Genomic DNA, 57671 nt, shown 5'->3' with positions numbered 1-57671 from the left:
GCCGAACAGCCGATCGTCGCTGATCGGCATCAGCTCGACGACGCCGATATCGCCATGGCTGGCATGACGCGGCACCTTGTGGAACTGCGACCAGCGCAGAAAATCGGCCTCGATATAGTCGGCCAGTCCGCGCAGAAATGTATCCACGCCAACCTCGTGGACCATCGCCGCGAGGCTTTCCACACCGATGAATCTCGTCATATCCGCATCTCCCTGAAATCCCGTGGTCATCAGTATGACGCGCAGGATGATTAGGAACATTCGCATCATGCTCGTTTTGTCGGATAGGATTTGACATATTGCAAAAACTGATCGAGCATTTCTTATGCTTAATCTGGATCAGCTCGACCGGCGTATCATTGCAACACTCCGCGGCGACGGGCGCGCGCCGATCGCCAAAATCGCCAGCGTGCTGGGGGTGTCGCGGGCGACGGTGCAGATGCGGCTTGACCGCATGCTCGCCAGCGGCGCGATCCTGGGCTTCACCGTGCGGGTGCAGGAACCAACCGGCACCCACGGCCTGCGCGCGGTGATGATGATCGAGGTGGCGGGTCGCTCCACCTCAGCGATCATTCGTCAGTTGCGCAGCTTCCCCGAACTGCGCGCCCTACATACCACCAATGGCACCTGGGATCTGATCGCGGAGATCTCGGCCGAGGATCTCCAGTCGTTCGATCGCATCCTGCGCGAAATCCGCGCGATCGAGGGCATTCTCAATAGCGAGACCAGCCTGTTGCTCAGCAGCGCCTAGGCGCGCCTGCAAAACGGATCATGTGGCTGCCGGGCAACATGCATCCTGCGCGATCGACTGGACCCCCGCCCGGTTATCAAATTGGATGTTTCGGAGACCGGCTTGGTCCCGAAGGTTGTCCTCCAATGACACGAAGCGGCACCAAGCTGCCCGGCCATCGCGACGCACGACAGGGACGGTCGCGCGACATTCTCAAGGGGGTTATCATGCAGCTCAGGTCCACCAAATCCCGTCACGCACGCTGGTTGGCCAGCGGCGCTCTGGTCTTCCTGGCTGGCGCGGCGCCTGCCTGGGCTCAGGATGGTCCGCCCGCGCCGCAGGAAAAACCCGGTCTCGACGCGCCGGCCGAGCAAGCCGAGGAGCTGCAGCAGGACATCGTTGTCTCGGGCTCGCGCATCGACCGCCCCGGCTTCGAATCTCCGACTCCGCTGACCCGGGTCAGCGCCGAAGACCTGAGCGTCGGCAGCCGCGCCAACGTTGGCGCAGCACTCGCCGATCTGCCGCAGTTCAAGGCAGGCCAGTCGCCGCAAACCTCGGGCACCAACGCGCAGGCCGGCCGCTTCCCGGTCGATCTGCGCGGCCTGGGCGCGACGCGCACCTTGGTGCTGATCGATGGCCGCCGCTTCTCCAGCGAGAACGATCTCAGCACGATTCCCTCGGTGCTGGTCAAGAATATCGACATCGTTACCGGCGGCGCGTCGGCGGCGTGGGGTTCGGGTGCGGTGGCGGGCGTGGTGAACATCCGCCTCGACGACAAGCTGACCGGCGTAAAATTGGGTGCCGAGGCCGGCATCTCGACCTATGGCGACGCCGCGCAGCATCGCTTCGAGGGCGCCGCCGGCTTCAATTTCGCGGACGGGCGCGGCCATTTCATGATTGGTGGCGAGTATTTCGAGAATGACGGCCTGCTCCAAAAGACCGCGCGCGCCAACACCGGCCGCTGGGCGCTGATCCCCAACGCCGATGGTTCCTCGACGCTGACGACCGATGTCGGGTACGCCAATGCACTGGTCGGCGGAATGATCACTTCGGGGGTGCTGCGCAACCGGAGCTTTAACCCGGACGGCACGCTGCGCATGCCCGATCTCGGCACGGTGGTTGGCACCAACATGATCGGTGGCGAGGCCCCGTCGGACGACGACCGTAGCCCCCTCATAACCCCGCAGAAGCGCGTCGCAGGCATGGCGCGGCTGTCTTACGACCTCACCAACAACCTGAAATTGACCGCCGAGCTGCGCTACTCGCGCTACTGGGGCGAGTATACCTGGTTCGGCGATCACAATCGCGGCAACATCACCATTCGCAGTGACAACGCCTTCCTGCGTCCCGAGATCAAGGCCCAGTTGGCCGCCGCGGGGCAGACCAGCTTCACGATGGGCCGATACAATTCGGATCTCTCATATTCGACGATCGACGTGCGCCGCCCCGCCATCCAGGGCACGGTCGCGCTCGACGGTACGGCGTTCGCGGGCAAGCTGCGCTACAGCGCCTATTACAGCCACGGCGAATCCGAGAACAATCTCGACACGCCCGGTTTCCGCCTGACCCAGAACTTCGCCAACGCGGTGGATTCGGTCATCAGCCCGGTTACGGGCCAGCCAATCTGCCGCATCGCGCTCACCAACAGCTCGACCAATTGCGTGCCGGTCAATCTGTTCGGCAACGGCGCGCCGTCTGCTGCGGCTATCGCCTATGTCACGGGTACGCCGAGCTCGCGCGCAAAGAGCACGCTCGATACCGCCGGCATCAGCCTGCGCGGCGAACCATTCTCGCTGTGGGCTGGGCCGGTCTCGGCCGCGGTAGGCGCGGAAAGCCGATGGGAAGGGACCACTTCGACGGCGGGCGCGCTCGATCAGGCTTCCGCCTTCACGACCTTCCAGTTCGGTTCGCTCTACGGCAAGGATTCCGTGAAGGAGGGCTTTGCCGAACTGCTCGTGCCGCTGGCAAAGAACCTGCCATTGCTGCGCAACCTCGAGTTCAACGGCGCGGCACGCTATTCGGACTATCGCAACAGCGGTGGCATCTGGTCGTGGAAATTGGGCGCCACCAACGAATTCTTCCCCGGCGTGGTCGGCCGCGTCACCCGCTCGCGCGACATTCGCGCGCCTTCGCTCAGTGAACTCTATTCGACGCAGACGATCAGCTATGTGAACGTGACCGATATCGTCAACGGCCGCACGGTCACGGTCAACACCCTCGTCAACGGCGGGGGGAACCAGAATCTCACGCCCGAAAAGGCCGACACCTGGACCGCTGGCGTCACCACCTCGCCGCTGCGCGGCCTTACCGCCTCGCTCGATTATTTCGACATCACCATCAACAACGTCATCACAACCGTCAGCGCGCAGGATCTCGTCAACCGCTGCCGCGCGGGCAATCTCGACCTGTGCAGCCGCGTGTTCCGGGATGCGGGCGGCAATCTGCTCAGCGTCCAGTCGAACTCTGTAAACCTCTCACAGTACAAGACCAACGGCATCGATGGCGAGATTGCTTATACCCTGGCGCTGAGCGACGCACGACGGCTGAACGTCCGTGTGATCGGCACCTGGGTCGACAGCCTCACGACCTACGACGGCATCAGCCGGATCGAATATGTCGACAATACCAGCTACGCCTTCGTAAACGGCATGCCGTCCTGGCGGGTGAACGGCAGCATCGGCTACGGCGACAGCGTGTTCAGCGGGCTGGTCCGGATGCGCTACATCTCGCCCGGCTTCTACAACCGCAACCAGAACATCACCAACAACCGCGTGCCTGCCTATACCTACGTCGATCTTCAAGCGAGCGTGAAGGTGCCCGTCTCGCATGGGCCGGGTCTGGAGATCTATGCCAACGTCTCCAACCTGTTCGATCGCGATCCGCCGATCGCATCGGGCTTCTCGCCTTTTTACGACACGGTCGGCCGGTTCATGACGATCGGCACGCGCGTCAAATTCTGAGGGAACAGAAACATGATCCGGGCCGCCCGCTGCTCTCTCCTCGCTCTCGCGATCGCATTGGGAAGCAGTGCGGCTGGCCAGACCCCGGCCCTCCCGCTCGCGCCGACGGAGCGGCTGCAGTTCGATACCTCGGAAGTCACCTGGATGGCGCTCGACGTGTCGCCGGACGGCAAGACGATCCTGTTCGATCTGCTCGGCGACATCTACACGCTCGACATCGCCGGCGGCACCGCGCGACCGCTGCTGACGGGACAGGCTTTCGAAACGCAGCCGGTTTTCTCGCCCGATGGCAAACACATCGCCTTCCTTTCGGACCGGGCCGGAGCGAACAACCTTTGGATCGCCAATGCCGATGGCAGCGATGCGCGAAAGCTCTCGAACGACGCCGGGCCGGCGCTCTACACCTCGCCCGCCTGGTCGCCTGACGGGCGCTTCGTCTATGTCTCCCGGACGATACACGCCATCCTCGCGTTCGAACTCTACGCCTATGACATGCGCGGCGGCGGCGGCATCAAGATAACGCAGGCGAAACCGACCGGCACCGAGCGCGGCGACGATCGCATCAACGTGATCGGCGCGACCGCCTCTCCAGACGGCAAGTACCTCTATTATTCGCGAAAAGTCGGGTCGCTCTGGTCGGCTCGCCCGCTGCCGCATTGGGAGATCGTGCGCCGCGATCTCGCTACCGGGACCGAGGACAAGATCGTCTCGGCCATGCCCGGCGCGGCGATGCGCCCCACCGTGTCGCATGACGGGACCAAGCTGGTCTATGCGAGCCGCAATGGCGCGGAGACGGGCCTGCGGCTGCGGGATCTCGTCACTGGCGAGGATCGCCTGTTGACCGTCCCAATCGATCACGACACGCAGATCAGCGGCTATTACAACGATCTCGTTCCGCGCGTGACCTTCCTGCCCGGCGACACGGCGATCCTGACTGCGATCGGCGGAAAGATCACCCGCGTCGCGCTGGCTGATGGTACGCGGGGCGATGTACCCTTTACCGCCAAGGTGGACATGACGATCGGCAGGAACACGCGCGTGGCCGTGCCCGACGAAACCGGGCCGGTGCGCGTCCGCATCATCCAGTCCCCGCGCTTTTCACCCGATGCCAAGCGCGTCGCCTTCGCGGCACTCGGCAAGCTCTATGTGCAGGCGCTGACGGCAGGCGGCGGCCCCGTTTCAGTCGGCGGCGTCGAAGGCATGGCCTTCCAGCCGAGCTGGACGCCCGATGGCCGTGCGTTGGTCTATGTGACATGGGATGCGCAGGGCGGCGGCGCGGTCTGGTCGATCCCGGCACACGGTGGGCGGGCTCGCCGGCTCACGACCGCGCCGGCTTTCTACACCGAGCCGGTCGTCTCGCCGGATGGGCGGAGCGTCGCCGCGCTGCGCGCGAGCCAGACCGAACGGCTGAATCTGGCGAGTGAACAAGGCGCTGCGCTCGCCACCGATGTCCTGACATTTCCGCTCGGCGGCGGCGCTCCCCGCATCGTCACCAGCGCGACGGGCGCGCGCGCTCTCGATTATGACAGCGCGGGCACGCGGCTGCGCTTCATGGCGGGCAGCGATATCTGGTCGGTCGCGGCGGATGGCGCGGGCAAGCGCAAGGAGGCGTCCCTCACCGTCCTCAACGGCAATCGCTATTTCGCGAACCTGCCTGTGCCGCCCGAGGATGCGCGGCTCAGCCCGGACGGCAGCCGGATGCTGATCAAGGCCGCCTCGCAGCTCTACCTCGTCGACGTTCCGCCGCTCCTGGGAGCCGAACCGCAGAAGATGGATCTCGGCCACCTGCCGGTCGCCGCCGCCAAAGTGACGGCGATCGGTGCCGACTATCTCGGCTGGAGCCGGGACGGGGAAAGCGTGCTGTGGTCGGTCGGCTCAACCCTGCGCACGCTTCCGACCGAACTCGCCGCAGTCTCGCAAGGGGGGGCGTCCGAGCGGCGCGCCACGAGCGTCGAGGCGTCCGTCGAACTGCCGCGCGACGTGCCGGGCGGCAGCATCGTCCTGCGCGGCGCGACCGTCATCACCGAGCATGGCGCCGACGTGATCGAAAAGGCGGATGTCGTCGTCACCGGCAACCGCATCGTTTCCGTAGGCCCGACTGGCAGCGTCGCGGTTCCGGCAGGCGCGACGATCCGCGACGTGGGCGGCCGGTGGATCGTGCCCGGCTTCGTCGACACCCACGCGCATTGGTTCGAGACGCGCCGCGAGATTCTCGACCCCAATCACTGGGATTTCCTCGCCAACCTTGCCTATGGTGTCACATCGGCGCTGGAAGTGCAGCCCTTCACGGTCGATGTATTCGGCTATCAGGACATGATCGATGCCGGCATGATGATCGGTCCGCGCGCTTTTTCGACCGGGCCGGGCGTGTTCTCCAATGCGGAGATCAACTCGCTCGACGATGCGCGCAACGTACTGACGCGCTATCGCGACCATTACCGCACGCGCAACATCAAATCCTATATGGTCGGCAACCGCACCCAGCGGCAATATATGGTAATGGCCACTGCCGAACTCGGCATGATGGCGACAACCGAAGGCGCCAGCGACTTTAACCTCAATCTCAGCCACGCGCTCGACGGCTTCGCCGGCAACGAGCATAACATGCCGATCACGCCGCTCCGCAAGGACGTACTGACACTCTATTCAAAAACGCGGATCGGCTATTCGCCGACGCTCAACGTGCTCTATGGCGGTGCGCCGCCGCTCAGCAATTTCATCATCGCGGGCGATCTTCTGAACGACGCCAAGCTACGTCGTTTCATCCCAACCAGCGTCCTTGAGGCACGCTCGCGCAACCGTATTTGGGTGCCCCCGATCGACCAGACGTGGAACCGCTTCGCCGCGGACGCGCTCACCATCCGCCGCAACGGCGGGGTCGTCGGCATGGGCAGCCACGGCACGGTGCAGGGGCTCGGGTATCATTTCGAGATGGAAGCCTATGTGACCGGCGGCGCGACACCCGCCGAGGTGTTGCGCGCCGCGACCATCGACAGCGCCGAGCAGATCGGCCGCGCCGCCTATATCGGCAGTCTGGAACCCGGCAAATACGCCGATCTCCTGATCCTTTCCAAGAATCCGCTCGCCGATGTCCGCAATACGCGCGAGATCGCACAGGTCATGAAGAACGGCCGGCTCTATGATGCGGGGACGCTCGACGAGGTCTGGCCGCGTCAGCGCGCCGTGCCCCGTTTGTGGTTTCAGCAGGATAAGTAAACGCGATCAGGCGCCCGGATTGAAGCGGCGCATCCAGCGGACCAGATCGGGATCGGGATGCATGGCGAGGATGTGGCCAAGCGTATCGATATGCTCGTCCTGGCCGAGCTTGAACTTGCCTTCGAGCGTCCTGACTGTCGCGCGAAAACCGACGATGGCTGCTGCCATGCGCTGATACCGGCTGAATATCTCCTCTATGCGCCACGGCTCAGGTCGTCCGTGCTCGCTCGCATCGATCAGCACCTTCAGCGCGAAGGGCGTGATATCCGGCCCGATCTCGATATCGGCTAGGATCTTCAACTGCGTGTAGTTCCACGTCGGCGCCCAGTCGCGTCGTCCCGCATATTGGGGAGAGACATAGCCGCTTGGCCCGCTGAACAGGATCGTCGAGCGCCGCTGCGTGGCCAAGGCCTCCGCCAGCGGATTGGCGCGCGCGAGATGCCCGATGAGCGCGCTGAGCCGCCCCACGTCATCATATTCTCCGATCAGCGGCAATTGACTGGCGAGGCCGATCGGCCCGCGTGGCGTCGAGACCCAGGCGAGCGGGAATTCGGCGACCAGCGCGCGAACGTCGTCGGTTGTGAAGTGCGCGAAGGACTTTGCCGGGATTACATCGCCGGCTGGCTGGGCGGAGTTGCTCATGCCGCTACTCTGGCGCGTCACAGGACGCACCGGAATGGCCAAGATCGCGCAGATACCGGGTCCAATTGGGATTGCCTGACGAGATGGGAGTCGTTAGACTTGGCGCTCACACCGCTCCAATCCGGCCAATTTTCTGAACCAATGCTTCGCCGCCTTCCCCTCACGCTCGGCCAGAGCGTCGATACCCGCAAGAAGACGCCAGCCTATATGCAGATCATCGCCGCGATCATCCGCGATGTCGAAAGCGGCCGGCTGGAACCGGGGACCTACCTTCCGAGCAGCCGCGAACTGGCAGCCGACATCGGGGTCAACCGCAAGACGGTCGTGCTCGCATACGAAGAACTGATCGCGCAAGGCTGGCTCAGTTCGGCGGGGACGCGCGGAACGGTGGTTGCGCCGATCTATCCCGACGCGACGCGTAAGCCTAGCCGACCACCCCGCAGTTTGGGAACCGATCGCGCGGAGTATCACATCCTGCCGCCGCCGGAGCGGCCGCTCGCCTTGCCTGCGGGCAGCGGCATCAAGCTCGACGAAGGCGCGCCCGACGGGCGCCTGTTCCCTGCTGACATCCTCACCAATGCCTATCGCGATGCGGTGCGCGCCAAGGCTGCGTCGAACGCCTTCCTCTATCGCGATCCGCTCGGCCTGGCCGAACTCCGCGAGAGCGTGGCCGAAATGCTGCGCAGCCAGCGCGGCCTCAACGTCAGCACCGACCATGTCTGCATCACGCGCGGCAGTCAGAACGGCATCTTCCTGACCGCGCAGGCGCTGCTGCGGCCCGGCGACCACGTCTTGGTCGAAGCGTTGACCTATGAGCCTGCCGTCGCCGCTTTCACGATGCTCGGCGCGCGCGTCCACGCCGTGCGGCTTGACGACGAGGGTATTGATGTCGCGGCAGTCGAGGCGCTGTGTCGGCGGCACCGCATCCGCGCGCTGTTCCTTACCCCACATCATCAGTTCCCGACCACCGTCACGCTGCGCCCGATGCGCCGCCTGCGGCTGCTCGATCTCGCGCGGCAGTTCGGCTTTGCGATCATCGAAGACGATTATGACCATGAATTCCACTTCGCCTCGCAGCCATTGCTGCCGATGGCGGCGTATGCGCCGGAACAGGTCATCTATGTCGGTTCGCTCTCAAAGCTGCTGTTGCCAGCGCTGCGGGTCGGCTATGTCGTTGGGCCCCCAGTGCTGATGCGCAGCCTCGCGCACGGCATCTCGGTTACGGACGGCATGGGCAATGTCATCACCGAGAAGGCGACAGCAGAACTGATCTCCAGCGGCGAATTGCGCCGTCACGCACGTAAAGTGCGCCAGATCTATGCCGAGCGGCGGCTCGGCTTCGCACAACGTCTGCGCGAGACCTGCGGCGACCGGATCAGGTTCGATTTGCCCAATGGCGGCCTCGCCTTCTGGCTACGCTTTCCCGGCCGCGACATGGACGAGATCGAGCGACGCGCGCGCGCGCTCGACCTGCGCTTCGCGGAATCGCGATCTTTCATGGCGAACGATGCGGCGGAACGCGGGCTGCGCATCGGCTTCGCCAGCCTGAACGATGCTGAGGCGTCTCGCGCGGTAGCCGCGCTCGCCGCGGCAGTCGGCTAACACGCCCCCGACCAGACGATCGGCCAGGTTTTGCCAGTGAACCCCGCAGAGGTGATCCGACGAACTGACGCCCCCCAGGCAAACACCATCTGCCGTCTTGACGGTCGGCTTTGCCGTGCTCACAGTTACGTATGACGGTGACGTCCAGCAGCAACGGTCGGAGCGATGCCGATACGGCGCCAGTTCGCGTTGTGCCGCGCCGCTTTCCGTCGCTGGCAAAAGACGCCGCACTGGTTTCTGTGCGATACGCTGTCGAGGACTATGCTTTTGACATAAGCGAGCATCAACGACGGCTGGCCGATGACTTCGTTCTACACGGCAACAGCCATTATCGCGTTCACGTGAACGAGCCCGACGCGGCGGGCAGCTACGAGTTCTGCGGCCTTCTTGATGGATTTTTCCTCATGTCCGTGGATTCGGAATATTATACGCCGCGTTCAGTGTATTTCGATTCTCCGGACAGTCTGCATATCTACCTCGCCTGTAGCGGCGACGGCGAATACGTCCCGGCCGATAACCAGCCGATAAGCTTCGAGGCGCCTGCCACGGTGCTCATCATTGAGCCAGCCGGCACGGCTCCCGCTGAAATCACGTTCGACGGTTGCACGCGCTACGTCTATATCATCCTGCACCGTGAAGTGCTCGAGACACTCTATGGCGGCAGCGCGCACGAACTGCCGGCGGCTTTGCAAGCCTTTTTAGGAGGCGAGCTTTCGCAAACGTCCGGTCGCACTTTGGCCTTGAGCGGAGCCATGTTGCGATGCCTGGAAGATGTCCACACCTGTTCGCTGGAAGGGCGCTTACGCTGGCTGTTCCTGCAATCGAAAGCACTGGAGATCGTCTGCCAGGCGCTTGAGGCCTTTGATCAAAGCGAGTGTCTTCGCTTGGTGGAATCGAGCAAGCATATGCCAAAGGGCGTGTTGAAGGCCCGGCTCTTCCTTGCCGAGAATTTCGCCAACCCACCCTGCCTTGAGAAGCTCGCGGCCGAAGTAGGATTGAGCCGAAGCGCCCTGTGCACGGGCTTTCGTCAGATACTCGGCCAGTCGGTCTATGAATATGTTCGAGATCTCCGCATGAAGCAGGCGCTGGCTCTCCTGAGCGAAGGCGACGATCCGATCATCCAGATCGCCTATGCCGTCGGCTATAATCGCCCTTCCAGCTTCTCGGTGGCGTTTCAGCGGCATTTCGGTGCATCACCCAGTAAAGTGCGCCGCAAAACCAGCCAGCCGCGTACGTGACGCCGGCCGGCAGGCGCGGAGTCCTTATCTTTTGACGATCACGGCCAAAAATGACCCGCCTCGACCAGAGCGTTGGTCGAATCCACCATCGTCAGAATCTTGCGCAGACTTTCGAGGAAAGCGCGCTGTTCCATGGCGCTGAGGACACTCAGCAGGTGCTTCTCGCGCGCGAAGGTGAAGTGAGCGACCGCTTCGCAAGACGCCTGCCCGGCCTCGGTCAAGGACAGCCGGTTGCGCGCCGCATGCTGCCGGTCCCGCTCCGACACGATCAGCCCCATTTCGATCAAGCGGGTGATGCAGCGGCTGATCGCCGCCTTGTCGAGACCGAAGTCCCGGGCAAGCTGGTTCGCTGTTATCGCCCCGCTCGCCCCGACGAAGAAGACGATCTTCGCTTCGGTCAGGCTCAGCCCGAGCCGTTTGCGCACCGACGCGGCCGCGCCGGCGACAACGCGATTATAAAGCACGCTGATGATCGCCAGGGCGTGAGCGCCGACTTCGTCGTCCGCGGCTTGGGACGCCTCTGTTCGCCGCGCCTCGAAATCGGTTGGCATCTTCGCTCCATGGCTGACAATTCGACCGACAGATAGGGCGGCAGGACCTTACATTGCAACGACAGGGCGCGCCCGACATTTCGAGCGTCATTTTGGCGGCGCTCGAAGGTTTTTTGGCGGCGCGAGAAAGCCGCCTCGCCACCGACCGCCTAGCATCGCTCTCGGCCAGCTCATGAGTCGGTCCCAAGAAGACAAACGTCCAGCACGGAACGGTGCCGACCAAAAGGGGGATGCGATGCGCGCTCTGAACACATCGGCTTGTATGTCGGCGAGCATGCTGGCCTTGTGCCTCGCCGCCACCGGCACCGCAGCACAGACGACCGCGAGCGCCCAAGCAGCCGAGCCCACAAAGACGGACTCCGGCGCGGTTGTGGCCGACATCGTCGTGACCGCGAGCAAGCGCGATCAAAAGCTGCGCGACGTCCCCTCGGCGATCACGGTGATGACCGGCGACACCCTCGGCACCCTGGGCGTGAGGTCGGTCCGTGATTACGCGACACTGACGCCGGGCCTGACCGTGCAGGAAGGCTCCGGCCCCGGCTACGGCAAGATTTTCATCCGTGGCCTGACGACTGGCACGCTGCAACAGTCCGCCACGACAGTTTACTACATGGACGAAGTGCCGTTCACAGCGAGTTCGGCGAATGGTGGGGGCGCCTTCATCGCGCCGGATCCTGAACTGACGGATATCGACCGCGTCGAGGTTTTGAAAGGACCACAAGGCACGCTCTACGGCGCTTCAAGCCTCGGCGGCGTCATCCGGCTCGTTTCGAAGAAACCCGACGTGACCGCATTTTCAGGCAGCGCCCGCGCCGAGCTGGCCGCGATCGACGGCGGTGGCTTCGGCTATTCGGCGAGCGCCACGATCAACGCGCCCTTGGTGACCGACCGGCTGGCCTTGCGCGCCACCGGTTTCTGTCGGCGCGCGCCGGGGTACGTCGACAACGTCGGCACCGGCTCCGACAACGTCAATCGTAGCGACTATAAAGGCGGGCGCCTGGCCCTGCGTTGGACGCCCGATATACGGCTTTCCGTCGATGTGGTCGGCCAGATGCAAGACATCGATACGCGCGGTCCCGCGCTACAGACGAGCGTGGCCGGAACCCTCACGCCGGATGTCGGCACGCGCAAGTTCAACAACTTCTTCGATGCGCCGACCCTGGTCCGATACCGTTTGGCTTCGATCACTGGGCAGTACCAAACCGATGCCGGCCAGATCATCGCGACCAGCGCGTACCTTAAAAGCCAGCTCCAATTGCAGACCGACGCGAACACGACCTACGCGTCCTACCTCCCGATTTTCGCGACGGCCGGCTTCGCCTATCCGGCAGGCACTGGGGTCGCCATCGAATCCAGGGTCGATATGGAGAAGAAGACCGCCGAACTTCGATTCGTGTCCAAGAAACTGGGAAGAATCGAGTTTGTCGTCGGAGGATTCTACACCCATGAACACATGACGTCGCCAACCAATGTCGTGGCGAGAAACATGACCACAAATGCAAATCTACCAACACCTCTGGGCACGATCATCTCGACGCCCGTCAAGGACACATACGAAGAGATTTCCGGCTTCGGCAACGCCACTGTCTACCTTGCAGACAATCTCGATATCACTGGCGGTCTTCGATATTCACACAACAAAGAAGATTTCAATCTAAATTATAGTGGCGTGTATTATACGGCCTTCCTAGGCGGGCCGGTGCAGCTTCCGGCGGTTCATGCGAAGGACGACCATCTCACCCAATTGGCGACGTTGCGGTGGCGGCCGACCCCGCACCTGAGTGTTTTCGTCCGCGCAGCGAGCGGCTACCGGCCCGGCGGTCCTCAGGTCGCGGCGATCGTACCGCCCGGCGCCCAGACTCAGATCAATCCCGACACGGTCTGGAACTATGAGATCGGTATCAAAGGCGACGCCTTCGACAGAAGGCTCAGCTTCGAGGCTTCCGCCTATCATATCGACTGGAATGACATCCAACTCTACACCCTCTTCAACACCTCGCAGTTGCTTGCCAACGCCGGCAAGGCGCAGGTGGACGGGTTCGAAGCTCAGATCACCGGACGGCCAACGCGGCTTCTCACCGCCACGGCGAATGTAGGCTACACCAACTCGCGACTGACCCAAGTCGACCCCGGCGTAACCGCCATCGCGGGCGCGGCCGCGGGGGACCGAATCCCCCAGACACCGCGCTGGACGACGTCCGCCACACTCGATCAGTTGGTTCCACTTGCCGGTGACATGCAAGGCCAGTTGGGCGCGACGCTCCGCTATCAGTCGGATCGGGTGACGTCGTTCCCGGGTAGCCTGACCGACCCCAACGTCCGGCTGCCGAGCAACACGACCATCGATTTACGCGCCGGACTCAAGCTCCGCAACTATCAGGTCCAGTTCCGTGTGGAGAACGTCACCGATCATGTGACGGTCTCGAGTTATGTGACCGGAGCTCCGTCATACGCGTATCTAACGCGCCCGCGCACCTTCGTCTTATCCGTGAGCACGACGTTCTAGCGGACGCTCTCGATAGCTCTGCACCGAATACCTGCACCAAAGTGAAAATAAAGAAGGAACTTCATGGAAAACTCCGTCGATCACGGGTCCGGCCCATCGCCCGACACCACGGCCGCCGACGCCAGAGCGCCAGGAGCATCGGGTTCGACCACACTGACCGAACTCGAACCGTCCTTCGCCGCACTCTTTCCCTCGACCCGCTATTTTGAGCTGGATTCGAAAATCGCCGGGGCGCGCTTCTCGGCCTGGGTCACACCGCCGCCGCAGTATGACGCTGATGACGCGCAGAAGTTTCCGGTCGTCTACCAGGTGGATGGAAACCTTTTCTTCCCCGCGACGGCGCCCTTCCACCAAGCCGGAACAAGCGACGTCATCGCGCCTCAGCGGCCGTTCATTCTTGTCTCCGTCGGATATTCGAAGGAAGACAGTCAGGCGTGGACCTGGCTGCGCGTCCGCGATTTCCTCCCGCCGAATGAAGCCGTTCCGGAGGTTATGCGTCAGGCGGTGGAAGCGTCCGTGCAATACGGCAAGCTGGCGCGGGACGAAGCCGACCGCTACCTCAAGATGTTCGACACGCCGGCGGCCGACAAGTTCTTGGGCTTTCTGGAGAACGAACTCCATCCGCTCCTCGCCAAAGCCTATCGGATCGACGACAGCGACGTCGGCCTCTGGGGCGATTCCTATGGCGGCCTGTTCGCCGCCTATGTCGCGATCAAGCGGTCCGACCTGTTCAATTCCATCGGCGCCGGCAGCCCGGGAATCCTCGAAGGCAGCCAGATCTTCAAACTGTACCAGGAGGCCCTCGCCGCGAAGACAGACTATTCGGGCCGGCGACTCCACGTCACGCTCGGGGGGCGCGAATGGACCGACCCGAGCATCTATCAGTGGCTTACAGCCCGCGGCGCGAGCGAATTGCTCGCCAAGACTTCGCAAAACCCCTTGCCCGGCTTGCACGTTTCGGCGGAGTTGATTCCGCTGGAAACCCATCTCACCTCGACGATCCCGGCGTGGTTCAGCTTTCTGCGCGCCTGTTACGGACGCAAAGGTTGACACACGCCGGCTCGGCGGCCCGGCCCCGAAGTCTCACCCGACTTGCCGCGCCTGCGCGGCAGTCAAGGTGTTCAGCATCAGGCAGGCGATGGTCATCGGCCCCACTCCGCCGGGCACGGGCGTGATCGCGCTGGCCACCTCACGCACCGCGTCGAAATCGACATCGCCGACCAGACGACTCCCGCCCTCGGGCGTCGCCACTCGGTTGATACCGACGTCGATGACGATCGCGCCCGGCTTGATCCAGTCGGCCCTGACCAGACGTGGTTTGCCGACCGCCGTAACCAGCACGTCCGCGCCACAGCACAGGAACGGCGTGTCGCGCGTGTGGATGTGGGCCACCGTGACGGTCGCCCGCTCGGCCAGCAGCAACGCCGCCATCGGCTTGCCGACGATATTGGAACTGCCCAAGACCACCGCGTTCATGCCGGTCAGATCGGGCGCCACGGACTTGATCAGCATCAGGCACCCTAGCGGCGTACAAGGCGTCAGCCCGCCGGCGCCGCCCTGGGCGACCTTGCCGGCGTTGAGGGCGTGCAGCCCGTCCACGTCCTTGTCCGGATCGATCGCGGCCATCACCCTCAGCGTGTTGATATGGTCCGGCAGCGGTAGCTGGACCAATATGCCGTCCACCTCCGGCGCGGCGTTGAACGCAGCGACATGGGCCAGGATGTCCGCTTCACTGACCTCGAGCGAGAACCGCGCGGTACGGCTTTCGAACCCGACCTCGGCCGCGCGCTTGAGCTTGCTGCGCACGTAGACGTGGCTGGCGGGGTCGTCCCCCACCAGGATCACCGCCAGACCCGGCCGCCGCGCCATACGGGCGGCCCGCGCGCGGACATCGGCAAGCACGGCCCCGGCCTGCGCCGCGCCGTCTATCGCCAGCGCGGTCATGGCGCGGCGTCCGCGCCGGCGGCGGGAGCGTCCATCAACTGAACACCACGGTGCGCTGCCCGTTCAGACAAACGCGGTGCTCGACATGCCACGTCACCGCCCGCGCTAGCACAGCGCACTCGATATCCCGACCGATCGTCGCCAGGTTCTCGGCTGACTTGGCGTGGCTGACACGCTCGACGCCTTGCTCGATGATCGGCCCCTCGTCGAGATCGGTGGTCACATAATGCGCCGTGGCGCCGATGATCTTGACCCCGCGCGAATGCGCCTGGTGATAGGGCTTGGCACCCTTGAAGCTCGGCAGGAACGAGTGGTGAATGTTGATGCAGCGCCCAGACAGCGCTTCGCACATCTCCTCGGAAAGAATCTGCATGTAGCGCGCCAGCACCACCAGATCGACCTTCCGATCGGCGATTAGGTTCAAGAACCGCTGCTCCTGCGGCCGCTTGTCGGCCTTATCGACGGGCAGGTGATAATAGGGCAGCCCGCTCCACTCGACGAACGAGCGCATATCGTCGTGGTTGGAGAGCACCCCGACGATATCGACCGGCAGAAGTCCGGCACGCCAGCGGTGCAGCAGGTCGAACAGGCAGTGGCCGAACTTGGAAACGGCGATCAGCACCCGCGGCCGGGTCGCTGGATCGAACAGCTTGAAATCGATCTGGAAACGCTCGGCGATGGCGGCGAGGCGTTCGCCGAGGCCCGCCAGATCAAACCCCTCAACCTCTTCGGGCGCGAAGGTGATGCGCATGAAGAAACGGCCCGTCTCCTCGTCGAGGAACTGTTGGGATTCGCCGATCGAGCAGCGATTTTCCGCCAGGAAGCCGGAAACGGCGGCCACGACGCCAAGGGTGTCGGGGCATTTGACAAGCATCACGTAGTGAAGGGCGGTCATGCAATACACTCCTGCGAGACCTGGGTGAACCAGTCGCGCAAGTGGCCGACGAAGCTCGCGTCGGCCACGATGTCGAAGGTGGATGTCGCCGGCTCGGCGAGCATCAGAACGGAGACCTGCGTCAGCAGGGTCTGGGCGCATTGTGTTTCGGACATCACCCGCGGGTGCGTGTCCAGGCTGCAGCCCTTGGCGATCAGCACCCGCGCCGCCGGGCCCGAGATGCGCCAGGCACGCCGCCCGGCCGACAGGTCGCCGAGGTGGTGCAGTCGACCCGAGCACGCCTGCGTGACCTGACCAAAAATCTGGTCGGCAGGCGCGAAGATCGCCCACTCGCCCGGCGCCAGCCAGGCGACGCGAAGGCCAATCTTCACGAGACTATTGGGCCGGGTCGGCCAGGCGAACCCGAACGCCGCTTCGAGTTCAGTCGCCGCGTCCACGTCGTCGCGCATCACGCGCAGGATCGAAAGCGAAACCGCCGACTCAGTTATGGAAAGGCTCGGCCGCTGGAGGGTCCAAGCCGCGCGGACGTCAGCCATTGAGGCGTTCTCCAGGGATGTCGTAGGCGGCCAACTGGCTGATGCGAACGCGTGCGCCCTTGGCCGCGCCCGTGACGACGTCGAACTCCTCGCCCAGGCGGGCGCGGCCGCCCCTGACCATGCCCAGCGCGACGCCGCGCCCGAGCGCCGGACTAAAGCCGGTCGAGGTTACGTAGCCCTCGCTGCCCTCGCGTTTGCCCGCCCCGCGCAGATGGGCGCCGATCGGCAGAGTCTCGATCGATCCGACCCACTCCAGGCCGACGAATTGCAGACGATCCTCGCGCGTGTTGGCTGGCCGCGACAGCGAACGCCGTCCCACGAAGTCGTGCTTACGCTTGAGAACCTGTCCCCAGCCGAGATCGACTGGCGATGTCTCGCCATCGGTGTCGGCCCCGATGTGCATGAACCCTTTCTCGGTGCGCAGCACCATCCAGGCGTCGATACCGACCGGCGTTATGCCGTAGGGCTGACCAACTTTCATCAGGCGGTCCCACAGCTCGCCGGCGCGGTCGGCGGGAACGTTGATCTCGTAGGTGACTTCGCCGGTGAAGCTGGCGCGGACCACCCTGGCCGGGACGTCCGCCACGTGACCGTCCCTGAAGGTCATGTGCGGGAAAGCCTCGGCGTCGATCGGGACGTCCACCCCAGTCGCGTAGAGCACCTCACGCGCCCGCGGGCCGCTCAGCGTCAGCACCGCCCAGGCCGTGGTGACAGGCGCGACCAAAACCTTGAGATCGCGCCACTCGCATTGCAGCCATTCCTCGAGCCAGGCGGCGATGCGATCGGCGCCGCCTCCGGTCGTGCCGACCAGGAAGCGGTCCTCGGCGAGGCGTAGCGTGACGCCGTCGTCGATCAGCACGCCCAATTCGTTGAGCATCAGGCCATAACGGGCGCGGCCGACCTTCAGGGTCGACATGGTGTTGGCGTAGATGCGATCGAGGAACTCGGCGGCGTCGGGGCCGACCACCTCGATCTTGCCGAGCGGCGAGCCTTCGAAGAGGCCGACACCCTCACGCACGACGCGCGCTTCGCGTTGCTCGGCCGCGTACGGCGTCTCGCCAGGCTTGGGATAATAGGCCGGGCGCAGCCAGGCGCCATATTCCTCGAACACCGCGCCGGCCCCCTGTTGACGCTCGTGGGTTGGCAAGCGACGGTAGGGCCGGGACAGCGAACCCCTCGTGTGGCCGCCCAGCGCCGCCAGGCTAACGGGCGTATAGGGGAAGCGGAACCGCGTCGTACCGGCCTCCGCCATGCCCTGCCCCGTCAGTTCCGCCATGATAGCCAAGGCGTTGACGTTCGAGGTCTTGCCCTGGTCGGGCGCCATGCCAAGGGTGGTGTAGCGCTTGAGGTGCTCGACCGAGACGAACGCCTCGCGCTTGGCCAGGGCGACGTCGCCGGCGGTCACGTCATGCTGGAAATCGACGAAAGCCTTGCCTTCGGCCTCGACTCGCCAGAGCGGTTCGATGGTCCAGGCCGGGGCCGCGTCGAACGCGACCGGCGCTTGGCCGGCATCGCCCCCCGCCGCCATCCAGCCGCCCGTCAGCGCCGCGCCCAAGGTGAAATCCCCATTAGACGCGCCCACCGATACTTCGGCCTGAACCGAGACGTGGGGTCGGAACGCGGCGATCCTCGCGTCCCAAGTCAGCTTGCCGCCCGACTGGGAGAACAGATGCACAGTCGGATTCCAGCCACCGGACATGGCGAGGGCATCGCAGGGCACGCGCACCGAACGGCCGTCTCCGGTGCGCACGGTCACGCCGCGCAATCCGCGCGCGCCGTTGGTCTTGACGATCTCCGCGCCGGTGAACACCCGAACCCCGCGCGCGACTAGAGCCTCGACCAGTCCAGACGGCGGCGCGCGGCGGCTGTCGACCAAGCCTGGAACTGTCGCGCCAGCATCGAGCAGCGCGTGCGCCACGCCATAAGCGCTGTCGTTGTTGGTGAACAGGCTTGTGGCGTCACCCGGCAGGACCGCCCACCGGGTCAAATACTGGCGCACGGACGAGGCCAGCATGACGCCGGGTGCGTCGTTGCCGGGAAAGACCAGCGGACGTTCAAGCGCGCCGGTGGCCAGCACCACCTGCTTGGCCCGGACAGTCCAGAGCCGCTGGCGCAGCACCGCATCCGGAGCGCCGGCACCGGGATGATCGGCCAAGCGCTCGACGAGGCTGACGCTGTTGTGATCGAAATAGCCGACCGCCGTGGTGCGCGTCAGGATCTCGGTTTCGCCAGCCCCCTCGAGCTCGGCCTCGACTCCGTCCAGCCATTCGCCGCCGTCGCGGCCGTCGATGCACGCCGGGACGCTCAGCAGCGAGCCGCCCAGCGTGGTGTCCTGCTCGACCAGCATGACTCGCTCGCCCTGACGGCTCGCTGCCAGGGCCGCGGCGAGGCCGGCCGGGCCCGCCCCGACGACGAGGACGTCGCAATGGGCATAGCGATGTTCGTAGCGATCCGGATCGGCATCGGCGGACACCTTGCCCAGACCCGCCGCCTTGCGGATGATCGGCTCGAACAGGTGCCAGTCCGGCCACATGAACGTCTTGTAATAGAAGCCGGCCGGGATGAAGCGGCTGATCACATTGTTGATCGCGCCGACATCGAACCGCGCGCTCGGCCAGCAGTTCACGGGCCGGGCCTGAAGGCCTTCGGTGAGCTCGACCTCGGTGGCGCGAACGTTGGGGGTGCTACGCCTGGCCACCCCGACTTGCATCAGAGCGCAAGGTTCTTCGACGCCCGCAGCCATCAGCCCGCGCGGCCGATGGTATTTGAACGATCGACCGACGATAGACGCGCCGTTGGCCAGCAGGGCTGAGGCCAAAGTATCGCCCGTGAACCCTTCCAGAACCCGGCCCTCATAGTGGAACCGCACGCGACGCGCGCGATCGATCTGGCCGCCGCGCGGCAGGCGACGCCCGCTCATCAGACGACTCCCATCGTCAGATCGGGTGCGGCCTCGCCCATTCGATAGACCGCGATGATTTCATGAGTCACCGTGCTGCGCGCGACGTTGAACCATTGGCGGCATCCGGCCGTGTGAAGCCAGCGTTCCAAGTGGACACCCTTGGGATTGATGCGCGTGAACAGATAGTCGCCCCATCGCGTGTCGGAGACCGTCTCGGGCGGGCCCGGCCGCGTGATGTGAGACTGGCCCCCACAGTGGAACTCGACCTCATCACGAGGCCCGCAACAGGGGCAATGGATCAGCAGCATGTTCGCCTCGTCAGTGCGCGATGCCAGAGGCCGCGGCCTCGTCGATCAGGGCGCCCGTGAAAAACCGGTTCAGGCCGAAGGGCTCGGCAATCTCGTGGGCGTGGCCGGTGGCCAGGTGGTGAGCCAGCAGATAGCCCCCCGCCGGAATGGCCTTGAACCCGCCCGTCCCCCAGCCGCAGTTGATGTAGAGGCCGGGGACCGGCGTCTCGCCGAGGATCGGGCTGGAATCCTGAACGATATCGACGATGCCGGCCCAGTGACGGGCCAGGCGCACCCGGCCCACTGAAGGCATCTGTTCGGCGAGCGCGCCGGCGACTTCGCGGATGGTCGGCGAATTGCCGCGCTGGGCGTAGGAGGGATAGTGATCGAGTCCCCCGCCGAACACCAGCCCCCCCTTGTCCGACTGGCTGACATAGAGACCCGTGGCCAAAGACAGCATCACCGTGTCGAGGGCCGGCTTTAGCGGCTCGGACACGAACGCCTGTAGCGCGTAGCTGGTCACCGGCAGCGCAAAGCCCGCCATCTCGGCCACCATCGAGGAGTGACCCGCCACGGCCATGGCGACCTTGTCCGCCTCGATCACACCGAAATTGGTCTCGACCCCGGTCACCCGGCCCGTCTCAGTCTTGCGAAAGCCCCGGACTTCGCAGTTTTGGATGATGTCGACGCCGAGCGCGTCAGCCGCCCGCGCATATCCCCAGGCGACGGCGTCGTGGCGCGCGGTCCCCGCGCGCTTTTGCATGAAGCCGCCCCACACCGGAAAGCGGGCATCGCGGGAGGTATCGAGCGCGGGGATGCGGCGCTTGACGTCGTCGGTGGAGATCATCTCCGCATCGACGCCATTGAGCTGCATCGCGCCGACCCACCGCTCGGCCCCCTCCATGTCGTGGCGGCTATGACACAGGATCACGATGCCGCGCTGACTGAACATCACGTTGTAGTTCAGCTCTCGCGACAGGCCCTCGTAGAGCTTCAACGACAGGTCATAGAGCCGGGCGCTGGCGGGATAATAATAGTTGGAGCGGATCACCGTCGTGTTGCGACCGGTATTGCCGCCGCCCAACCAGCCGCGCTCCAGAACGGCGATGTTCCGTATCCCGTGAACCTTTGCGAGATAGTACGCCGTCGCCAAGCCGTGACCGCCGCCGCCGATGATGACGACATCATAGCGCCGCTTGGGTTCGGGCGATCGCCAGGCCGGCGTCCAGCCCTGCTGTCCGCGCAATCCCTGCAGAAGTACATTGAAGGCGGAATATTTCGTCATCTGTTTGAGCGATCCCGATACAGAACTGTATCGTGGGAGCCCCACCACCTTTCGTCAAGCTCGAATTCGCAGGTCACCTCGATAAACCGCAACGTCAGCTGCCCTGGACGCAACGCCGGGATGAGACGCGCTGCCGGCACCGGGTTACCGCGGGCTCTGATAACAAGCGCGGACGAAGCTGAACCATCCCGGCACCGCCCCGGTCAGATGCGTTTCCAGCGGGATGATCTCGCCGGAAACCTTGAGTCCAGGCAACGGATGCAGTGCTGTTTGGGCGAGCAGCTCGCTGGTGCCGCGCGCGATGATCCACTGATAGAGGCTCGGCTGCGCGAGCTCGCGCGCGCCAAGGGTGACGTGCAGGCGACGACCTGAATAGTCATTCTTCGAGGCGACGGCTTGCTGATACAGCTTAAAGATTTGGCTATTTTCCGCGACGATTCCCGGACTGCCTGCGCCGACGCACTTGAACAGATCCGAGCGCTCGATCGCGACATAGGTCGAGAACAAACCACCATAGGAATAGCCCCAAAGCGCGACGTCGGTCTCATCGACCCGCAAGGCCGTCGCGATTTGGGGATGAAGCTCCTGTTCGAGAAAGGCAAGGAACGCGTCCGCCGCCGGGTTGGCGAACATCGCCAGATAGCGTCGACCTTCGTCTTGCGACAGGCGACCCGCCTTCACGGCGGGTTCGACCGTCTGGCGGATCACATCGGGAACCGCCTCGCCGGGCGGGGTCAAATCGCGGATGCGCAGCCACGGCCAAGCGTGGCTTTCGCGCTTCGAATAGCCGACGGAAACCATGATGAAGGGGATATGGGGAGACAATTTATCGCCCTCTCCCTGGTGAAACGGCGCGGTAGCCGGCAGGAAGAGGTTGCCATCCATCTGGTAGACGATCGGATAGGTCTTCGTGCGGTCGGCGTCGTATTGTGCTGGCAGCGTGACCCAGGCGGCGAAACGCGCTCCTGCGATGCGCGACTCTATCTCGTAGTACCGCGTGGACGGAAAGAGCGCCTCGAAAGACGGCGCGGATTCCACGAGGCCCGTCGGGGTCTTCGCCGCGGAAGAGCGCGTTGGTAAGGTCGCGGCGGCGGCGGCGGCGATGGCCCCGGCGCCGATCGACAAGGCGGATCTACGATCGATAGGATAATTCACGGCCTTCCTCCCAGTTTCTACACGGATCGGACTTCGCGAAGCGCTTGCAGCGCGGAGGCCCGATCCAAGCCCGGATCGTCGCTCCCGCTGTTTTGCGCCCCGGACTCGATCAGAATTTCGCGTTGACGCGAACGCCCCAATATCGCGGATCGCCGTAGACCGAGCCGGCCGAGGGCGCACCGAACTGGGCGAGCGCGGTCTTGGCCAACCAGTCCGTCGCGTACGTCGTGTTGAACAGGTTGCGCGCGAAGAGGGTTACGCGATAGCGCGACCAGACGAGCGACGTGCTGGCGTCGACCAAGGTATAGGGGTCACGTGTCGGACAAGGTCCGAACACTTGCGCCTCGCCACAGAAGTGGGTCGGGCCGATGCCGTTGACCGCACCATTGAACTCCAGCGAGAGCTTGTCCGACACCGGTTTGGTATAGGTGGCGGCCACGCGGTAGCTCCATTTCGGCGCACGCTGGAACTGCTCATCGACATTGCCGATGCCGGGCGCGATGTTGGGCGATAGCACCGTCGGCGTGACCGGGTTGAAGCCGCCGTTCACTTCGAACAGCAACTCCGGCGTGATGCGGTAGGAGCTGTCGACCTCGACGCCGTAGGATTTGACCTTGCCGACGGGCACGGTGACCACGCGCGGCCCGATCGGCGTCGGGACCGTCGCCGCCGCGTTGAACGATTGCGCGTCGATGTAGAACAGCGCGATGGAGATATTGCCGCGCCGCTCGTCGAAGCTGCTCTTGAAGCCGGTTTCGTATGACCAGAGCGTCTGGTTGGGGAAGGTCTTCTGGGCGCTGGTCGTGCCGGCCAGCGGCGCGTTGAAGCCGCCCTGCGTGAAGCCTTTGGTGATCGACGCGTAGATCTGCGTTTCTGGAGTGAACCGGTAGCGCGCCGTCACTTTGGGCTGGAAGCCATGGAACTTGGCGCGCACGCGGGAACCCGTCAGCGGCTGCAATTCCGATGTGATCTCGTCATAGCGCGCACCCCCGCCCACCACGACATGGTCGCTCATCGCATATTCGAGATCGGTGAAACCGGCATAGGTGGTGACTTCGGTCGTCGGATTGCTTTGGAAGATCGATGTGCCGCCGAGCGCGACGCCGCCGAGTATGTTGCCGCAGGAACCGCAATCTCCGGTCTTGCCGTGGTCGTAATAGACTCCGGCGAGCCACTTCAACGGGCTGCTGTTGGTCGACTGGGCACGCACTTCCTGGCTGAAGTTTCGCAAGGAGCCCGTCCCCCGCGCGACGAAGACGTCGGGAGGGCTCATGTCGACGTCGTACGTGTCGCTATATCGCTGGCTGTTGTACGCCGTCGTGCCGATAAGATCGAAAGTACTGGCTGAGTAGGTGATCTTGCCCGAATAGCTGTTGCTGCGAAGCCGGCTTTCCGGTCGGCTGCCGGCAAGCGCGCCTGTCGCCGCGCCGAACCTCGGCGTCAGCAACAGACGGCCGTGTTTGTCGTTGATGTCCTTGACCTGATAGTAGAGGAACGACGGACCCAGCTTGTTGAGGTACGTGTATTTCAGGTCGATCGATAGATTGCTGGCTGGCGTAATTTTCAGGCGACCCGTGAAGGCTTCGTAATCGTCGCGATCAGCATCGGTGCCGTCGCTGAAATTCCGAAAGCCCGACCGACGCTGGATCGCACCTGATACGCGAGCGGTGATGATATCTTCAACGATGGGTCCGGCAAGGGTTGCTGAACCGCGCACGGTTCCGGCGTTACCCGCTTCGCCGTTGATCTCGGCGTCGACCTGGTTGGTCGGCGCACGGGTGACGTAGCTGATCGCGCCCGCATAAGCGTTACGCCCGTAGAGGGTGCCCTGCGGCCCCTTGAGCACCTCAACCCGCTCGAGGTCGAACAACGGGGTGGCGAAGGCCACGTCCGAAGGCTGGTACACGCCGTCGATGTAGAGGCCGACCCCCGGCACGCCCAGGCCGCGCATCGTTACCGAAATCCGGGTCACGCGCGGGGAAGTGATGAAGAAGTTCGGAAGCCGGGTCGACAGGTCGCTGATCGTCGTATTGCCGGCGGCCGTCAAATCCTTCGCCGAGAAGACATCGATCGTCGCTGGAACATCGGCCAATCTCTCCTCGCGCTTACGCGCGGTCACGACGATCTCATCGAGCGCGGCCGAGTCATCCGCCTTCGGCCCCTCGAGCGCGGACTGCGCGGCGACCTGCGCCATCGCGGCTTGCACAGGCAGAGCACTGGCGAATGCCAGAAGAAGGGCCTTGGTGTGGATCCGCATGGTAGTTTTCTCCCCTTTCGTTTATTTGAGTTCGGTTTGGACCACTTCTTCGACGCTCCGGGTCACCCGACCCAATCGCTCGCACGGCCAGAAAGCCGCGCGGCGGATGTTGAATTGGCGGCTCGCAAGCGCACAGGCCAGCCTACGCCGAACCGTGCCGGCCAGCGGTTATCGTTTTCCGGAAAGAGGTCTTGATACAGACCTGTATCCTATTAACGCGAAGCTACCGAGCCTTGCGTTGACATGTCAACTCTTTATATCATGTGCGATCGGCCGCATGCAGGCTAGGCCTCGACATCCGCCGTCATCGTCCGGGAGGCGATGATGAAGCAGGCGCCGCCCGGCAGCAGAGCCGCAAAGGCGATCAGCATCGCGATGCGCAAACCCATCGCCGAACCCTGGTGCGCGCCGAAAGCGTCGCTGAGTACGCCGGTCAGCGCTGGTCCGCCGCCCAGGCCGACCGAGTTCATCACCAGATAGAGCAGCGCGATCGCCGTCGCGCGGCGCCGCGATCCGCAAACCATATGGATACCGGCGAAAAGAGAAGGTCCCGCGCAGAAGATCAGACAGCCGCCGATCAGCGCCGTGATGGCGAAGATCATGAAGTCGTGGGTCAGCAGCGCCAGGACGTAGGCGGGCAGCGCCGCGATCATCAGCAACCCGGTCAGCATGGGCACTGCGGCGGGGCTGCGACGTCCTAGGCGGTCGGTCAGATACCCGCCAGCGAGCGCCCCGACGATCGCAGTGACCGTCGAGATCGAACCGTAGACCGTTCCGGCCTGAGCAAGCGGCAACCCAAAACTGCGAACCAGATGCGAGACGACGAAGATCAGCGCGCCGTAGCTGACAATACCGTAAAACCCGCCGCCGGCGATCTGCCACAGGAAACTGGGTTTGTGGGCTAGCGCTCGGATCGATGGGTCAGTGCGCTCGCCAACGGCCCGATCGGTCGTCCGCGGCACCATGGTCCGCGGCTCCCGCAGGCTCCGGCTGACGATGACCGCGATCAGCAGGCTGGATAGGCCGAAGGTCACGAACATGGCGCGCCAACCGAACCGGCTGGCGATCTGCGCGCCGCCTATTAGCGCCGCCGCATAGCCCGCCACCCCCGCCATGGCGAAAATGCCGATCGCCTTGCCCCGCGACTCCGGCGGGAAATAATCGGCGATCAGGCTCTGCGAGGTCGGCAGCGCTCCTGCTTCCCCACCCCCGACCGCGAGGCGGGCGAAGAACATCTGAGCGAAAGTCTGCACCGCGCCGCAGATTGCGGTCATGAGGCTCCAAAAGGTGATCGAAATCGCGATTATTAGTTTGCGATTGCCGCGATCGGCCAATCGGGCGATCGGCAGGCCCAGCGTCGCGTAGAACAGCGCGAAAGCGGCGCCCGTCAGCAGCCCCATCTGGGTGTCTGTGGCATGAAACTCGGCTTTGATCGGCTCGATCGCGACCGTCATGATTTGGCGATCGATATTGCTGACCGTGGAGACCAGGAACAGCACGGCGAGCATCGTCCAGCGCTGGCGCGACGAAAAGAGCTGCCATGGCTGCGGCCGACCGTGCGGGCCGGTGGAGCTCGAGGGGTCGCCGGTCATCAATTCGGCGCGAAGATTTTGCCGGGATTGAACATCCCGTGCGGGTCGAGGGCGCGTTTGATGTGGCGCATGAGATCCACCCCCTCACCGAGCTCGTCGATGAGAGCGGCCTGCTTACCGATGCCGATGCCGTGCTCGCCGGTGCATGTCCCGTCCATCGCCAGTGCCCGCGCGATCAGGCGGGCGTTCAACGCTTCGACCTCTTCCCATTCCGCCGGCGTGTCAGGATCGAGCGCGAATAGGACATGGAAATTGCCGTCGCCGACATGGCCGCAGATCGTCGCCGGCACCGAGCAGGTCGCCAGATCGTGCTTCGTCTCGGAGATGCAGTCGGCGAGCCGGCCGATCGGGACGCACACGTCAGTCGCCCAGCCGGACGATCCCGGACGCAGGCCCAGCGTGGCGTAATAGGCTTCATGCCGCGCCTTCCACAGCCGGGAGCGCTCCTCGGGAAGCGACGACCAGGCGAATGCGCCGCCCCCATTGCCGCTGCTCAGTTCTTCGACGAGCGCGACCTGCTCGTCGACCGAGGCTTGCGACCCGTGGAATTCGAAGAACAGAGTGGTCTTTTCAGGATAGTCCAGCTTCGACCAGAGATTGACCGCGCGCATCTGGATATCGTCGAGGATCTCCGCGCGGGCGAGCGGGATGCCAAGCTGGATCGCCTGAATCACCGTCGTCGCCGCGCCTTCGATGGTCTCGAAGCTGCAAACCGCCGAAGAGATCACCTCCGGGATCGGGTGAAGGCGAAGCGTCACCTCGGTGATGATGCCAAGGGTTCCCTCGGCGCCAACGAACAGGTGGGTGAGGTCGTAGCCGGCGGCGGATTTGCGCGCCCGGCGCGCGGTACGGATTTCGCGGCCGTCGGCGGTCACCACGCGCAGGGATAGCACCGCCTCGCGCATGGTGCCGTAGCGGACGGCGTTCGTTCCCGACGCGCGCGTCGAGGCCATACCGCCGATCGTCGCGTCCGCGCCGGGATCGACGGGAAAGAACAGACCCTGATCGCGGAGATGATTGTTCAACGCGATCCGGGTCACGCCAGCCTCGACAGTGACGTCAAAGTCGTCGGCGTTGACGTCGAGGATGCGGTTCATCCGGCTCATGTCGAGCGAGATGCCGCCGAAGATCGGCAGAGCGCTCCCCTCGATCGAGGTGCCAGCACCGAAAGCGGTGAGCTTGACCCCATGTTCGGCGCACAGTCGAACGACGAAGATCACCTCCTCAGTGCTTTCGGCGAAGACTACTGCGTCCGGCAGGCGTGACGGGAAGTGGGTTTCGCTCTGGGCGTGCTGCGAGCATATCCCCTCCGCGTAGCTCACGCGTGCGCCCAGCCGATCGTCGAGCGCCGCGCGCGCCGCGGCCGGCAAGCCGGAACCGGGTGAGATCTCTACGACAGCGTTCATCGTCGTCACTCCAATGCCGGCGCGGGCCGGTTTCAATCCAGTCGGTTCTTCACGATCTCGCCGGCCCGCATGATCGCATCGAGCTTTCGGCCATCCGCCGCAAGCAACCCGATGTCCTTCAGCGGATCGCCATCGACGACGATCAGGTCGGCATGGGCTCCGGGGGTAACGCAGCCGAGCTTGCCGTCCTGCATCAAGATCTCCGCGCCCATCGACGTTGCCTGGCGCAGCATTTCGAGCGGCGTGAAGACCTCCGAGCGGAACTCGAACTCGCGGCATTGCTGATCGTAGGTCGAGCCGAGCAGGTCGGTGCCGTAGCCAAGCTTCACGCCGGCATCGCGCATGTACTGGAGACCCTGGATTGCGGCATCAGCGGCGACCTTCAGCTTGACTATGCTGTCGGCCGCCATGCCCAGCTTTGCGCCGACCTCCATGCTGACGAAGATCACCGACATCGTCGGAACAACATAGGCGCCGCGCTCGGCGACCCACCCGGCGGTCTCGGCGTCAATCAGGGTCGCATGTTCGATGCAGCGGACCCCGAACTCGACCGAGCGGCGGATGGCGCTGACCGGATGGCAGTGCGCCGAGACATAGGTTCGTCGCTCAACGGCTTCGTTGACGATCGCGCGGATCTCGTCCTCGCGGAACTGGTTCATCCACATCGGGTCGCTGGGCGACATCACCCCGCCCGACGCGGTGATCTTGATGCAATGCGCGCCGCGGCGAAGCTCCTCGCGCGCCGCCTTGATGCACGCGTCGACGCCGTCGACCACGACGCCGCCCCAGTTCATCGAACCGCAGGAACAATAGCCGTGGGTATGATGCTGCTCGGTGGGCGTCCGGTAGTCGACGTGGCCGCCAGTCATCGATAAGACCTTACCGGCATAAAAGAACCGCGGCCCGCGGATCAGTCCGTCGGCGACGGCCGCCGCCAACGGGAAGTCACCCCCACCGATATCCCGGACCGTGGTGAAGCCGCAATCGAGCGCATGGCCGAGTTTCTTGACCGCGTGCGCCGTCCGATAGGGCGCATCGCGGCCATCCACGACCTTGGCGTTGAGGTCGGAGAAATAGGCGTGGATGTGGCAGTCGATGAGTCCGGGCATCAAGGTCTTGCCGGCAACGTTGATCCGTTGCGCACCGTCGGCCTTGATCGGGCGGTCGGAAACTTCCCGGATCGTGCCGTTTTCGATCAGAACCGACATGCCTTCGGCGCAATCGGCAGAATACCCGTCGAAAATACGCGCGTTCTCGAAAACCACTTGAGTCATTTGCGCTGCGCCCTCGGCCAGCCTTCTCGACCGGAACGGTCAAAGGGCGGCGCCTCCCTTGTCGATGTGATGTCACGCATTGCGTTGACATGTCAACTATGTACCCTACGTAGCGCGGGCGCGCCGGGCGCGCCGGGCGGGAAGGCGCTGGTGGCACCTCACTCAGCTGCACTTCATCGGGCGCTCGCCACTCCCGCGAGTCATACAATACAATTCTGTACCGACGTGGCTTCACGGCGCCGCGACCAAGGCGTTTCCGCCGCGTTTCGCGCGCTGGCGTCACGATTTTAAAGACGCTAGTGTGTTGACGTCATGAAGCGATCACAGCAATGCCGATAGTGCCGAAAAGCACCGCCGAGCGAGGTCTCTCCAGCGAGGAGTGGATCAGCGTCGCCAAGACGACCTTGATCCAGGAAGGTATCGCCGGAGTGAAAATCGATCGCCTCGCAAAAAAGGCGGGCGTTACGCGCGGCGGCTTCTACTATCGCTTCAAGAGCCTGCAAGGCATACTCGACGCGCTGATCGACCATTGGCGCCAAACCAATCATCAGCCGATTGTCAACGCGCTAAACGGGCCGGGTTCCCCGGCCGAACGCTTTCGCGCCCTGATGCGCTTGTGGATCGACGAGCAGGACTACGATCCCGATTTCGATGCGGCGGTCCGGGGCTGGTCGCGTGTGTCGCCCAAGGTCGCCAAGGCCGTCCGCGAGATCGACGACCTACGGATCGAGGCGCTCAAGCACCTGTTCGTTGACGCCGGCTACGACCTCGACGAGGCCTTCGTTCGTGCCCGGATCACCTATTTCCACCAAGTTGGCTACTACGCCATGGGCATGCGGGAGTCGCACAAGCGGCGTGAAGAGCTTGGCGAGCTCTACTATCGCATCCTGACCGGCTTCCGTGGGGGCGAGCTGAAATATCTCCCGTCTCTCCCTTGAACTCAGTCGGCGTCGTGGGCGACAAGCTGATCACGGCGGAGGCAGGTAAGTTGCAGATAAGCATCGAAGCGGGACCCCGTTCCTTCTCAGCGCAACCATTTGAAAGCGCGGAGGAATATGATTTCTCAAAGGGTCCCGATCGGCGCCGATTGGGCCCCCCTCTAACGCCACCTTTATTGGCTTTAACAGATATTTAGCAGGATTTTAATGGGATCCCGCTTCGACGCTTATCCACATGCTGTCGTCAATGACCAGCTCCAACCGTATTTCGGGATAATCCGCGCGGAACTGCGCCAGCTTCGGCATCACGATCAATTGGGCGGCGGCGCGCGGCATGTTGATCCGTACCAGTCCGCGTGGCTGCTGCTGAAAGGCGCCGACATCTCGGACGGCATCAATCACTTCGGCGATCGGCGCTCCGAGCCGATCGAGCAAGGCCTGCCCTGCCTCGGTCGGCGCCACGCTGCGGGTCGTGCGGTGGAGCAGCCGGGCGCCGAGACGCTGTTCGAGCGATCGCATGCTGTGGCTGAGCGCGGAAGGCGACATGTTCAGCCGCCGCGCCGCGCTGCGGAAGCTGCGCTCCTCGGCGATCGCCATGAACGCCATCAGCTCGGCAAACTCCGCGCCCCGCATATTGGTGATTCCCTTTCAACGGCCCGTGCTGAATCGAACGCATTATACACTCCGCGCGAATGAACCATATCTCTTCCAACGAGCCGAAGAGGAATGATGATGCGCACGATGCGACGCTGGGAAATGGATGGGATCGGCCGTGACCGGCTTGCCTTACGCGAGCGGCCGATCCCGGTCCCTGGCCGGCACGAAGTGCTGGTGGCGGTCGGCGCGGTGGCGCTCAACCATCGCGACAAAATGGTCATCGAAAGCGGGCGCGGCCTGCCGCTCTCCTTCCCGTTCACCCCCGGCTCCGACCTGGCGGGGCGGATCGTGGCAACGGGCGAGGGCGTAGAACGCTTTGCTATCGGTGATCGCGTGATCTCCTGCTTCACGCCAGAATGGATCGACGGCCTTCGCGCGGGGACGGCCCGGACGCCGGTGTATCGCACGCTTGGCGGTTTCTTCGCCGGCGTACTCGCCGACTATGTCGTGCTACCCGACCACTGGCTGATCGCGGCGCCGGCGACACTCGACGATGTACAGGCGAGCACGCTTCCCTGTGCCGCGCTCACCGCCTGGTTCGCGCTCGTCGAGCGCGGCCGGATCCGGGCGGGTGACACGGTGCTGATACGGGGGACGGGCGGCGTGGCGCTGTTCGCACTCCAGTTCGCAAAGATGCATGGGGCGACGGCGATCTTGTCCTGCAGTCCGGAAAAAGGCGACCACGCACGGGCGCTTGGCGCAGATCAAATTATCGACCGGCATCGGACAGATGAGCTCGATGCGCTGTACGCACTCACCGGTGATCGTGGTGCAGACCATATAGTGGAGACCGTCGGCGGCGCTCATCTCGGCCTATCCGCGCAAGCGGCGGCCGTCGGCGGTCGCATCTATCAGATCGGCGCGCTCGACGGTTTCGACCTGTCGTCGCCCGCCATGCCCCTGATGATGAAGGACGTGACGATCCACGGCATCGCCACCGGCCATCGCCGTGCGTTCGAGGACATGGTGCGCGCGGTTGAGCGTGTCCGCATGGAACCAGTGATCGACAGCCGCTTCCCGCTTTCCGGCCTGCCGGACGCGCTGGACCGCCTCGACACGGGACCGTTCGGCAAGATCGTGATCGAGATGTCCGACCGGACCAATCAGGACGGGAGCATCTGAAATGGAGGAACACGCAAGCTGGCGGGACGCGAACATGAGCGCGCCAGCACCAGTCCTGTCGGCTCGGGCGATCAGGCTGCTGGCGCCCGGCCGGGGCGAGGACATCCAGGTGCGGATCTCCGCCCCCGCGACCGGCGATAACCTGCCTATCATCATCTTCTCGCACGGCTATGGCTCGTCGATGGACGGCTATGCGCCGCTGGCCGATTATTGGGCCGCGCACGGCTTCGTCGTGGTCCAGCCGACTCATCTCGATGCGAAGCGGCTTGGGCTGGCGCAAGACGATCCGCGACGACCGCTCATCTGGCGCACCCGTGTCGAGGACATGAAGCGCATCCTGGACGATCTGGACGCGGTCACGCAGTGGGTGCCTGGGCTGGAAGGCCGTGTCGATCACGGCTTGGTGGCGGCATCTGGGCATTCGTTCGGGGGGCAGACCACGAGCATGCTGCTCGGTGCGCGGATGCTGGGGCCTGATGGCGAAGGCGAAGACATGTCGGATCGACGGATCAAAGCCGGAATATTGCTCGCCTCCGGGGGGCACGGTGGAGTGGACCTGAGCCCCTTGGGACGGGAGATCACCCCATATTTGAACTCCGGCTTCGACCACATGGCGACGCCTGCTTTGGTTGTCGCGGGCGATGCGGACCAGTCACCGTTGACGACGCGCGGCCCCGACTGGTTCGCCGACCCGTATCGTCTCAGTCCCGGCAGGAAGGCGTTGCTGACGCTATTCGGCGCCGAGCATATGCTGGGTGGCATATCGGGCTATGCGGTGACGGAAGCGACCGACGAAAATCCGGCCCGCGTCGCCCTGATTCAGCGGATGACTCTGGCGTATCTGCAGAGCCAACTGCTTGACGACGCGACCGCGTGGTCTTCGGCATGCGAAGCCCTTGCGATGGAGGCTACACCACTGGGGAAGGCCAAAGGCATCATCGGAAGATGACCATATCCGGCTGAAACAGCCGCTCGGAGGGGGTGGCTGGAGGGCAGGAATGTCCCAAATTTCTAGCTCAGACTGCCTCCCGCGACGTGAACAAGCGGCCGAATTTGGGGGGGCGAAAGAGCCTGTAAGTGACCGGGGATGGGTCGACGTGCTGATGCGCAGGGCAGGTACCGACCAGAGCACGAACCCGCTCCGCGGGAGGGTCGCTTGGGATGACGTAGCGTAGTATTTGTGAGGCTTTCGGCGAGGCGGCGTCGCCCGCCGACTGTGGAGTTCCTTCAACGGAGAGGAACTTACCATGGATGCTATCACGACCGCTGCTCCGCCCCATTCGCTGCGTGAGCGGATGTTGCAGGACATGACGATGCGTGGCTTCGGGGCGCACACACAGAAGGACTATATCCGGCATGTTCGGAGCTTCGCCGCGTTCCTGGGCCGTCCGCCGGATACGGCCACAATGGAAGACCTGCGGCGTTATCAGGTCGACCAGCACGAGCGCGCCGTGGGGCCGGCCACGATCAATGGGGGCGTTTCGGCACTGCGGTTCCTGTTCGGGATAACCCTCAAGCGCCCGGAGATGGCGCTGGGGCTCGTCGTTGTTCGCTGCATGCCCAAGCTGCGTGTGGTCTTGAGCGTCGAGGAGACAGCGCGGCTGCTCGAGGCTGCGCCAGGCATCAAATACAAAGCGGCCCTCAGCGTGGCCTATGGCGCGGGCCTGCGGGTCTCGGAGGTTGCCCATCTCAAGGTCGATGACATCGACAGCACCCGGATGATGATCCGCGTCGAGCAGGGCAAGGGACGCAAGGACCGCAACGCCATGCTCTCACCGCATTTGCTGGACTTGCTCCGTCAATGGTGGCGCGAAGGCAAGCGGCGCGGTGTGATGTTACCCCATGGCTGGCTGTTCCCCGGTCGCAATGGCACGGATCCGATCTCGGCCCGCCAGTTGCACCGCGTCGTGCAGGAAGCGGCCGAGCGCGCCGAGATCCACAAGCGGGTAAGCCCGCACACATTGCGGCATTCGTTTGCCACTCACCTGCTCGAGCAGGGTGTCGATATCCGGGTCATCCAAGTCCTGCTGGGACACGTGAACATCAACACGACCGGCATCTACACCCAGGTCTCGAGCAAGACGATGCGGGCGGTGGCCAGCCCGCTCGACCAGATCGTGGCCGTGATGGAAGGCAGGGCCCCTCCCGGTTGAACCGGTGCGCGCCTCAATCGAGGTCGCCGATATCTTCCGCAGCGCCGGGCCCGCCTATCGGGCGGCCCATGCCGGGCATCTCAGCCTCGGCCAGCTCAAGGTCATGACGGCCATCGAGAACTGCCGCACCGCCGCGCTGGGCGGTCACGTCGAGGCCTGCGACGACTGTGGGCACTGGCGTATCGCCTACAACTCCTGCCGCAACCGGCATTGTCCCAAATGTCAGGGCGCCGCCGCGCGCACCTGGCTGGCCGCGCGCGAGGCCGATCTATTACCGGTTGGCTACTTCCATGTCGTCTTCACGCTGCCCGCCGAGATCGCCGACATCGCGTGGCAGAACAAGGCGGTGGTCTATGACCTGCTCTTCCGCGCTGCTGCGGATACGATGCTGACCATCGCCGCCGATCCCAAGCACCTTGGTGCGCGGATCGGCATCACTGCTGTCTTGCACACCTGGGGATCGGCGCTGACTCACCACCCACATGTGCACATGATCGTGCCCGGCGGCGGCATCGCGCTCGATGGCACGCGCTGGATCTCGTCGCGCCCGGCCTTCCTGTTACCAGTGCGCGTGCTGGGTGCGTTGTTCCGCCGGCTGTTCCTCACACGCTTGCTGGCGTTGTTCGACGCCGGCAAGCTGGCCTTCTTCAACGCCTTGGCAGGCCTGGCCTCGCGTAAGACCTTCCTGCGGCATCTGTCGCCCATCCGTAAGAAGCGCTGGGTGGTCTATGCCAAACCACCCTTCGCCGGGCCGCAGGCGGTGCTGGCCTATCTCTCGCGCTACACGCACCGCGTTGCCATCTCGAACCGGCGGCTCATCGGCTTCGACGAGGCCGGCGTGACGTTCCGCTACAAGGACTATCGCCGCCCTGCTGCTGAACGCCAGCAGGTCATGACGCTGGCGAGCGGCGAGTTCGTCCGCCGCTTCCTGATCCACGTTCTGCCGCGCGGCTTCCACCGCATCCGGCATTACGGCCTGCTCGCCAGTTCGACCCACAAGGACACCGTGGCGCTGGCCCGCAGGCTGCTGGGCGTTGCTGTACCGGTCGAGGAGCCCGAACCCGACGAACCTCCCGACCATCGCCCGCCATGCCCATGTTGCGGCGGGCACATGACCATCATCGAGGCCTTCGCCCGCTGGTGCCAGCCCCGCGCGCCGCCATCATCGGCATCGCCAATCCGGGGGAATGCGCCATGATCCGGCATGGCTCAGGCTGCACGACGGTCGCGCCCACGGCGTCCTGGCCGATGACCCAGTGCATGCCCATTCCGCAATCCAGCCCAGCGCAGCACGCACCGACCAGCAAAACCACCACCGTCCGCACTCTGACGCCGCACAAAGTCACGTTGATCCGGCCAGAACCGACACTTCCGGATCGGCATCGCTTACCCGTCAGAACCACCCAAAAGCCGCTTTACCCATAGACCAGCGCGTGGGGCCCGCGGGTTCCTGCACTGGAGGCTTTCGTACGCAAGCGCCCGAAACCCTTCACACTTCAGGTCATTTCTGGATCTAGACGAGAAGGTCTGCTCCCGACGGGAGCTGCCGTTTGCTCAGCAGCCCGTCCGTCGGAAAAGCACCTGTTGCTGTCGATTATCACGGTAGACGACGTTACCAGAATCCGGCGCAGATTCATTTTCCCCGGTGAAGCATAGGCCGGAGCCGCGCTCAATCTGTGCGATTTTTGGCGATTTGTCACAAAAAGTCCAACAATCTCTCCTAACGGCGCTCCCGGGACGCAATTGAACCGCGTCACGGCTTTCGCTTCACCAAGGGGGTTTCCATGTTCCGCTCCACGCGACGTTCGTCGCGCGCCGCCGTGCGCGCGCTGTTGATGCTCGGCTCAACGGTGTCCGTCGTCGCCATCGCCACGCCCGCCGCCCACGCGCAGGATTACACCAACATTGTCGCCTCCGGCCGCGTGACCGGCCAGGACGGCGCGCCAATCACGAATGCCGAGGTGAAGATCACCTCATCGGATAGAGGCGTCAGCCGCACCGCGATGACCGACGGCGCGGGCGCCTATACGATCCCGCAGCTATCGCCGGGCAATTACGACGTCACCATAACCGCCGAGGGTTATTCGACCTACACCGAGCGCGGCATCCCGCTGACTCGCGAGACCGGCGGCGCGAACACGTTCCACCTCGTTGCCGCGTCGCAGAACGGCGATATCGTCGTCACGGGTTCGCGTCAGCGCGTCGCCGATTTCCAGGATACGACGGTCGGCAGCACGATCAACCTCGGCTCGCTGACGCAACGCGTGCCGATCGGCCGTAGCTTGCGCGACGTGATGCTGCTGACGCCGGGCACGGTGCAGGGATCGTCGCCGTCGAACGGCGGCTTCGCCAACCAGGTCTCGATCGCGGGCGCGGCTTTCACCGAAAACGCCTTCTACATCAACGGCCTGAACGTCACCGATTTCGTCTCGGGCGGCCAGCCGACTGAAGTGCCCTTCGACTTCTACCAGACCGTCGAGGTCAAGACCGGCGGCGCCCCGGCCGAATTCGGTCGCGCGACCGGCGGCTATGTCGTCGCCACCACCAAGTCCGGCTCGAACGAATATCATGCCAGCGTCACCGGCATCACCGAGCCTGACGCGCTGCGCGACAGTTCGCCCTCGACCCGTACCACCGATTACGCGCATGCCCGCGCCAGCCGGCAGGAACTGATCCTCCAGGCGAGCGGGCCGATCATCAAAGATCACCTGTTCGTCTACGGCCTCTACAATTTCCGTGACATCCGCGCGTTCACGCCATCGAACAACCAGAACAACTCGACCGGCGTGACCAACCGCAGCCCGTTCTGGGGCGGCAAGGTCGATGGCTACATCACCGGCGACCATCATTTCGAGTTCACCTATTTCGACACCACCGACGACACGCTAAACCGCAGCTACAATTGGGACCGCACCACCTACACACGCGGCGCTGAGACCGGGGGCACCAATGCGCGTGCGGGCGGCGTCAATTATGTCGGCCGCTACACGGGCACGTTCACGCCGTGGCTCACGCTGTCGGGCGCATACGGCGTCAACAAGCTGCGCTCGGGCAACCTGCCGCTCGACACCGTTAATTCGCAGGTCGTCGATTACCGCAGTGACCCTGCCGGCATCCAGATCGGCGCCAATAAAGTAACCGACGCCTACAGCCAGACCGACAACAAGCGCGAATTCTACCGCATCGACGCCGACCTTCAGTTCCATCTGCTGGGGACGCATCACGTCCGTTTCGGCTATGACAACGAGAAGGACACGCAGGTCCAGACCTACCAGACGATCGGTGCAGGCGCGTACAAGATCTACAATGTCACCGCCGATTCAGCGGCGCGCATCGGCCTTCCGGTCGGCACGCAATATTATACCACGCGCGTCTACGCGCAGAATGGCACGGCGCACGTCCGCAACCAAGCCTATTACATCCAGGATCAATGGTCACTGCTCGACAACCGCTTGCGGTTCGATCTCGGCCTTCGCAACGATCGCTTCAGCAACCAGGGCGTGAACGGCAAGTCGTTCTTCGAATCGGGCAACCAATGGGCGCCGCGCATTGGCGCTTCGTTTGATCCGCTCGGGGACGGGCGAACGAAGGTTTTCGGTTCGTACGCGAAATATTACCTGCCGATGGCGGGCGACATCAATCTGAACGTTGCCGGCAGCCTCGTCACCTACACGCGGTACAACCTGTTCAACGGCACCAGCGGCGCGGGCAACATTCCGGTGGAGGGTGCGCCCATCCTGTCAGTCGCCAACACCACCGCCTGCCCGGACACCAAGGTGAAGAATTGCGAGCTATCGGCGGACGGATCGGCGTTCAACCCGGCGGGCGCAATCGCCACCAACATCAAGCCCCAGTCGGACAATGAGTTCATCATCGGCGCCGAACATCAGTTCGGCGACCATGTCCGGATCGGCGCGTATTTCACGCACCGCGAACTCCAGAATGTGATCGAGGACATGTCGATCGACATCGCCGCGCGCGCATATTGCGTGGCGGCGGGCATGGCGGGGGCGGCCTGCCAGTCCACCTTCTCGGGCGGCAACCAGTTCGTCATCGCCAATCCCGGTCGTGACGTGACCGTGCAGCTCAACAAGCTGCCTGACGGCTCGACCCCTACCGTGACGCTGAAGGCGGAGGATCTCGGCTATCCCACGCCGAGCCGCAACTACAACGCGCTGACGCTGACCTTCGATCGCAGCTTCGACAAAAAGTGGAGCCTCGCGGCCTCCTACACGCTGTCCTTCAACAAGGGGAATTACGAAGGCGGCGTGCGCTCCGAGAACGGGCAGGCGGCGATCAACCGCACCGCCGACTTCGACTCGCCCGGCTTCGAGAACGGGGCTTACGGGTATCTGCCGAGCGACCGCCGCCACAGCTTCAAGGCATATGGCAGCTACCGCCTGTTCGACTTCCTCGATCTCGGCGGCAACGCGATCGTGCAGTCGGGGGCGCATTATAGCTGCATCGGCGCGGTGCCACTCAGCGTCGATGCCTATGCCAACACCTATCACGGCTACGGCTATTATTGTCAGGGCAAGCTCATCCCGCGCGGCACCGCGTTCACCGGCGACTGGCTTACCCAGTTCGACGTGAGCGCAATCGTTCACCTGCCGCTGCCACGCGGCGTGGACGCCTCGGTCCGGCTCGACGTGTTCAACCTGTTCAACAGCCAGTCGGTCACCTCGTATAACAATTTCGGCGAACAGGGCGACGGATCGGTGAACACCGACTATCGCTCGCCGGTCAATTACCAGAGCCCGCGTTCGGTGCGGGTGACGGCGCGCCTCGGCTTCTGAGCCATTCGCCATCGCCGGGATCGTTCTGAACGAGCGATCCCGGCGGTTGCAAATCACCGGGCGCGGGGCATGTCTCGCCGGGCAACCGGCTCGGCGGAAGCGAGCGATGGAGGGGACGATAGAGAAAAGATCAAAGCGCCAGCGTGAGATCATCACGCGTCTGCGCAGCGGACGGACCTTATCAGTGACGGCGCTGGCGAACGATCTCGCCGTGTCCGACGAGACGATCCGGCGAGAGCTGCGCGCGCTTGAGGACCACGGGGTCATCATCCGCGAGCATGGCGGCGCACGCATGGCGACGCCGGTGCATGAAGGGCCGCTCCATCAGCGCATGGAAGAGAATGCCGACGCCAAGCTGCGCATCGGCCGCGCGGCCGCCGAACTGATTGATGACGGCGCGATCATCTTCATCGATTCGGGTACGACGAGCTGCTTCATTGCGCGTCAGCTCGTCGATCGGCGCGCGCTGACGGTCATAACCAATTCGCTGCACGTGGCCAAAGACCTGGGCGGGATCAACAACAACCGCCTGTTCCTCGCCGGCGGACAAATGGATTACGATTACCGCGCCTTTTCCGACCATGTCGCGCAGGACTATGTGCGCGGCTTCACCCCGCATCTCGCCATCCTGTCGGTGGGCGGAATCAGCATCGACCGGGGACTGATGGATTTCCATCCCGGTGAGGCGGCAATGAGCCGGATCGCTTACGCCACCTCGAAGCAGGTGCTGCTCGCCGCCGATTGTTCGAAGATCGGCCGATATGCGTTGATCCAGACGGCGGCGCTGACCGATGTCGATATCCTCGTCACGGACGAGCCGCTGGCGGAGGATTACGCCGGTGCGTTCGCGCATGCCGAGGTGGTGATCGCCTGACGCGCGCGCACCGCGCGCATCAGCGGAAATCCGACGACCAGCACGAGCAGCGCGCCGGCACCCGCCACGCCGGCATGGAGAAGCCAGAAGGACGGCGTCCCCATCCGTTCGTAATAGACCCCGCTGAGACCGACCCACAGGTTCGCGAAAAAGCCGTGCAAGTAGAACAGCCCCACCCAGAATCCGATCAGCCGGCGCGGTGCGACGCCTGCGATCAGGCTGAGGCACGAGGACCAGATCAGCACCACTGCGGCGTCGATCAGGAGCAGGTAAGCAATCGCCCAAGCCAGCGGCAACGTCCCGCCGCTCAGGCTGCCGATCGTCAGCACCAGATAGCCGGCCGAGCAACACAGCCCGCCGAGCAGCACCTGCACCGCCGCGCCGATGGTGATGCCGCGCCGCTCCAGCGCGCGCGTCGTGAGGTGCGATACCGCAACCAGAGTCAGCGTGAAGGCACCGTCGAACGATAGCAGCCATGCCACCGGAATCGCCCATCCGCCCAGTCGCAGATCGACATGCGACCGTGCCCAGACCAGGAAGATATTGTTGAGCTGCTCATACGCCGCGAAGCACAGGTAAACAGCGGCGAGCGCGACGATCAGCACGCCCGTCGCGGCCGCCGGCCCGACCGGCGGGTACGCTGGATTCGCGGTTGTCGGACCAACGGCGACGTCCTCACCGTTGCCCGTATAGAAGACCAGCCCGATGGCGAGCGCCACCCCCGCAGCGCCGATACCATAAGCCGGCCCCGCAAACACCTCGAGCGCACCGCACACCAAGGGGCCGCAGATCACACCGGCGTTGAGGAAGCCAAGATAGACCGTATAGGCGCGCCGCCGCTGCGCCTCGTCGTGGAAAAGCAGCCCGACCTGAGCGGAGAGATTGCCCTTGAGCAGCCCGGTGCCGATGGCGAAGAAAAGCAGACCGATCAGAAAGCTGCCGTTACCGAGCATGAGCATGAGGCCGAGCAGCATGCCCGCCCCGCTGCTCGCCACCATCACCCGTCGGCTACCGGCGAGATCGCCAGCCAGCCCGCCGAGCGGGATCGACAGATAGATCAGGGCGTTGGCGTAACCGTATAGCTGCGACGCGAGGCCGGTGGTCGAGATCGGACCGAACACCGCCACACTGGCGTCGCGCAGCGCCGTCGCCCCGGCCACGCGCGTCAGATCGCCGGCCAGCACATGATCGACCAGGATCAGCACGAGCAGCGATTTCACGCCGGTCATGGCGAATCGCTCCCAGAATTCCATCATCGCCAGCGCCAGAAAGCGTCGGTCCAGCACTGTGCCGTCGTTAAAAACCGCGTCGCCCATCTTGCCCGCCCTCGCCAACGGGGGGCGCTAGGCGCGCTTCGCAACAGCGTGATGACAGTCGAAGCTCAAAGCGGGTGAGGATACGCGACAATGGGCTCGCTTACGCTGGGCTCGCCCGTCTCGACATGCCCCGCGAGCCGCTGCCGGGTGCCGTCCGACACCGTGAGCATCAGATCGTACCAGCGATGATCGGGAAGACCGAGCGGGCGCAGCATCTCCGTCGTGACGGAAAACCGCTCCTGCCGGCCGGTATGGGCGCAGCGCATCGTCACGATCGTTGCCGTCCCATCCCGGTTTACGAGGTGCAGTGTGCCCCCTCGCCCATCCTCGCGCCAGACGATCGCCGCCTCGATCCGCCCCGCACCACCGGCGCCGCGATACTCGCGCTGGAAGCCGTTCGGCCCGCGCACGACCAGCGCATGCGGCCGGTCGCGACGCAGCGGCCACGCTTCCTCCAGCCGCGAACCCGCCGCGACGGTGAAGTAGCGCCAGCCGGGGAAGGCGATCTCATCCTGGACGCCGAACACGATGCCGACGATCCCGTCATTGACGAAGCGGAGCGTCAAGCCGGCATTCGACCAGCCTGGCTCGACCGCGAAGCGATACGGCAGCGCGCGTGCGGGGCGGGTGCCCGGCTCCTGTACGGGCACACCCGTGCTGATGGCGATCGTCGGTGGCGGGCCGCTTTTACACAATTGCTCGGTCTCGGCGATGTAGCCGGCGACCGAGGGCAGCGCCTTCGCCCAGCGCGTGTCGAGCCGCGCCTCGTGCGACACGTCGAAATCGAACATCGAGGTCAGGTCGCCGCAGATCGCGCGTCGCCACGGCGAGATATTGGGCTCGACCACCCCGAAGCGCTTTTCGAGGAAGCGCAGCACCGAGGTATGATCGAACATCTGCGAGTTCACCCACCCGCCGTGCGTCCAGGGCGATATCACCATCATCGGCACGCGCGGGCCGAGCCCGACCGGCTCGCCCTGATATGTCTCGCCCCGAACATCGACGTTGCTCGCACCGTAGCGCGGCGCGATGGCGGGCATGGGCGCTGGGATGTGATCGAAAAAGCCGTCATTCTCATCATAGTTGAGAATGAACGCCGTCTTCGCCCACACCTTGGGGTTGGCCGCCAGTGCCGCAACGAGGCTGGCGATCAGCACCTCGCCGAAGGGGACCGGCGCGTCGGGATGCTCGCTCATCTGCATCATCGGCACGATCCAGGAAACCTGCGGCAGACGATCGGCGGCCACGTCGGCGGCGAAGGCGGCGATCAGGTGACGCGCCTGTGTCGCCTCGGGGTCCGGCGGTGCGGCGCCGTCGATCCAGTCAACATGCGCGCGCCCACGCCGATACCGTGACGAGGCACGATCCAATTTGCGAAATTCCTTGAAATAGCCAAGCGGGTTATCGGAATAATTGGCGAGTTCCTGATAGACCCGCCACGACACGCCCGCCTCTTCCAGCCGCCCGGCATAGGTGCGCCAGGGGAGCCCCTCGGTCGCGTCGTCCTTCGCCATGTCCGCGCCGGGATTGGCGTCGCTGCCGCCATTGGTGACGCAATATTCGCCCGCCTGACCGACGCTGAGGCCGCTGGTGCCGGTGAAATGAAAGAGCCGGTTTGGCCCGGTCGGCCCCTGCAGCGAGCAATGATATGCGTCGCAGATGGTGAACTGGTCGGCAAGCGCGTAATAATAGGGAATGTCCGCACGGGTCAGGTGCGCCATCGTCAGCGGGCCTTTCTGCTCGGCCCAGACGTCCCAGTTGCGCCAGCGTGTCTGGCTATCCTTCCAGCTATGGTCGAGGCCCGTAAAGCACCGCGCGTTGCTGCTATTGTAGTCGAGCCGGAAGGGCCAGGCGATCTGACCGCCGTCGCGGTCGGCGCGGCGTTGCGCCCAAACCGGCTTGCCGCTCGGCAGTGTGACGGGCCTCGGATCGGAAAAGCCGCGCACGCCGCGCAAACTGCCGAAATAATGATCGAACGAGCGGTTCTCCTGCATCAGAATCACGACATGCTCGACATCCTGGATCGAGCCGCGCCCGGCGGAGCGGCGCAGCGCTGTCGCGGGCTGATTCGTAAAAGCTGCGGCGCCCGACGCACCGAGAAGAAACACCCTGCGATCGATTGTCACGCCTGCATCCAGCCATTTGAAACCGCGCTCACTCTAGCCATCATATGTGCAAAGCTTATGACGAGCTGGCGCAATGTGATGATATTTTGCGGTCTTTTATCAAAATATCACCGTGTTTGCCTGAGTTCGCGTCTCCGAGCATGTTTAAAGTATTGCTGTCCTAGCGACCTCGCTTCCCTCAACCTGACCGACCGGAATCGACTACCCTTGTCGTTCAGAGACGTAGCGGCGTACATCGCGTGAACGTCCGCCTCTGCCCGTATCCGACGTTCAACGGTTCATCCGCGAATGGCTGCAAAGTCCCAGACCCCGTCATTCCAGCTTCGACATTAGGCGGCCCGCAGCGCCCTGCTCGGCCGCCAGATTGCGGTTATAGGCGAGCGGCATGCGCGGCGACTTCCATCGCAGCGCATCCATAATCCCTGCGAGATCCTCGCCGCTCGCAAACAGATCTTGGTTGAGCCCGATCCGGGTCGAATGCGCGCTGATCCCCTTGAGCAGCCGGGCCACGTCCTCAGTCGTCAGATCTGGCAGCGCGCCGCGGTCAAACGCGCGTTGGATGATCGAGCGGAAGATGGGTCCGACCGAACCCGGGTGCAGCGCCACGCTGCCAATGTCGTATTCGACGCGCGCCTTGACCGCAGGCTTGGGGAGCGTCTTGCGCAGATCCCAGGTCTCGCGGCCCGAGATGCTGTCGATCGACCGACCGCGCACCGCGGCACGGGCTTTATAGCGCCGCACCTGCACCCGACGGAACAACGGCCCTGTCGTGATCCCGGCAGCATCGGTCCAAGCAGCGATCGCCGCGACGGTGCGCGGGCTGAGATAGGCGGTCGCCCCCTCCCCGTCCTGATCGCCTTTGCTGCGCAGGATCTGCAGCAGCCGCGCCTCGGGGTCGATCGCCTCTTCGATATGCTCGATCGCAACTGCGACCAGCTCGGAGGCGCGCAGTCCGGTGTCATAGGCGGCCGACAGCAGCGCCCGATCGCGCAACCCCGGCACATCGTCAGGGCAGCTCTCGAGCAGCGCGCGGATATTGAGCCCGCGTGCCTGGTCGCGCTCGACATCGCGAACCGGGCCTTTGAACCGCAACGGCCGCGCCTGTTTCTGGGCTGCGCCCTTCTCCCGCCGAACCGCCGCCAGACGCAGCTTGACCAGCGGCGCCGGCGTCGGGTCCTTCAGATCGAGCAGCTGGTGGATCTTGGCGATCGAGGCCTTGTAGCGGGATAACGAGGCCGGCCGACTCCCCTTCCCCGCCCGCGCATCGAGATATTCGGCCACCGTCTCGGCCGTCGCCGGCAGCGCGATCCGGTTCGTGCGGCGGCACCAGGCGTCGAACGCTTCGATATCAGTTTTGAGCGCACGGATGCTGTGGGGCGACGAGGCGGCCTGGTAGGCGGCGATCAGCGCCTCGTTCACAGTGACGCGCTCCCCGGCGCGCATTTGCACGATCGTCCAAGCGAGGTCGGCCGGCGCCCTGATAGCGGGCAGGGCAACCTCCGCGGCCACTACAGCAGCTTTCTGCCCTTCCAAGGCGGTTTCGATGCTCACGACGCGCCACGCTCCTCAGCGCCGCTTGTACGTCACCTTATAAGAAGGCGTCAATTTCGCTTATGTGATAACTGCAATTATCAGACACTATATCGACCTAAAAATACAACTTATACTGATATATCGGCATATAAAATCATGAACCAAGTAGTACGACTGGCTTCATTAGATCACATCTCTAAAACCGTGGCGTTTTCTTTCCGACACTGAGCGGCATTAGCCCCTCCCGCAGATGAACAGAAGTGCGTTATTGCTATAGCGTTGTTTTCAAGCGGTCGGACCGTAATCCCGAATCCTGCCGGTCCGCTTTCACCAACCGCTCCGCTTCAGGTCAGCGTTCGATGCCGAAAACGCAATGGTTACCTGCACGTCACAAGGGAACGCGATCAGCCGTCCCTGGATCGGCCCACCGAGTCACCAGAGAGATCCTGACATCGAAAATGAATTTGATCGAAATTAGCGGTCGAACCCGCACAGGCTGATTCTCGTGCGGGCGGAGGCACGTATGACCCCGACCAAACTGCTCATCGGACAAATCCTTGTCGTGCTCGCCATCGTGTTGGCGGGCGTCTGGTTCGCCACACAATGGGCTGCTGCGCACCTCGCCTATCAGCCCGAACTCGGCCGACCGTGGTTCGTAGCGTTCGACCATCCAGTCTATGTGCCCTGGGCCCTGTTCGGCTGGTTGTTTTCGTTCGATGCCTACGCCCCGACGGTGTTCGAGGAGGCAGGTGCGATCGCCGCTACGAGCGGTCTGGTCGGATGCGCCGCTGCGATCTTCGGGTCGCTGTGGCGTGCGCGCCAGCGCAACAATCTCACCACTTATGGCTCGGCACGTTGGGCCGAACCGCGCGACCTCCGCCGGGCCGGGCTGCTCACCGAATCCGGCGTATTCCTCGGGCGCGTTGGCCCGCGCTATCTCCGTCATGACGGTCCCGAACACATCATGGCGTTCGCGCCAACCCGCAGCGGCAAGGGCGTCGGCCTGGTCGTGCCTACGCTGCTTGGCTGGTCGGGGTCAGCCGTCATCCACGACATCAAGGGTGAGAACTGGCAACTGACCGCCGGCTGGCGCCAGCGCTTCTCGCACTGCCTGCTTTTCAATCCGACCGATGCCCGCTCGGCGCGCTACAATCCGTTGCTCGAAGTTCGCCGCGGCACCAACGAAGTCCGCGACGTCCAGAACATCGCCGACATCCTGGTCGATCCCGAAGGCGCGCTGACGGTGCGCAATCACTGGGAGAAAACCAGCCACTCGCTGCTCGTCGGCGCGATCCTCCACATCCTCTACGCTGAGGAGGACAAAACCCTCGCCCGCGTGGCGTCGTTCCTGTCGGATCCGCAACGGCCATTCGCCGCTACGCTCAAGCTGATGATGACCACTAACCATCTTGGGACACCTGAGGCGCCGGTGGTTCATCCCGTCGTCGCCTCCGCGGCGCGTGAAGTGCTCAACAAGTCCGAAAATGAACGCTCTGGCGTGCTCTCCACGGCGATGTCGTTCCTCGGTCTCTACCGCGACCCCACGGTCGCGACCGTGACCTCACGCTGCGACTGGCGCATCGCCGATCTGGTCGAGGGCAAGTCGCCGGTCTCGCTCTATCTGGTCGTGCCCCCCTCCGACATCAGCCGCACCAAGCCGCTGATCCGGCTCGTGCTCAACCAGATCGGTCGGCGGCTCACCGAGCAGCTTCATGCCGAAAACGGTGCCAAGCCCCCTTCCCGTCACAAGCTGCTCATGATGCTCGATGAATTTCCGGCGCTCGGTCGCCTGGATTTCTTCGAGACCAGCCTCGCCTTTCTCGCCGGCTATGGTGTGCGCGCATTCCTGATCGCGCAGAGCCTCAACCAGATCGAGAAAGCTTACGGCGAGCACAACGCCATCCTCGACAACTGCCATGTCCGCGTCGCGTTTGCGACCAACGACGAACGCACGGCGAAGCGCATTTCCGACGCGCTCGGCACCGCTACCGAACAGCGCGCGATGCGCAACTATGCCGGCCACCGGCTCGCGCCGTGGCTCGCGCATGTCATGGTCAGCCGGCAGGAGACCGCCCGCGCCTTGCTGACACCCGGCGAGGTCATGCAGCTTGCCAGCACCGACGAGTTGGTACTCGTCGCCGGTACGCCGCCGATCCGCGCCACCAAGCTGCGCTATTTTGAAGACAGCAATTTCAAGACACGGGTGTTGTCGTCGCCGGTACTCGCGGACGGTGATTATGCCGATCGACCACCCGCACGCGCGGACGACTGGGCCGCGATCACACGCAGCGTCGATGCGCGCCTCAACGCTGGGATCGACAGCGACAGCGACGGTGACGATGTCAGCGGTGGTCTGGAACAAGCTCGGCATCCCGGACAGGAAATCGGTCGACCGGCATCACCTGAACCCACCGCTGACGACCCGCTCGGCTTTGGCGATGACGATAGCGACCTAGCCGCCGACAGCCGAGCCATGGACCAGGCGCGGGCCTTAGGCGCTGCCCGAGTGGTCTACACGATCGATGCGGGCGCCGACGGTTCGAACGGGCATCGGCCCGACGACCTACAGCTGGATTTCTGAAATGAGCCCCGAGAAGATCCGCCACCAGCTTTTCCTGCCCAAGCCGGTCAGCGACCGTCTCGAGGCGCTTGCCGCGAAACCCGGCGCATCGAAATCGGCAATCCTGACCGATGCCGTCACCGCCTGGCTCAACCGTCGCGGCGCCTCCGAGCTGGAGGACCGGTTCGGCATGCGCCTGGATCGCCTGACCGCCGCGATCGGGCGGATCGAGCGCGACGGTCACATCCAGATCGAAACACTGGCGCTGTTCGTCCGCTACGAACTGGCGATCCACGCGCCGCTCGCCGAGAACGATCATGCCGGTCGTGCGCTTGCCGCCAAACGATTCGAAGCTTTCATCACGCAGGTCGGCCGGCAGATCGCCGCGGGGCGCAGGACCATCGGCACTGCGGAGCCAGGCCGATGACCGGCGGGACTTCCGCGGACCGTCGACGCGCGATGCTGCGCACGGCGATGGGGCCAGCGATCGCTGCGGCCCTGGCCGATCCTCGCGTCCTTGAGATCATGGTCAATCCGGACGGCGCCCTCCGCTTCGACCGGCTCGGCGAAGGCCGTACCGACACATCCGTCCGCATGGATTCCGCTCAAGTCGAGCGGATCATCCGGCTTGTGGCATCGCATGCCCGTGCCGAGGTGCATGGCGATGCGCCAATCGTATCGGCTGAGCTCCCGCCCCACATCGAAGGTCGCGCTGGCGAGCGGTTCGAAGGGGTGCTGCCGCCCGTATCGACCGCGCCCTGCTTCTCGATTCGGAAGCCTGCTGAGCGGCTCTACAGCCTCGATGACTATGTGACCGACGGCATCATGGGCCAAGCCGCTGCCGATCGCCTGAAGGCGTGCGTGATGCAGCGCTACAACATTCTGGTCGCCGGCGGCACAAGCTCGGGAAAGACGACGCTCGCCAACGCGCTTCTGGCGGAGATGGCATGGGTCGATGAGCGCGTCATCCTGATCGAGGACACGCGTGAGCTGCAAAGCCCCGCCGCAGACACGGTGGCGCTGCGCACGCGACCGGGCGTCGTCACGATGGCCGATCTCGTCCGCTCGACGCTGCGCCTGCGTCCCGATCGCATCATCGTCGGCGAGGTGCGCGGCCCTGAGGCACTCGACATGCTCAAGGCCTGGAACACCGGCCATCCCGGCGGCATCGCCACGGTGCACGCCAATAGCGCGATATCCGCGCTCTACCGGATCGAGGGCCTTGTCCAGGAAGCGGTAGTCACCGTTCCGCGCCGGCTGATCGCCGAGGCAATCGACATCATCGTCTTCATCTCCGGGCGCGGCCTCCAGCGCCGCATCTCGCAGATAGCGCGCGTCGCCGGGTTCGATCCGGACACCGGTAACTACGCGCTCGCCGACCTCCTCAACCCAGCCGACCCCCAAGGAGAATGACCATGCAGCTTACCAAGATTCCCGCACGCGGTTCTCGCCTTCTCATCGGCGCCACCCTCAGCCTGAGCGTTGCCCTGGCCAATTCTGCGCAGGCGGCGGGATCGGGCATGCCCTGGGAGCAGCCACTCCAGCAGGTGCTGGAATCGGTCCAGGGGCCGGTCGCGAAGATCGTCGCCGTCATCGTGATCATAACCACCGGACTCACGCTGGCATTCGGCGAGAGCAGCGGCGGCTTCCGGCGCCTCATCCAGATCGTGTTCGGCCTGTCGATTGCGTTCGCCGCCTCAAGCTTCTTCCTCAGCTTCTTCAGCTTCGGTGGCGGGGCGCTGATCGCATGACCCCGGTCCCGCTCGGCACCGGACAGCATCTCGAAGGCTTCGAGGCTCCCATCCATGGGAGCCTCGGGTCGCCGATTCTGCTCGGCGGTGCGCCGCGCGGGATTGCCATCGTCAACGGGACGATCGCCGCAGCGGTCGGTCTTGGCCTCCAGCAATGGCTGGCCGGCCTCGTGCTCTGGGCCGCCGGACACAGCATCGCCGTGTTCGCCGCGCGGCGCGACCCCGACTTCGTGCCCGTGCTGATCCGCCACCTCCGCCAGAAGGGCTATCTCGCGTGCTGAACCTCGCTGAATATCGCCACCGAGCCGATCGGCTGGCGGACCATCTTCCCTGGGCAGCGCTGGTCGCGCCCGGCATCATCCTCAACAAGGACGGCAGCTTCCAGCGGACGCTGCGCTTCCGCGGACCCGATCTTGAATCCGCGACCGAGGCCGAGTTGATCTCGGCCTGCGCGCGGGCAAACAACGTGCTCAAGCGGTTCGGCACCGGCTGGGCGCTCTTCTTCGATGCCGAGCGGCGTGAGGCGTCAGCCTATCCCGACAGCCATTTCCCCGACGCCGCATCATGGCTCGTCGATCAGGAGCGCCGCGCCGCCTTCCTGGAAGAAGGCGAGCATTATGAGAGCCGCTACCATTTGACGCTGACCTGGCTGCCGACGCCGGACAGCGCGGAGGCAGCCGGCCGTTCGCTGGTCGAGCGGCCCGATGCCGACAAGGGTCGCGACTGGCGCAGGGCGCTGTCCAGTTTCATCGCCGAGAGCGACCGCGCCCTGGACCTCTTCGCGAGCTTCATGCCCGAGGTACGCGCGCTCGACGACTCCGAGACACTGACGTTCCTGCACGATACGATTTCCGAGCGAGCGCATCGTGTCGCGGTCCCCGAGACACCGGTTTATCTCGACGCGCTGCTCGTCGACACGCCGCTGACCGGCGGGCTGGAGCCGCGGCTTGGTGACAGCCACATTCGCACGCTGACGGTGCTTGGCTTCCCCAGCATGAGCCGGCCTGGAATCCTCGACGCGCTCAACCACGAGGATTTCGCCTACCGATGGGTCACCCGCTTCCTCGCGCTCGACAAGAGCGATGCGACCAAGGCGCTGACCAAGCTGCGGCGACAATGGTTCAACAAGCGCAAGTCGATCACCGCACTTCTGCGAGAGATCATGTACAACCAACCTTCGCAGCTGCTCGACAGCGACGCCGACAACAAGGTGGTCGATGCCGATATGGCGCTTCAGGTGCTCGGCGGCGACCATGTCGCGTTCGGTCACCTGACCACGACGATCACGGTGACTGACATCGATCGCGGCAGGGTCGAGGACAAGGTCCGGCAGGTCGAGCGGATCGTCAACGGGCTGGGGTTCACGACGATCCGCGAGGGCGTGAACGCGGTCGAGGCATGGCTGTCGTCGCTGCCAGGTCAGGTCTACGCGAATGTCCGTCAGCCGCTGGTTCACACGCTCAATCTCGCACATCTGATGCCGCTGTGGTCGGTCTGGGCCGGACCGGCGCGCAACGCCCATCTCGATGGACCGCCGCTGCTCCATGCCAGCACGGCGGGATCTACGCCGTTCCGCCTGTCGACCCATGTCGGCGATGTCGGCCACATGCTGGTGGTCGGTCCGACCGGCGCCGGCAAATCGGTGCTGCTCGCGCTGATCGCTCTCCAATTCCGACGCTACGCCGGCTCCCAGGTCTATATCTTCGACAAGGGGTTTTCGGCGCGCGCCGCCGTGCTGGCGATGGGCGGCGCACACCACGCGCTCGGCCTCGGTGCGGATGCCGGCGAAACGCTGGCGTTCCAGCCCCTGCGGCGGATCGACGATGCCAAAGAACGGAGTTGGGCAGCGGAGTGGATCGGTGCGCTACTCGCACACGAAAAGGTTATCGTCACGCCCGAGATCAAGGACGCGGTATGGTCTGCGCTCGGCAGCCTCGCCTCCGCCCCGCCCGAGGAGCGAACGCTGACCGGGCTCACCTTGCTGCTCCAGTCGAACGCGCTTCGCACCGCGCTTAGTGCCTACACGCTCGACGGTCCCTACGGCCGTCTGCTCGACGCGGCCGAGCAGCATCTCGCCTTCGCCGATGTCCAGTGCTTTGAAACCGAGGCGCTGATGGGCCAGACCGGCGTGGTGGCGCCCGTGCTGACCTATCTATTCCACCGGTTGGAGGAGCGGTTCGATGGTCGGCCGACCCTGCTCGTGCTCGACGAAGCCTGGATTTTCCTCGACCATCCGCTGTTCGCCGCGCGCATCCGCGAATGGTTGAAGGTGCTGCGCAAGAAGAATGTGGCGGTGCTGTTCGCGACCCAGAGCCTCGCGGACATCGCATCGAGCAGCATCGCGCCGGCCATCATCGAAAGCTGTCCTCAGCGCATATTGCTTCCCAACGACCGCGCAATCGAGCCGCAGAGCCGCGAGGCGTATGAACGGTTCGGCCTGAACGACCGGCAAATCGAGTTGGTCAGCCGAGCGACGCCGAAGCGGCAATATTATCTGCAGTCCGCGCGCGGCAACCGGCTCTTCGACCTGAGGCTGGGGCCGATCGCGCTGGCGCTCTGCGGTACCTCCGATCCGGCCAGCCAAGACCGGATCCACGCGATGATCACTGATGGCGGTCGGGCGGATTTCGCCGAGCGCTATCTTATCGACTCAGGTCTCGATTGGGCCGCCGATCTTCTCGCTGGTTTTGAGCGTGACACAACCAGCATCGGGCGATGAAATCACCGCATGAGAGGCCACGTTGGGCGTCGAACAGGTTGTGCCAATGGCAATAACTGGGACAAACCTACCCTTTGCAGTGTTGAACCAAACGGCAGCTGTCGAGCTCCAAGCTGCCGATTGGCCGACGCTGCAGGTGCAACTGTCCGAAGCAAATACCACGCACGGCAATGATTTATGGATGGTGCTAATGCTGGCAACGGAGCGTGCACCACGCTACAAACGCGAAAGGCCGTAGCAGGGATCGCGCTGTGCGGAACCGAAGGCGACACCATTTGATCTCCGAACGAACATCCTTTCAGTTCGGCAACTTCGAGTTGATCCCGGACCGCCAGGCGCTCTTGCATCACGGTGAAGCCGTCGCTCTGGGTGGCCGGGCGTTCGACATCCTGACGCTACTGGTGCGGCGTGCAGGTGAAACGGTCAACAAAGCCGAGCTGTTTGCGCATGTCTGGCCCGGCTACCTCGTGCATGAGCACAATTTGAAGGTCAATATCGGCAACCTGCGGCGCATACTGGCGGCTTGCGATCCAGAAACCGACTATATCGTGACGATTGCAGGCCGAGGCTACAAGTTCGTGGCGGCGTTAAACAATGTCGAGGAAGCACCCGCCAAGCCCCCAGCCGGATCTAGCGGACTGCGCCTAACACCGCCGCCCACCGCGCCGCACCTTTACGGCCGCGACGACGCTCTGCACCAGATCGCGGTGCGCATGCAGCAGAATGGCTATGTGACGGTCGTGGGTCCAGGGGGCGCGGGTAAGACCTCGATCGCTGTCGCCGCCGCGCAGCATTTCCGCGCCGCCGGCCAGCCCGTCGCCTTCGTCGATCTTTCGACCTTGAACAGTTCCCAGTTCGTTATCCCGGCAATGGCAACGGCGCTGGGCATTTCGCTTGGCCTCGACGACCCGATCGCCGGTGTCATCGCTCTGCTGCGCGCCGAGCGCCCGATCCTAATCATCGATAACTGCGAGCATGTGATTACCACGGCGGCAGCCTTGCTGGAGCGCATCTCTCACGCGGTGCCCGAGGCGCAGATTATCGCCACGACCCGCGAGCCACTACGCACGCGCCACGAAAACGTTGTTCACTTGGCGAAACTCGGTTTTCCCGATCCAGGCGCGATAACCGTTACTGAGGAGGCTCTGCAGTACCCCGCTGTACGTCTGTTTCTCGCCAAGGCAGGTAGAGGCGACGATGCGGATTTGGACCCTGGCTATGTGCAAGCTGTAGCTTCGATCTGTGCCCGGCTCGACGGACTTGCATTGGCGATCGAACTTGCGGCCGGAACTGCAGGCAGTTTCGGCGCCGAGGCTCTGACAGAGCTTTTCAGAGAAGGGTTCGCGGCGATGCACCGCGGGCGGCGCGATGCTCCGCTGCGACACCAGACGCTCGAAGCCGCCCTGGACTGGAGCTACCGCTTGCTGCCCGAGCAGGAAGCGGTCCTCTTCGAGCTTTTGTCGGTGTTCGCTGGCCGGTTTAGCGCCGAGGACGCGGAAAGCATCTACGCTGCGGGACTGCTCGATCCGATGACCGGCCGTGATGCGCTTGGCCAGCTTGTCGCCAAGTCCCTGGTGTCTGCGGATGTCATCGCCGGCGCACTGCGCTATCGTCTCGTCGAAAGTACTTGGGTTTATGCGTCGCAGCGTCTGCTGGGATCACCCCAGGTCGACTTGGCGAAGCGTTTGTTTGCGGCCCGCGTGTTGGCGCGCATGCAGGAGGCAGAGCGCGAATGGTCGTTTCTGACAGCTCGCGAATGGTTGGGCAGGTACGGCGAGCAGATGGACGACCTGCGCGCTGCTATACGCTGGGCCTTCGATCCTCAGGGCAACGCGCGCATGGGAGTCGACCTGGTGGTCGCCGCTCTGCCGTTGTGGCAGGAACAGTCGGCTTTCCAGGAACTGCTCGCCGCACTGGAGCAGGCCTTGGCGTTTGGCAACGGCGGCGACCTGCCGCCGCTGAGCCGCGCCCGGATGCACATGGCTCAAGCCTGGGGGATGACGCTTGCCCGTCAGGTGCATCCGCAGACGGGTGAGGCGTGGCGCGAAAGCATCCAATTTGCCAACGCGGCGGGAGATGGCGATCTTGCCTTGCAGGCAGTCTGCGGCGAGGCTGTCTACCTCGCCTATTCCGGTCGGCCGCTGACGGCGCTGCGCAGCATGCTGGACTTCGCCAGGTCTGCCGATGTCGAGTGGAGCAAGGCACCGGGCGGAATGAGGTTTCTTGCGCACGATGAGATCTATGTAGGACGGTTAGCCTCGGCGGATGCGCGTCTGCAATTTTTGAGGCAATCTTGGGGAGAGGCAAGGGACGAGCAGGGCCTCTCGCGCTTTCAGGTCGATTTGCCCGTCGCGATCAACCTGTCTTCGTCGCTCTTGGCCTGGCTGCAGGGGCGCAGCGAGCTTTCGGTCGAACTGTCCGACCGCGCAATCGCGAGAGCGGAGAACCTTAATCACATGATCTCGCTCGGGAACGCCATCTGCCTGGCGGGGTTGCCCGCCGCCTTCCTGGATGGAGACCTGGGCCGGGCCGAAGACCTGCAGGGCAGGTTGGCCGAAGTGGCGCGGCGTGAAAGCGTTGGCATTTACGAGGGAACTGCGCTGTTTTTCGCCGGTGCAATTGCTGCGGCGCGGGGGAACAGCAATGGACTAGATACGATGGCGGCCAGCATCGAGGCGCTGTGGGCAAATGGGTGGCGTCTGCGGACGAGCCTCTACCGTTGCCTCCTCGCTGAGGCTTGGTTGTGCGCTGGCGATCCTGATTGCGCAATTCGTGCTCTGAAGCCTTTGCTCGACTGTCGTGACGCTAGGGAGGAACGTTGGTCCCACCCCGAGTTATGGCGTGTCGGGGCGCTGATCGCCGCGCATACCGGACAGACGGACAGAGCTCAGCGATACTTTCGCCGCGGCTTGCACCGTTCGCAGACCATGGGCGCGACTGCGTTTATGCACCGGATCAAAGCGTCGACCGCAGAACTTGGTCTCGGCTTGGACTAGCGTTCGACTTCAGAACGCTTAGCAGCCGCAGCCGAGCGCCCCTAGAAGCTCTGCACGTCCGCCGCCAGCACGCTCGCGCCTAGTGCCGCGGACGCCCAGCAGGGCATAGATCACGGCCGCCAGCAGACCATTGCCGAGCGAAACGAGATCGGGTTTCACGGGTCAGTTTCCTTGCCCGAGCGGGCTTATGTCCCCTCCGGTAAGGCGCGCGCGCATATCCGCATTTTCGGCTTCGAGCGCGATGAGGCGATCACGCAGGGTTTGCGTACCGGCAGCAATCTCGGCTTCGGTGAACCGCGGCACGATGTGCTGCGGACAATTCCAGTCGAACGCCTTGAGGTGGATGCGGAAGATCCGTTCGATCTTGGCGCCGTATGCCTGGTCAGCAACCACCGCGAGGAGGTCCGGATCTGCATCGAACGCCATCGTCTCCGCCGTCGCATAGATTTTCAGCCGCGCCCGGTGCGGATAGTCCACCAGGAACAAGCAGATCCGGTTATCCGCCGCAACGTTTCCGGTGGTGATGTACTGACGGTTTCCGCTATAGTCGGCGAAGGCGAGAGTCTGATCGTCGACCGCCTTGAGGAAGCCGGCAGGGCCGCCGCGGTGCTGCACATACGGCCAGCTCGTTTCGGAAACCGAGGCCATATAAAAGCTGTCGCGCCGGGCGAGGAACTCTCGCTCCCGAGAGCCGAGGCGATCGAATTGGCGATGCCCCGTGAAGTCGGACCAGAGATGGTCGGCGCCCATGTCGGCTTGCGCGCGGCGAACGCTGGGAGTGATAGCGATGTCCATGAAACCATAGGGCATTTGCGTGTCTCGCTTTCTATCAGTCGCGTTCGCCCGGCGATCTTCGCCGGTCACGCGATCAGTTCGACGGCTGAGCCGCCTGCTGCGCGCGCACATAGCTTTCCGCTACGGCGGCATAGTCGGGCGCCACCAGGGCGTAGAACACGCCGAGTTCGGCCGCCTCGGGGCGGGCCCAGGTGCGGAGCAGTTCGGACGGCAGGGCGTCGGTCGTGGTCGGGATGACGCCGCCCTGGACGAACCGGGCAAGAGGTACGCGATGCCATCTCGCTCGGATCGCCCGAGGCATCGATCACCGCATCGGCGCCCTCCTCTCAGACCGTCGCGGCGGCGGCGGCGATGAAGTCCGCGACCTTCGTCGGCTGCGAGAGCATTACGGCGTGGCTCGCATCCACCTCGGTGATCGGAGCGCCGGCGCGCCGGGCCATTTGCCGCTGGGCGCGCGGCGGGATCATCCGGTCTTCGGTGGCGAGCAAATACGTCGAAGGCTTCGATTTCCAGGCGGCCTCCGTCAGAGGGGTGCCGATGGCCTGGAGACCCCAGGGCAGCTGCGCGGCGGCCATGAACCGGGTGATCTGCGCATCGACTTCGGCGGCGAAGGCTTGGGGAAACCCGGCGGGATCGACGATCAGGAACCCTTCCGATGCGGGTATGACCGGCGCCGGGATTTCGCCGTCTTCCAGTGGCCCTGCCGTCAGCATAGCGATGGATTCCCCCACGTCGGGAGCGAAAGCAGCGACATAGGCCAGTGCAGCGACCTTGGGGCCGATTCCTGCGGCAGTGATGATCGCGCCGCCATAGCTGTGGCCGACCAGCACGACAGGCCCGCGGGCCGCGGCGATGGCTTGCTCGACCACTGCAACGTCGCCATCGAGCGACTGCGTCGGATGCTGGGTGACCAGTACCTCGAACCCGCGCGCTGTGAGATCGGTATAGACGTGCTGCCAGCCCGATGCATCGACGAAGGCGCCGTGAACAAGGACGATCGACGGGGTCGGCGAACCGGAAGCCTGGCCGCCCGTTTCAGAACTATTCATGGGACGTTTCCTTCTGGAGAGGTCCGGAGCGCGGTGGCTCCGGACACTGGGGGTCACTTGCAGACCTTGCGGTCGAGGAAATTGCGGATCAGCGGGGCCATCACGTCAAGCTTGTCCTCGAGTGCGAAATGACCGCTGTCGAGGATGTGCATCTCGGCCTCAGGCAAGTCGCGCAGATAGGGAGGCGCGCCGGCTTCGGGGAAGATTTTGTCGTTCTTGCCCCAGACGATCAGCGTCGGTGGCCGGTGGTTGCGGAAGAACGCCTGGAATTGCGGGTAGAGGGGGACGTTCGAGCCGTAGTCGCCGAGCATGTCAAGTTGGACGTCTCGATTGCCGGGGCGATCAAGCAGCGCCTGATCCTGCACCCAGTTGTCCGGGCTGATGCGCGCGACATCGCCCATCCCGTCGGTGTACTGGAACTTTGTGATCTCAAGCGTGACCAGACCATTTAGTGCGTCCCGGTTGTTCTGCGAACGATCACGCCAGTAAACCTTGATGGGATCCCAGAATGGGGACTGCAGGCCCTCGTCGTACGCGTTGCCGTTTTGCACGATCAAACCGCTGACGCGTTCTGGATGCTTGAGCGCCAAGCGGTATCCGATAGGGGCACCGTAATCCATGACGTACATCGCGTAACGTTGGGCGCCCAGCCTCGTCACAAGCTTGTCGATGATGTCGGCCTGATTGGCGAAGGTGTACGCGAATTTGGTATGGTCCGGCGCGTCGCTCTGGCCATAGCCAGGATAATCGGGCGCAATCACTCGGTAGCGATCCGCAAGCAGCGGCATCAGGTTGCGGAACATGTGCGACGACGTCGGGAAGCCATGCAGCAGCAGGAGTACGGGTCCATCGACCGGTCCGGCTTCGCGGTAGAAGACTTTCACGCCATCGATCGTGGTGTTCTTGTAGTGGATGACAGGCACCGCCGGCGCGGTCTGCGCCGAAGTGCTCGAAGCGCATTGCGCATGGGCGGCAATCGGGGTCGCCGCTGCGAGGATGGCCAGCGCACTGATGAGGTGTCGATTTATCATGATCCTTGCCTTTCGAACATGGTGCCGAGGGACATCAGCGCCGTGGCCGAAGGGCTATCACCGGCTCCGCTGGGGGCAGGGATAAATAGGGGTAAATTTCTGGAAATCAGAGGATAAGCAACTGTTTCATCTGGAGATTACGCGCCGCTGCTAACAGACTAAACCTTTTTGCGACCTGAATCGCGGGCCGCTCTTGCTTGGCTAGAGGTGACGGCGATTCTCATCACACCCGGACATCGGCGGCGATCCAGCGAATGACGTGATCTGGTCGACTGTC

Annotated in this window: 44 protein-coding genes (1 of these 44 cut by a window edge); 21 read left to right on the top strand and 23 right to left on the bottom strand. The window is 64.2% G+C overall.

Translation table 11 applies throughout. The features are described from left to right. Positions 1–201, bottom strand: the 5' end (the start) of a protein-coding gene (locus J0A91_RS10675) for an ornithine cyclodeaminase (protein WP_206365019.1). 843 nt of this gene lie to the left of the window's left edge; the window shows 201 of its 1044 coding nt (coding positions 1–201); its start codon is at positions 199–201; the stop codon falls past the left edge of the window. 124 nt (positions 202–325) lie between these two features. On the opposite strand from J0A91_RS10675, the gene J0A91_RS10670 reads away from it, so the two are divergent. The 3 genes from J0A91_RS10670 to J0A91_RS10660 all read left to right on the top strand — a co-directional run bounded on the left by J0A91_RS10670 (position 326) and on the right by J0A91_RS10660 (position 6906). After that, positions 326–751: an Lrp/AsnC family transcriptional regulator gene (locus tag J0A91_RS10670; RefSeq protein WP_069204901.1), complete on the top strand. Its 426-nt coding sequence runs from the start codon at positions 326–328 to the stop codon at positions 749–751. Positions 752–957: 206 nt separating this feature from the next. Beyond that, a complete protein-coding gene (locus J0A91_RS10665; protein WP_069207222.1) occupies positions 958–3690 on the top strand; it encodes a TonB-dependent receptor domain-containing protein in 2733 nt (910 codons plus the stop codon). A 12-nt stretch (positions 3691–3702) separates the two neighbouring features. Continuing rightward, positions 3703–6906, top strand: a complete 3204-nt coding sequence (locus J0A91_RS10660) for an amidohydrolase family protein (RefSeq protein WP_150126891.1) — start codon at positions 3703–3705, stop codon at positions 6904–6906. A gap of 6 nt (positions 6907–6912) precedes the next feature. Here J0A91_RS10660 and J0A91_RS10655 read toward each other — a convergent pair whose 3' ends face one another. Next, positions 6913–7548, bottom strand: coding sequence for an FMN-binding negative transcriptional regulator (locus J0A91_RS10655; protein WP_069204900.1), 636 nt, complete (start codon positions 7546–7548; stop codon positions 6913–6915). Positions 7549–7689: 141 nt separating this feature from the next. Between J0A91_RS10655 and pdxR the strand changes: the two genes are divergently transcribed. Continuing rightward, complete coding sequence (gene pdxR / locus J0A91_RS10650; RefSeq protein WP_069204899.1) at positions 7690–9150, top strand: MocR-like pyridoxine biosynthesis transcription factor PdxR; 1461 nt, start codon at positions 7690–7692, stop codon at positions 9148–9150. A 131-nt stretch (positions 9151–9281) separates the two neighbouring features. Continuing rightward, positions 9282–10388 (top strand): helix-turn-helix transcriptional regulator, encoded by a 1107-nt coding sequence (locus J0A91_RS10645; RefSeq protein WP_083224625.1) that lies wholly within the window; start codon positions 9282–9284, stop codon positions 10386–10388. A 38-nt stretch (positions 10389–10426) separates the two neighbouring features. On the opposite strand, the gene J0A91_RS10640 is transcribed toward J0A91_RS10645, so the two are convergent. Then, positions 10427–10939, bottom strand: coding sequence for a MarR family winged helix-turn-helix transcriptional regulator (locus J0A91_RS10640; protein WP_069204898.1), 513 nt, complete (start codon positions 10937–10939; stop codon positions 10427–10429). Between the two features lie 235 nt (positions 10940–11174). On the opposite strand from J0A91_RS10640, the gene J0A91_RS10635 reads away from it, so the two are divergent. Further along, a complete protein-coding gene (locus J0A91_RS10635) occupies positions 11175–13445 on the top strand; it encodes a TonB-dependent receptor (RefSeq protein WP_069204897.1) in 2271 nt (756 codons plus the stop codon). Positions 13446–13508: 63 nt separating this feature from the next. Then, entirely contained in the window at positions 13509–14495 is a 987-nt protein-coding gene (locus J0A91_RS10630) for an alpha/beta hydrolase (protein WP_083224624.1), read from the top strand. A gap of 33 nt (positions 14496–14528) precedes the next feature. Here the strand turns inward: J0A91_RS10630 and J0A91_RS10625 are convergent, their stop codons facing one another. The 11 genes from J0A91_RS10625 to J0A91_RS10575 form a co-directional block, all read right to left on the bottom strand. After that, complete coding sequence (locus tag J0A91_RS10625) at positions 14529–15389, bottom strand: bifunctional 5,10-methylenetetrahydrofolate dehydrogenase/5,10-methenyltetrahydrofolate cyclohydrolase (protein ID WP_069204896.1); 861 nt, start codon at positions 15387–15389, stop codon at positions 14529–14531. A gap of 34 nt (positions 15390–15423) precedes the next feature. Next, on the bottom strand, positions 15424–16284 hold the full coding sequence (purU, locus tag J0A91_RS10620) for a formyltetrahydrofolate deformylase (protein WP_069204895.1): 861 nt from the start codon (positions 16282–16284) through the stop codon (positions 15424–15426). Further along, positions 16281–16820, bottom strand: a complete 540-nt coding sequence (locus tag J0A91_RS10615) for a sarcosine oxidase subunit gamma (protein WP_069204894.1) — start codon at positions 16818–16820, stop codon at positions 16281–16283. Before J0A91_RS10615 ends, purU begins: the two co-directional genes overlap by 4 nt. Then, positions 16813–19740 carry a sarcosine oxidase subunit alpha family protein gene (locus J0A91_RS10610; protein ID WP_069204893.1) on the bottom strand — a complete coding sequence of 976 codons (2928 nt, stop codon included), beginning with the start codon at positions 19738–19740 and terminating at the stop codon, positions 16813–16815. Before J0A91_RS10610 ends, J0A91_RS10615 begins: the two co-directional genes overlap by 8 nt. After that, positions 19740–20030, bottom strand: a complete 291-nt coding sequence (locus J0A91_RS10605; RefSeq protein ID WP_069204892.1) for a sarcosine oxidase subunit delta — start codon at positions 20028–20030, stop codon at positions 19740–19742. Before J0A91_RS10605 ends, J0A91_RS10610 begins: the two co-directional genes overlap by 1 nt. 10 nt (positions 20031–20040) lie before the next feature. Then, a complete protein-coding gene (locus J0A91_RS10600) occupies positions 20041–21294 on the bottom strand; it encodes a sarcosine oxidase subunit beta family protein (protein WP_069204891.1) in 1254 nt (417 codons plus the stop codon). A 144-nt stretch (positions 21295–21438) separates the two neighbouring features. Continuing rightward, the gene (locus J0A91_RS10595) at positions 21439–22449 is read right to left on the bottom strand and encodes an alpha/beta hydrolase (RefSeq protein ID WP_069204890.1); all 1011 of its coding nucleotides are present in this window, start codon (positions 22447–22449) and stop codon (positions 21439–21441) included. A 109-nt stretch (positions 22450–22558) separates the two neighbouring features. Then, a complete protein-coding gene (locus tag J0A91_RS10590; RefSeq protein ID WP_083224623.1) occupies positions 22559–24706 on the bottom strand; it encodes a TonB-dependent receptor in 2148 nt (715 codons plus the stop codon). Between the two features lie 284 nt (positions 24707–24990). Then, positions 24991–26214, bottom strand: coding sequence for a spinster family MFS transporter (locus J0A91_RS10585; RefSeq protein WP_169833127.1), 1224 nt, complete (start codon positions 26212–26214; stop codon positions 24991–24993). An 83-nt stretch (positions 26215–26297) separates the two neighbouring features. Continuing rightward, entirely contained in the window at positions 26298–27704 is a 1407-nt protein-coding gene (locus J0A91_RS10580; RefSeq protein ID WP_069204887.1) for an FAD-binding oxidoreductase, read from the bottom strand. 32 nt (positions 27705–27736) lie between these two features. Next, the gene (locus J0A91_RS10575; RefSeq protein WP_069204886.1) at positions 27737–28978 is read right to left on the bottom strand and encodes a metal-dependent hydrolase family protein; all 1242 of its coding nucleotides are present in this window, start codon (positions 28976–28978) and stop codon (positions 27737–27739) included. A gap of 329 nt (positions 28979–29307) precedes the next feature. Between J0A91_RS10575 and J0A91_RS10570 the strand changes: the two genes are divergently transcribed. Next, positions 29308–29916, top strand: coding sequence for a TetR/AcrR family transcriptional regulator (locus J0A91_RS10570; protein WP_069204885.1), 609 nt, complete (start codon positions 29308–29310; stop codon positions 29914–29916). A 204-nt stretch (positions 29917–30120) separates the two neighbouring features. On the opposite strand, the gene J0A91_RS10565 is transcribed toward J0A91_RS10570, so the two are convergent. Further along, the gene (locus J0A91_RS10565; RefSeq protein ID WP_083224622.1) at positions 30121–30549 is read right to left on the bottom strand and encodes a LysR family transcriptional regulator; all 429 of its coding nucleotides are present in this window, start codon (positions 30547–30549) and stop codon (positions 30121–30123) included. Positions 30550–30747: 198 nt separating this feature from the next. Here J0A91_RS10565 and J0A91_RS10560 point away from each other — a divergent pair, with 198 nt between their 5' ends. The 6 genes from J0A91_RS10560 (at position 30748) to J0A91_RS10535 (ending at position 39518) form a co-directional block, all read left to right on the top strand. Next, positions 30748–31695, top strand: a complete 948-nt coding sequence (locus J0A91_RS10560) for a zinc-dependent alcohol dehydrogenase family protein (RefSeq protein ID WP_206365018.1) — start codon at positions 30748–30750, stop codon at positions 31693–31695. Between the two features lies 1 nt (position 31696). Further along, positions 31697–32644, top strand: coding sequence for an alpha/beta hydrolase family protein (locus tag J0A91_RS10555; protein ID WP_069204884.1), 948 nt, complete (start codon positions 31697–31699; stop codon positions 32642–32644). Between the two features lie 298 nt (positions 32645–32942). Then, the gene (locus tag J0A91_RS10550) at positions 32943–33848 is read left to right on the top strand and encodes a tyrosine-type recombinase/integrase (protein ID WP_069204866.1); all 906 of its coding nucleotides are present in this window, start codon (positions 32943–32945) and stop codon (positions 33846–33848) included. 4 nt (positions 33849–33852) lie between these two features. After that, positions 33853–35046, top strand: a complete 1194-nt coding sequence (locus J0A91_RS10545; RefSeq protein WP_069204867.1) for an IS91 family transposase — start codon at positions 33853–33855, stop codon at positions 35044–35046. 586 nt (positions 35047–35632) lie between these two features. After that, a complete protein-coding gene (locus J0A91_RS10540; protein WP_069204883.1) occupies positions 35633–38644 on the top strand; it encodes a TonB-dependent receptor in 3012 nt (1003 codons plus the stop codon). Between the two features lie 184 nt (positions 38645–38828). After that, positions 38829–39518: a DeoR/GlpR family DNA-binding transcription regulator gene (locus tag J0A91_RS10535; protein ID WP_240502259.1), complete on the top strand. Its 690-nt coding sequence runs from the start codon at positions 38829–38831 to the stop codon at positions 39516–39518. Here J0A91_RS10535 and J0A91_RS10530 read toward each other — a convergent pair. The 3 genes from J0A91_RS10530 to J0A91_RS10520 all read right to left on the bottom strand — a co-directional run bounded on the left by J0A91_RS10530 (position 39476) and on the right by J0A91_RS10520 (position 44511). Then, complete coding sequence (locus J0A91_RS10530) at positions 39476–40834, bottom strand: POT-type proton-dependent oligopeptide transporter (protein WP_069204882.1); 1359 nt, start codon at positions 40832–40834, stop codon at positions 39476–39478. The two genes, J0A91_RS10535 and J0A91_RS10530, sit on opposite strands and share 43 nt — an antisense overlap. 65 nt (positions 40835–40899) lie before the next feature. Next, positions 40900–42960 (bottom strand): phosphocholine-specific phospholipase C, encoded by a 2061-nt coding sequence (locus tag J0A91_RS10525; protein ID WP_069204881.1) that lies wholly within the window; start codon positions 42958–42960, stop codon positions 40900–40902. Between the two features lie 312 nt (positions 42961–43272). After that, positions 43273–44511: an integrase gene (locus J0A91_RS10520; RefSeq protein ID WP_069204880.1), complete on the bottom strand. Its 1239-nt coding sequence runs from the start codon at positions 44509–44511 to the stop codon at positions 43273–43275. A 505-nt stretch (positions 44512–45016) separates the two neighbouring features. On the opposite strand from J0A91_RS10520, the gene J0A91_RS10515 reads away from it, so the two are divergent. The 7 genes from J0A91_RS10515 (at position 45017) to J0A91_RS10485 (ending at position 54519) form a co-directional block, all read left to right on the top strand. Continuing rightward, positions 45017–47074: a conjugal transfer protein TraG gene (locus tag J0A91_RS10515; RefSeq protein ID WP_069204879.1), complete on the top strand. Its 2058-nt coding sequence runs from the start codon at positions 45017–45019 to the stop codon at positions 47072–47074. A 1-nt stretch (position 47075) separates the two neighbouring features. After that, complete coding sequence (locus tag J0A91_RS10510) at positions 47076–47480, top strand: CopG family transcriptional regulator (RefSeq protein WP_069204878.1); 405 nt, start codon at positions 47076–47078, stop codon at positions 47478–47480. Beyond that, positions 47477–48466: a P-type conjugative transfer ATPase TrbB gene (gene trbB, locus J0A91_RS10505; RefSeq protein WP_069204877.1), complete on the top strand. Its 990-nt coding sequence runs from the start codon at positions 47477–47479 to the stop codon at positions 48464–48466. Before J0A91_RS10510 ends, trbB begins: the two co-directional genes overlap by 4 nt. A 2-nt stretch (positions 48467–48468) precedes the next feature. Then, positions 48469–48804, top strand: a complete 336-nt coding sequence (locus J0A91_RS10500) for a TrbC/VirB2 family type IV secretion system protein (RefSeq protein ID WP_069207216.1) — start codon at positions 48469–48471, stop codon at positions 48802–48804. Beyond that, on the top strand, positions 48801–49085 hold the full coding sequence (locus J0A91_RS10495) for a VirB3 family type IV secretion system protein (RefSeq protein ID WP_069204876.1): 285 nt from the start codon (positions 48801–48803) through the stop codon (positions 49083–49085). Before J0A91_RS10500 ends, J0A91_RS10495 begins: the two co-directional genes overlap by 4 nt. Then, a complete protein-coding gene (gene trbE, locus J0A91_RS10490) occupies positions 49079–51523 on the top strand; it encodes a conjugal transfer protein TrbE (protein ID WP_069204875.1) in 2445 nt (814 codons plus the stop codon). Before J0A91_RS10495 ends, trbE begins: the two co-directional genes overlap by 7 nt. A 275-nt stretch (positions 51524–51798) precedes the next feature. Continuing rightward, positions 51799–54519 (top strand): ATP-binding protein, encoded by a 2721-nt coding sequence (locus tag J0A91_RS10485; RefSeq protein ID WP_240502258.1) that lies wholly within the window; start codon positions 51799–51801, stop codon positions 54517–54519. An 18-nt stretch (positions 54520–54537) separates the two neighbouring features. Here the strand turns inward: J0A91_RS10485 and J0A91_RS10480 are convergent, their stop codons facing one another. From J0A91_RS10480 to J0A91_RS10460, 5 genes are read right to left on the bottom strand one after another with little or no spacing between them, the layout of a single operon-like run. Next, positions 54538–54678: a XapX domain-containing protein gene (locus J0A91_RS10480; protein WP_150126890.1), complete on the bottom strand. Its 141-nt coding sequence runs from the start codon at positions 54676–54678 to the stop codon at positions 54538–54540. 3 nt (positions 54679–54681) lie between these two features. Further along, positions 54682–55329, bottom strand: a complete 648-nt coding sequence (locus J0A91_RS10475; RefSeq protein WP_069204874.1) for a pyridoxamine 5'-phosphate oxidase family protein — start codon at positions 55327–55329, stop codon at positions 54682–54684. A gap of 58 nt (positions 55330–55387) precedes the next feature. After that, the gene (locus J0A91_RS10470; protein WP_069204873.1) at positions 55388–55615 is read right to left on the bottom strand and encodes a hypothetical protein; all 228 of its coding nucleotides are present in this window, start codon (positions 55613–55615) and stop codon (positions 55388–55390) included. A gap of 25 nt (positions 55616–55640) precedes the next feature. Further along, positions 55641–56363: an alpha/beta hydrolase gene (locus J0A91_RS10465; protein WP_069204872.1), complete on the bottom strand. Its 723-nt coding sequence runs from the start codon at positions 56361–56363 to the stop codon at positions 55641–55643. A 53-nt stretch (positions 56364–56416) separates the two neighbouring features. Then, positions 56417–57394 (bottom strand): alpha/beta fold hydrolase, encoded by a 978-nt coding sequence (locus J0A91_RS10460; protein ID WP_069204871.1) that lies wholly within the window; start codon positions 57392–57394, stop codon positions 56417–56419. Positions 57395–57671: the final 277 nt, after the last annotated feature.

The organism is Sphingomonas panacis (genome assembly GCF_001717955.1).
GTDB classification, from domain to species: Bacteria; Pseudomonadota; Alphaproteobacteria; order Sphingomonadales; family Sphingomonadaceae; genus Sphingomonas; species Sphingomonas panacis.
This window is presented reverse-complemented; position numbering and strand designations above follow the sequence as displayed.

Excerpts from the sequence above, each read along its gene's own strand:
- J0A91_RS10670 (WP_069204901.1), top strand. The coding sequence starts at position 326 with ATGCTTAATCTGGATCAGCTCGACCGGCGTATCATTGCAACACTCCGC.
- J0A91_RS10665 (WP_069207222.1), top strand. The coding sequence starts at position 958 with ATGCAGCTCAGGTCCACCAAATCCCGTCACGCACGCTGGTTGGCCAGC.
- J0A91_RS10660 (WP_150126891.1), top strand. The coding sequence starts at position 3,703 with ATGATCCGGGCCGCCCGCTGCTCTCTCCTCGCTCTCGCGATCGCATTG.
- J0A91_RS10655 (WP_069204900.1), bottom strand. The coding sequence starts at position 7,548 with ATGAGCAACTCCGCCCAGCCAGCCGGCGATGTAATCCCGGCAAAGTCC.
- pdxR (WP_069204899.1), top strand. The coding sequence starts at position 7,690 with ATGCTTCGCCGCCTTCCCCTCACGCTCGGCCAGAGCGTCGATACCCGC.
- J0A91_RS10645 (WP_083224625.1), top strand. The coding sequence starts at position 9,282 with ATGACGGTGACGTCCAGCAGCAACGGTCGGAGCGATGCCGATACGGCG.
- J0A91_RS10640 (WP_069204898.1), bottom strand. The coding sequence starts at position 10,939 with ATGCCAACCGATTTCGAGGCGCGGCGAACAGAGGCGTCCCAAGCCGCG.
- J0A91_RS10635 (WP_069204897.1), top strand. The coding sequence starts at position 11,175 with ATGCGCGCTCTGAACACATCGGCTTGTATGTCGGCGAGCATGCTGGCC.
- J0A91_RS10630 (WP_083224624.1), top strand. The coding sequence starts at position 13,509 with ATGGAAAACTCCGTCGATCACGGGTCCGGCCCATCGCCCGACACCACG.
- J0A91_RS10625 (WP_069204896.1), bottom strand. The coding sequence starts at position 15,389 with ATGACCGCGCTGGCGATAGACGGCGCGGCGCAGGCCGGGGCCGTGCTT.
- purU (WP_069204895.1), bottom strand. The coding sequence starts at position 16,284 with ATGACCGCCCTTCACTACGTGATGCTTGTCAAATGCCCCGACACCCTT.
- J0A91_RS10615 (WP_069204894.1), bottom strand. The coding sequence starts at position 16,820 with ATGGCTGACGTCCGCGCGGCTTGGACCCTCCAGCGGCCGAGCCTTTCC.
- J0A91_RS10610 (WP_069204893.1), bottom strand. The coding sequence starts at position 19,740 with ATGAGCGGGCGTCGCCTGCCGCGCGGCGGCCAGATCGATCGCGCGCGT.
- J0A91_RS10605 (WP_069204892.1), bottom strand. The coding sequence starts at position 20,030 with ATGCTGCTGATCCATTGCCCCTGTTGCGGGCCTCGTGATGAGGTCGAG.
- J0A91_RS10600 (WP_069204891.1), bottom strand. The coding sequence starts at position 21,294 with ATGACGAAATATTCCGCCTTCAATGTACTTCTGCAGGGATTGCGCGGA.
- J0A91_RS10590 (WP_083224623.1), bottom strand. The coding sequence starts at position 24,706 with ATGCGGATCCACACCAAGGCCCTTCTTCTGGCATTCGCCAGTGCTCTG.
- J0A91_RS10585 (WP_169833127.1), bottom strand. The coding sequence starts at position 26,214 with ATGCTCGCCGTGCTGTTCCTGGTCTCCACGGTCAGCAATATCGATCGC.
- J0A91_RS10580 (WP_069204887.1), bottom strand. The coding sequence starts at position 27,704 with ATGAACGCTGTCGTAGAGATCTCACCCGGTTCCGGCTTGCCGGCCGCG.
- J0A91_RS10575 (WP_069204886.1), bottom strand. The coding sequence starts at position 28,978 with ATGACTCAAGTGGTTTTCGAGAACGCGCGTATTTTCGACGGGTATTCT.
- J0A91_RS10570 (WP_069204885.1), top strand. The coding sequence starts at position 29,308 with ATGCCGATAGTGCCGAAAAGCACCGCCGAGCGAGGTCTCTCCAGCGAG.
- J0A91_RS10565 (WP_083224622.1), bottom strand. The coding sequence starts at position 30,549 with ATGCGGGGCGCGGAGTTTGCCGAGCTGATGGCGTTCATGGCGATCGCC.
- J0A91_RS10555 (WP_069204884.1), top strand. The coding sequence starts at position 31,697 with ATGGAGGAACACGCAAGCTGGCGGGACGCGAACATGAGCGCGCCAGCA.
- J0A91_RS10550 (WP_069204866.1), top strand. The coding sequence starts at position 32,943 with ATGGATGCTATCACGACCGCTGCTCCGCCCCATTCGCTGCGTGAGCGG.
- J0A91_RS10540 (WP_069204883.1), top strand. The coding sequence starts at position 35,633 with ATGTTCCGCTCCACGCGACGTTCGTCGCGCGCCGCCGTGCGCGCGCTG.
- J0A91_RS10530 (WP_069204882.1), bottom strand. The coding sequence starts at position 40,834 with ATGGGCGACGCGGTTTTTAACGACGGCACAGTGCTGGACCGACGCTTT.
- J0A91_RS10515 (WP_069204879.1), top strand. The coding sequence starts at position 45,017 with ATGACCCCGACCAAACTGCTCATCGGACAAATCCTTGTCGTGCTCGCC.
- J0A91_RS10510 (WP_069204878.1), top strand. The coding sequence starts at position 47,076 with ATGAGCCCCGAGAAGATCCGCCACCAGCTTTTCCTGCCCAAGCCGGTC.
- trbB (WP_069204877.1), top strand. The coding sequence starts at position 47,477 with ATGACCGGCGGGACTTCCGCGGACCGTCGACGCGCGATGCTGCGCACG.
- J0A91_RS10500 (WP_069207216.1), top strand. The coding sequence starts at position 48,469 with ATGCAGCTTACCAAGATTCCCGCACGCGGTTCTCGCCTTCTCATCGGC.
- J0A91_RS10495 (WP_069204876.1), top strand. The coding sequence starts at position 48,801 with ATGACCCCGGTCCCGCTCGGCACCGGACAGCATCTCGAAGGCTTCGAG.
- J0A91_RS10475 (WP_069204874.1), bottom strand. The coding sequence starts at position 55,329 with ATGCCCTATGGTTTCATGGACATCGCTATCACTCCCAGCGTTCGCCGC.
- J0A91_RS10470 (WP_069204873.1), bottom strand. The coding sequence starts at position 55,615 with ATGCCTCGGGCGATCCGAGCGAGATGGCATCGCGTACCTCTTGCCCGG.
- J0A91_RS10465 (WP_069204872.1), bottom strand. The coding sequence starts at position 56,363 with ATGAATAGTTCTGAAACGGGCGGCCAGGCTTCCGGTTCGCCGACCCCG.
- J0A91_RS10460 (WP_069204871.1), bottom strand. The coding sequence starts at position 57,394 with ATGATAAATCGACACCTCATCAGTGCGCTGGCCATCCTCGCAGCGGCG.